The 57671-nt window shown below is 65.3% G+C and carries 47 protein-coding genes (2 of these 47 cut by a window edge); 30 read left to right on the top strand and 17 right to left on the bottom strand.

The window, feature by feature from the left end; genetic code table 11:
- The 12 genes from otnI to QQL87_RS24120 all read left to right on the top strand — a co-directional run.
- On the top strand, positions 1-690 hold the 3' portion of the coding sequence (gene otnI, locus QQL87_RS24175; RefSeq protein WP_284421247.1) for a 2-oxo-tetronate isomerase. It extends 93 nt beyond the left edge of the window; 690 of the gene's 783 nt are visible here — the last part of the coding sequence; its start codon lies off the left edge, out of view; its stop codon occupies positions 688-690.
- Positions 687-1967: a 3-oxo-tetronate kinase gene (gene otnK, locus QQL87_RS24170; protein ID WP_284421246.1), complete on the top strand. Its 1281-nt coding sequence runs from the start codon at positions 687-689 to the stop codon at positions 1965-1967. The genes otnI and otnK overlap by 4 nt, the downstream gene beginning before the upstream one ends.
- 218 nt (positions 1968-2185) lie before the next feature.
- Entirely contained in the window at positions 2186-4213 is a 2028-nt protein-coding gene (locus QQL87_RS24165) for a methyl-accepting chemotaxis protein (protein ID WP_284421245.1), read from the top strand.
- Between the two features lie 243 nt (positions 4214-4456).
- Positions 4457-6148: a methyl-accepting chemotaxis protein gene (locus QQL87_RS24160; RefSeq protein WP_284421244.1), complete on the top strand. Its 1692-nt coding sequence runs from the start codon at positions 4457-4459 to the stop codon at positions 6146-6148.
- Between the two features lie 269 nt (positions 6149-6417).
- The gene (locus QQL87_RS24155; protein WP_284421266.1) at positions 6418-8445 is read left to right on the top strand and encodes a methyl-accepting chemotaxis protein; all 2028 of its coding nucleotides are present in this window, start codon (positions 6418-6420) and stop codon (positions 8443-8445) included.
- Positions 8446-8660: 215 nt separating this feature from the next.
- Complete coding sequence (locus tag QQL87_RS24150; protein ID WP_284421243.1) at positions 8661-10367, top strand: methyl-accepting chemotaxis protein; 1707 nt, start codon at positions 8661-8663, stop codon at positions 10365-10367.
- A 280-nt stretch (positions 10368-10647) separates the two neighbouring features.
- Positions 10648-12276 carry a methyl-accepting chemotaxis protein gene (locus tag QQL87_RS24145; RefSeq protein WP_284421265.1) on the top strand — a complete coding sequence of 543 codons (1629 nt, stop codon included), beginning with the start codon at positions 10648-10650 and terminating at the stop codon, positions 12274-12276.
- Positions 12277-12523: 247 nt separating this feature from the next.
- Entirely contained in the window at positions 12524-14200 is a 1677-nt protein-coding gene (locus QQL87_RS24140) for a methyl-accepting chemotaxis protein (RefSeq protein ID WP_284421242.1), read from the top strand.
- 278 nt (positions 14201-14478) lie between these two features.
- Positions 14479-16170 carry a methyl-accepting chemotaxis protein gene (locus QQL87_RS24135; RefSeq protein WP_284421241.1) on the top strand — a complete coding sequence of 564 codons (1692 nt, stop codon included), beginning with the start codon at positions 14479-14481 and terminating at the stop codon, positions 16168-16170.
- A gap of 343 nt (positions 16171-16513) precedes the next feature.
- Positions 16514-17479, top strand: a complete 966-nt coding sequence (locus QQL87_RS24130) for an MBL fold metallo-hydrolase (protein WP_284421239.1) — start codon at positions 16514-16516, stop codon at positions 17477-17479.
- A gap of 39 nt (positions 17480-17518) precedes the next feature.
- Entirely contained in the window at positions 17519-18622 is a 1104-nt protein-coding gene (locus QQL87_RS24125) for a J domain-containing protein (RefSeq protein ID WP_284421238.1), read from the top strand.
- Between the two features lie 120 nt (positions 18623-18742).
- Positions 18743-19081 (top strand): antibiotic biosynthesis monooxygenase, encoded by a 339-nt coding sequence (locus QQL87_RS24120; protein WP_284421237.1) that lies wholly within the window; start codon positions 18743-18745, stop codon positions 19079-19081.
- Positions 19082-19171: 90 nt separating this feature from the next.
- Here QQL87_RS24120 and QQL87_RS24115 read toward each other — a convergent pair whose 3' ends face one another.
- Complete coding sequence (locus tag QQL87_RS24115) at positions 19172-20686, bottom strand: acetyl-CoA acetyltransferase (protein WP_284421236.1); 1515 nt, start codon at positions 20684-20686, stop codon at positions 19172-19174.
- Positions 20687-20873: 187 nt separating this feature from the next.
- Here QQL87_RS24115 and yghU point away from each other — a divergent pair, with 187 nt between their 5' ends.
- On the top strand, positions 20874-21749 hold the full coding sequence (yghU, locus tag QQL87_RS24110) for a glutathione-dependent disulfide-bond oxidoreductase (RefSeq protein WP_284421235.1): 876 nt from the start codon (positions 20874-20876) through the stop codon (positions 21747-21749).
- Between the two features lie 278 nt (positions 21750-22027).
- On the opposite strand, the gene QQL87_RS24105 is transcribed toward yghU, so the two are convergent.
- The gene (locus QQL87_RS24105) at positions 22028-22639 is read right to left on the bottom strand and encodes a flavin reductase family protein (protein ID WP_284421234.1); all 612 of its coding nucleotides are present in this window, start codon (positions 22637-22639) and stop codon (positions 22028-22030) included.
- Positions 22640-22825: 186 nt separating this feature from the next.
- Between QQL87_RS24105 and QQL87_RS24100 the strand changes: the two genes are divergently transcribed.
- On the top strand, positions 22826-23119 hold the full coding sequence (locus tag QQL87_RS24100) for a hypothetical protein (RefSeq protein WP_284421232.1): 294 nt from the start codon (positions 22826-22828) through the stop codon (positions 23117-23119).
- A 183-nt stretch (positions 23120-23302) separates the two neighbouring features.
- Here QQL87_RS24100 and QQL87_RS24095 read toward each other — a convergent pair whose 3' ends face one another.
- On the bottom strand, positions 23303-24136 hold the full coding sequence (locus tag QQL87_RS24095; protein WP_284421231.1) for an alpha/beta fold hydrolase: 834 nt from the start codon (positions 24134-24136) through the stop codon (positions 23303-23305).
- Between the two features lie 168 nt (positions 24137-24304).
- Complete coding sequence (locus QQL87_RS24090) at positions 24305-25084, bottom strand: SDR family NAD(P)-dependent oxidoreductase (protein WP_284421230.1); 780 nt, start codon at positions 25082-25084, stop codon at positions 24305-24307.
- A 164-nt stretch (positions 25085-25248) separates the two neighbouring features.
- On the opposite strand from QQL87_RS24090, the gene QQL87_RS24085 reads away from it, so the two are divergent.
- Genes QQL87_RS24085 through QQL87_RS24075 form a run of 3 tightly spaced genes read left to right on the top strand, consistent with a single transcriptional unit; the run spans position 25249 to position 27415 of the window.
- The gene (locus QQL87_RS24085; protein ID WP_284421229.1) at positions 25249-26043 is read left to right on the top strand and encodes an enoyl-CoA hydratase/isomerase; all 795 of its coding nucleotides are present in this window, start codon (positions 25249-25251) and stop codon (positions 26041-26043) included.
- Entirely contained in the window at positions 26040-27029 is a 990-nt protein-coding gene (locus tag QQL87_RS24080; RefSeq protein WP_284421228.1) for a phosphotransferase family protein, read from the top strand. Before QQL87_RS24085 ends, QQL87_RS24080 begins: the two co-directional genes overlap by 4 nt.
- Positions 27029-27415, top strand: a complete 387-nt coding sequence (locus QQL87_RS24075; RefSeq protein WP_284421227.1) for a DUF6285 domain-containing protein — start codon at positions 27029-27031, stop codon at positions 27413-27415. The genes QQL87_RS24080 and QQL87_RS24075 overlap by 1 nt, the downstream gene beginning before the upstream one ends.
- Positions 27416-27536: 121 nt before the next feature.
- On the opposite strand, the gene QQL87_RS24070 is transcribed toward QQL87_RS24075, so the two are convergent.
- Positions 27537-28316 carry an enoyl-CoA hydratase-related protein gene (locus QQL87_RS24070; protein ID WP_284421226.1) on the bottom strand — a complete coding sequence of 260 codons (780 nt, stop codon included), beginning with the start codon at positions 28314-28316 and terminating at the stop codon, positions 27537-27539.
- A 178-nt stretch (positions 28317-28494) separates the two neighbouring features.
- On the opposite strand from QQL87_RS24070, the gene QQL87_RS24065 reads away from it, so the two are divergent.
- Entirely contained in the window at positions 28495-29769 is a 1275-nt protein-coding gene (locus tag QQL87_RS24065) for an acyl-CoA dehydrogenase family protein (RefSeq protein WP_284421225.1), read from the top strand.
- A gap of 287 nt (positions 29770-30056) precedes the next feature.
- Here the strand turns inward: QQL87_RS24065 and QQL87_RS24060 are convergent, their stop codons facing one another.
- The gene (locus tag QQL87_RS24060; RefSeq protein WP_284421224.1) at positions 30057-31637 is read right to left on the bottom strand and encodes a fatty acid--CoA ligase; all 1581 of its coding nucleotides are present in this window, start codon (positions 31635-31637) and stop codon (positions 30057-30059) included.
- A 126-nt stretch (positions 31638-31763) separates the two neighbouring features.
- Positions 31764-32639: an SDR family oxidoreductase gene (locus tag QQL87_RS24055; protein WP_284421223.1), complete on the bottom strand. Its 876-nt coding sequence runs from the start codon at positions 32637-32639 to the stop codon at positions 31764-31766.
- Between the two features lie 105 nt (positions 32640-32744).
- On the opposite strand from QQL87_RS24055, the gene QQL87_RS24050 reads away from it, so the two are divergent.
- The 3 genes from QQL87_RS24050 to ppc all read left to right on the top strand — a co-directional run bounded on the left by QQL87_RS24050 (position 32745) and on the right by ppc (position 38093).
- Positions 32745-33554, top strand: a complete 810-nt coding sequence (locus QQL87_RS24050) for a crotonase/enoyl-CoA hydratase family protein (protein WP_284421222.1) — start codon at positions 32745-32747, stop codon at positions 33552-33554.
- A 69-nt stretch (positions 33555-33623) separates the two neighbouring features.
- Positions 33624-35168 carry an acyl-CoA synthetase gene (locus tag QQL87_RS24045; RefSeq protein WP_284421221.1) on the top strand — a complete coding sequence of 515 codons (1545 nt, stop codon included), beginning with the start codon at positions 33624-33626 and terminating at the stop codon, positions 35166-35168.
- A 138-nt stretch (positions 35169-35306) separates the two neighbouring features.
- On the top strand, positions 35307-38093 hold the full coding sequence (ppc, locus tag QQL87_RS24040; RefSeq protein ID WP_284421220.1) for a phosphoenolpyruvate carboxylase: 2787 nt from the start codon (positions 35307-35309) through the stop codon (positions 38091-38093).
- A gap of 1510 nt (positions 38094-39603) precedes the next feature.
- Here the strand turns inward: ppc and QQL87_RS24035 are convergent.
- The 4 genes from QQL87_RS24035 to QQL87_RS24020 all read right to left on the bottom strand — a co-directional run bounded on the left by QQL87_RS24035 (position 39604) and on the right by QQL87_RS24020 (position 43552).
- A complete protein-coding gene (locus tag QQL87_RS24035; RefSeq protein ID WP_284421219.1) occupies positions 39604-40719 on the bottom strand; it encodes an SMP-30/gluconolactonase/LRE family protein in 1116 nt (371 codons plus the stop codon).
- A gap of 127 nt (positions 40720-40846) precedes the next feature.
- Complete coding sequence (locus QQL87_RS24030; RefSeq protein ID WP_284421217.1) at positions 40847-41761, bottom strand: SDR family oxidoreductase; 915 nt, start codon at positions 41759-41761, stop codon at positions 40847-40849.
- 233 nt (positions 41762-41994) lie between these two features.
- Positions 41995-43134 (bottom strand): thiolase C-terminal domain-containing protein, encoded by a 1140-nt coding sequence (locus QQL87_RS24025; protein WP_284421216.1) that lies wholly within the window; start codon positions 43132-43134, stop codon positions 41995-41997.
- A gap of 4 nt (positions 43135-43138) precedes the next feature.
- Positions 43139-43552, bottom strand: a complete 414-nt coding sequence (locus tag QQL87_RS24020; RefSeq protein ID WP_012043080.1) for a Zn-ribbon domain-containing OB-fold protein — start codon at positions 43550-43552, stop codon at positions 43139-43141.
- 187 nt (positions 43553-43739) lie between these two features.
- Between QQL87_RS24020 and QQL87_RS24015 the strand changes: the two genes are divergently transcribed.
- The 3 genes from QQL87_RS24015 to QQL87_RS24005 are packed head-to-tail and all read left to right on the top strand — an operon-like array spanning position 43740 to position 45695.
- Positions 43740-44063, top strand: coding sequence for an AtuA-related protein (locus QQL87_RS24015; protein WP_284421215.1), 324 nt, complete (start codon positions 43740-43742; stop codon positions 44061-44063).
- A 6-nt stretch (positions 44064-44069) separates the two neighbouring features.
- Entirely contained in the window at positions 44070-45422 is a 1353-nt protein-coding gene (locus QQL87_RS24010; RefSeq protein ID WP_284421214.1) for an amidase, read from the top strand.
- Positions 45423-45443: 21 nt separating this feature from the next.
- Entirely contained in the window at positions 45444-45695 is a 252-nt protein-coding gene (locus QQL87_RS24005) for a hypothetical protein (RefSeq protein WP_284421213.1), read from the top strand.
- Here QQL87_RS24005 and QQL87_RS24000 read toward each other — a convergent pair whose 3' ends face one another.
- Positions 45696-46460, bottom strand: a complete 765-nt coding sequence (locus QQL87_RS24000; protein WP_284421212.1) for a transglycosylase domain-containing protein — start codon at positions 46458-46460, stop codon at positions 45696-45698.
- A 231-nt stretch (positions 46461-46691) separates the two neighbouring features.
- On the opposite strand from QQL87_RS24000, the gene QQL87_RS23995 reads away from it, so the two are divergent.
- The 3 genes from QQL87_RS23995 (at position 46692) to QQL87_RS23985 (ending at position 49395) form a co-directional block, all read left to right on the top strand.
- The gene (locus QQL87_RS23995; protein ID WP_284421211.1) at positions 46692-47435 is read left to right on the top strand and encodes a 2OG-Fe(II) oxygenase; all 744 of its coding nucleotides are present in this window, start codon (positions 46692-46694) and stop codon (positions 47433-47435) included.
- 5 nt (positions 47436-47440) lie between these two features.
- Complete coding sequence (gene alkB, locus QQL87_RS23990) at positions 47441-48094, top strand: DNA oxidative demethylase AlkB (RefSeq protein WP_284421210.1); 654 nt, start codon at positions 47441-47443, stop codon at positions 48092-48094.
- A 74-nt stretch (positions 48095-48168) separates the two neighbouring features.
- Positions 48169-49395: an MFS transporter gene (locus QQL87_RS23985; protein ID WP_284421209.1), complete on the top strand. Its 1227-nt coding sequence runs from the start codon at positions 48169-48171 to the stop codon at positions 49393-49395.
- A 6-nt stretch (positions 49396-49401) separates the two neighbouring features.
- Here QQL87_RS23985 and QQL87_RS23980 read toward each other — a convergent pair whose 3' ends face one another.
- From QQL87_RS23980 to hpaH, 5 genes are read right to left on the bottom strand one after another with little or no spacing between them, the layout of a single operon-like run.
- Positions 49402-51036: a thiamine pyrophosphate-dependent enzyme gene (locus QQL87_RS23980; RefSeq protein WP_284421208.1), complete on the bottom strand. Its 1635-nt coding sequence runs from the start codon at positions 51034-51036 to the stop codon at positions 49402-49404.
- A gap of 15 nt (positions 51037-51051) precedes the next feature.
- The gene (locus QQL87_RS23975; protein ID WP_284421207.1) at positions 51052-51924 is read right to left on the bottom strand and encodes a fumarylacetoacetate hydrolase family protein; all 873 of its coding nucleotides are present in this window, start codon (positions 51922-51924) and stop codon (positions 51052-51054) included.
- 12 nt (positions 51925-51936) lie between these two features.
- On the bottom strand, positions 51937-53475 hold the full coding sequence (gene hpaE / locus QQL87_RS23970; RefSeq protein WP_284421206.1) for a 5-carboxymethyl-2-hydroxymuconate semialdehyde dehydrogenase: 1539 nt from the start codon (positions 53473-53475) through the stop codon (positions 51937-51939).
- A complete protein-coding gene (locus QQL87_RS23965; protein WP_284421205.1) occupies positions 53468-53866 on the bottom strand; it encodes a 5-carboxymethyl-2-hydroxymuconate Delta-isomerase in 399 nt (132 codons plus the stop codon). The genes hpaE and QQL87_RS23965 overlap by 8 nt, the downstream gene beginning before the upstream one ends.
- A gap of 24 nt (positions 53867-53890) precedes the next feature.
- Positions 53891-54691, bottom strand: a complete 801-nt coding sequence (gene hpaH, locus QQL87_RS23960) for a 2-oxo-hept-4-ene-1,7-dioate hydratase (RefSeq protein WP_502871208.1) — start codon at positions 54689-54691, stop codon at positions 53891-53893.
- 135 nt (positions 54692-54826) lie between these two features.
- Between hpaH and hpaR the strand changes: the two genes are divergently transcribed.
- From hpaR to QQL87_RS23945, 3 genes are all read left to right on the top strand, one after another.
- Positions 54827-55342, top strand: coding sequence for a homoprotocatechuate degradation operon regulator HpaR (gene hpaR, locus QQL87_RS23955; protein ID WP_284421203.1), 516 nt, complete (start codon positions 54827-54829; stop codon positions 55340-55342).
- Positions 55343-55626: 284 nt separating this feature from the next.
- The gene (locus tag QQL87_RS23950; RefSeq protein ID WP_284421202.1) at positions 55627-56772 is read left to right on the top strand and encodes an ABC transporter substrate-binding protein; all 1146 of its coding nucleotides are present in this window, start codon (positions 55627-55629) and stop codon (positions 56770-56772) included.
- Positions 56773-56862: 90 nt separating this feature from the next.
- Positions 56863-57671: the 5' portion of a branched-chain amino acid ABC transporter permease gene (locus tag QQL87_RS23945; RefSeq protein WP_231326311.1), read on the top strand. Its footprint extends 64 nt past the window's final position; only the first 809 of its 873 coding nucleotides appear in the window; it begins with the start codon at positions 56863-56865; its stop codon lies beyond the right edge, outside the window.

Raw genomic sequence — 57671 nt, 5'->3', positions numbered from 1 at the left:
GTGGAATTCCTGTTTCCCTATGATCATCCGGCCGAGGAGGTCGGCAGGCGGCTGCGCGAGAACGGTCTGACCCAGGCGCTGTTCAACCTGCCGCCCGGCAATTGGGATGCCGGCGAGAAAGGCTTTGCGGCGCTGCCGGAGCGTTTCGACGATCTCAAGGCGAGCCTGGAGACGGCGCTGCCTTACGCCAAGGCGACCGACGTGAAGCGGTTGCACATGATGGCGGGGATCGCGGAGCGCAGCGATGCGAAGGCGGTGGAGGCCTATGCGAAGTCGGTGGCCTGGGCGGCGGAGTTCTTCGCGCCCCACGGCCTCGACGTCGTCCTCGAGCCGATCAATGCGCGCAACGTGCCCGGCTATTTCCTCAACGATTTCGGCTTCGCCCGCGATCTCATTCGCGATCTGAAGATTCCGAACCTGAAGCTGCAGTTCGACATCTATCACTGCCAGATCATCCATGGCGACGTCACGATGCGGCTGCGCGAGATGATCGACATCACCGGCCACATCCAGATCGCCAGCATTCCCTCGCGCAACGAGCCTGACGGCGAGGAGCTGAACTATCCGTTCCTGTTCAAAGAGCTCGACCGGCTCGGTTATGCCGGCTTCGTCGGCTGCGAGTACAATCCGCGCGGCCGCACCGAGGACGGGCTCGGCTGGTTTGAGCCCTATAAGGGAGTGAAGCCGTGACCTTGAAGCTCGGCTGCATCGCCGACGACTACACCGGCGCCTCCGATCTCGCCAACACCCTGACCCGCGCCGGCTTGCGCACGGTGCAGACCATCGGCGTGCCGGCCGACGACCTCGCGCTGCCCGAGGTCGATGCCGTCGTGGTGTCGCTGAAGAGCCGCTCGATCGAGGCCTCGCTGGCCGTGGCCCGGTCGCGCGAGGCGGACACGTGGCTGCGCGCGCGCGGCGCTGATCATGTCTTGTTCAAGATCTGCTCGACCTTCGATTCGACTGACGCCGGCAATATCGGCCCGGTCATGGACGCGCTGGCCGGCGATGCTGGCGACGGCATCGTGCTGGTCACGCCGGCCTTCCCGGAGACCAGGCGCACTGTCTATCAGGGCAATCTGTTCGTCGGCGCCGTGCCGCTCAACGAGAGCCCTCTCAAGGATCACCCGCTCAACCCGATGCATGACGCCAATCTGGTGCGCGTGCTCGGCCGGCAGAGCACACGGAAGATCGGCCTCGTCGATCTCGCGACGGTGGTGCATGGGCCCGAGGCCATCGGCCATCGCCTCGCCGAGCTCGCCGGGCAGGGCATCGGCGCGGCCATCGCCGATGCGGTGTTTGACGCCGACCTGACTGCGATCGGCGCGGCAGCCTTGCAACGTCGCGTCTCGGTCGGCGCCTCCGGGATCGGACTCGGTCTGGCGCGGGCGCTGGTCGCGGCCGGGCATGTGCATTCCCATGGCTTTGCGCATCATCATGCCGACGCGCCGGTCGGCGGCATGGCCGCCTGCCTCGCCGGCAGCTGCTCGCAGGCGACGCTGCAGCAGATCGCGCAGGCCGAGACCATCATGCCGGTGCTGCATCTCGACGCCGGGCGCCTGGTCGCCGGCTCGGACGAGACGCAGCGGGCGCTGGCCTGGGCACGCGAACGCATCGCCGAGAGCCCCGTGCTGATCGCCTCCAGTGCCACGCCGGATCAGGTCGGCGCGCTGCAGGCCAGGCACGGTCGGGAGGCTGCGGGTCATGCCATCGAGCAGGCCATGGCCGATCTGGCCGATGGACTGATCAAGGCCGGCGTCAGGCGTCTGGTGGTCGCGGGTGGTGAGACCTCCGGCGCGGTCGTGGACCGGCTGAAGATCCCCGGCTTCCTGGTTGGGCGCGAGATCGCGGCCGGCGTTCCGGTGCTGCGTGCCATCGGGACCGAGGGAAGCGAGATGCTGCTGGCGCTGAAGTCGGGAAATTTCGGCGGACCGCAATTCTTCGCTGACGCGCTCGATCTGATGCGATGAGATGACTCGGCTGCGGACGTCCAGGCTGCTGCGCCCTACATCTCAATGGTTGAGGTCTGTCGTTACTTGTCGCGAAAGTATTGTTTTCCTCGGAAAATATAGTTCGTTGAACGAACTTTTTGCACGGATGCGCTGCAGCATTAACGGTATTTAGGGAGCCTCACCCCTATAGGTTTACCTGGACGGTCGAGTGACGCGTCCATCCTGTGGGTGGGGCAATGAAACTGAACAGAATTGGCAACAAGCTCGGGCTTGCTGGCGCCGTTGGCGCGACGCTCGCGATCGGCATGATCGCAAATCAGATGATCGCGGAGACGGCTGTCAGCCGGGCCAACGAGCAGGCCGAGCGCGCGCGGCGGGTGGTCGAAAGCGTGATGTCGGCCAGCATCAACATGCAGCAGAGCCAGCTTGCGGGCCGCTCGGCGCGGCTGGCGCGGGTGCCGGCCGATGCCGAGAAGGCCGCCGCCGACATTCAGCAGTTCTCCACCGCCATGGTGACCGACATCGATGGCGCGCTGACCAATGTCGCCACGGCCCAGAACCGCGATCGGCTGGTCCGTCTGAAGGAACTGATGACGAACTATGCCGCTGGCGCGGTCGAGCTGGCGGAGGCGCAGAAAACCCTGCTGCTGCAGATCGACAAGCGCAGCGCCGTGTCCAACGAATGGACCAAGGGGCTGCAGGCCGTGCTGGGCTCGCCGACGCTGCCCAACCTCGCCTTCCGCGAGCGGGTCGAACGGCAGCTGCACGCCGCCGACGCCAAGCTGAACTACGTGCGGTCGCAGGCGTGGCGCTTCGGCATGACGGGCGATGCGTCCACGATCACCCTGATCAAGCAGACCGTGCCGGTGCTGAAGAGCTCGCTGACCGACGCGCGCATGCTCGCGGACGATCGCGAGATCCAGGCCGCGATCACCAGGCTCAACGGCGTCGCCTCCGATTTCGTCCTTGCCAATGACGAAGTGGTCAAGACCGAGGGCGTCAAGGAAGCGCTGCTGCGCGACCGCACGCTGAAATATCTCGCCGAGGCCGGCGAGCTGATGACGGCCTCGATTCAGGACGCCCGCGCGCGCAACGCCAGCGCCAGATATGATGCCAATGAGGTTGCCGCGCAGGCGAGCCGCATCACGCTGATCGTCGGATTGGCCGTGCTTCTCTCCGTCATCTGCTCGGTCGTATTCTCGTTCTTCGGTATCGCCCGGCCGCTGACGCGGCTCAACGGCGCGCTCGGCGAGATGGCCCGCGGCCGGCTCGACATCGAGATTCCCGGCGCGGCGCGCGGTGACGAGATCGGTGATCTCGCCAAGACCGTCACCGTGATCCGTGGCAATGCAGAGGAGAAGGCGCACGCCGAGGCCGAGGAGAAGATCGCGCAGGACGCTGTCGCGGCGCGCCAGCGCCGATCCGACATGCAGCGGCTCGCCGAGCAGTTCGAAGCGGCGGTCGGCGAGATCGTCGACACCGTGTCGGCCGCCTCGAGCCAGCTCGAGCAGTCCGCGACCACGCTGACCCACGCGGCGACGCGGTCACAGGGACTGACCACCGCCGTTGCATCCGCATCGGAGGAAGCCACCACCAACGTGCAGTCGGTCGCGTCCGCGACCGAGCAGATGGCGACCTCGGTCACCGAGATCAGTCGTCAGGTGCAGGAATCCGCGCGCATCGCCAACGACGCCGTCGGCCAGGCCCGCACCACGACCGGCCGCGTCAGCGAGCTGTCCAAGGCGGCCACCCGCATCGGCGACGTGGTCGAGCTGATCAACACCATTGCCGGGCAGACCAACCTGCTGGCACTCAATGCCACCATCGAGGCGGCGCGCGCCGGTGATGCCGGCCGCGGCTTCGCCGTCGTCGCCTCCGAGGTCAAGGCGCTGGCGGAGCAGACGGCGAAGGCGACCGGCGAAATCGGCCAGCAGATCTCGAGCATCCAGGTCGCGACGCATGAGTCGGTCGGCGCCATCAAGGAGATCTCCTCCACCATCGAGAAGCTGTCGGAGATCTCGTCGGCCATCGCCGCGGCGGTCGAGGAGCAGGGCGCCGCGACGCAGGAAATTTCGCGCAACGTGCAGCAGGCCGCGCATGGCACGCAGCAGGTCTCGGCCAACATCGCCGACGTCGAGCGTGGCGCCGCCGAGACCGGCTCGGCGTCCGCTCAGGTGCTGGCCGCGGCTCAGGCGTTGTCAGGCGACAGCAGCCGCCTCAAGCAGGAGGTCGCGAGCTTCCTCGGCTCGGTGCGGGCGGCGTGATGGCGGAGTGCAGGATCCGCTGAGAGCTGGCGAGACTGAGCGATTGAAGGGCCGTAGCGTCATGCGCTCCGGCCCTTCTTCTTTTGCGGTCTCGTCGCAGACCATCGCCGCGCCTCAGGGAGGATCGGCGCCCCGTAACTCTACGGTGTGCGATTTTAACGCTGTTCGATCAAAACGCTCTTAAAAATAAGCGGAGCTTAACTATCAATCGTGGCGGCACCGCCGGCCCAAAGAGGTCCTTTCATGTTCGCCAGCATGTCGATCCGCGCGAAGATCATCACTGTCGTGGCCTTCATGCTCCTGATCCTGACCGGCACGGGTCTTCTCGCCGTCAAGAACATGCGCTCGATGAACAGCGACACGGTCGAGATCACGGCCAATTGGCTGCCCAGCGTCCGCGTCCTCGGAGAGCTCCGTGCCAACGTCATCACCTATCGCAACGTGGTGCGCGAGCACATGCTCGCCGAAGCGCTCGATGACAAGCTTGCCCAGGAGAAGACCGCCGCGATGGTCGTGGATCTGATTGCAAAATCCCGCCAGAGCTATGAGCAGATGATAAGCTCCCCGGAAGAGCAGGCGAACTACAAGGATTGGAGCAAGCTCTGGGACCAATACCGGAATGGTGTCGAGCAGGTGATGGCGCTGTCGCGCAAGGCCGCCGGTCAGGTCCCGCATGAGGCGCATGCGCTGAACCAGAACACGGTCAACAAGATCGGGCTGGCGGCGGACGAGGTGCTGAAGAAGGGCATCGATCTCAACAACGCCGGCGCCGACCAGGCATCCAGCAACGCCGCGGCGACCTATTCGTCGGCCTTCTTGACGCTCTCGGTCATTCTCGGTCTCGCCGTGGTGGCCGGGATCGCGGTGAGCTTCTCCCTCGTGCGCAGCGTCTCCAACGGCATCGACTCGATCGTGACGCCCATGCAGGCGTTGGGCGAGGGCGATCTCTCCGCCGAGATTCCCCATCGCGGCGAGAAGACCGAGATGGGGGCGATGGCCAACGCACTGCAGATCTTCAAGGATGCATTGATCGCCAAGAAGGCCGCCGACGAAGCGGCGGCCAAGGACGCCGAAGCGAAGATCGAGCGCGGCCGCAGGGTCGATGCCGTCACGCGCCAGTTCGAAGCCGTCATTGGCGAGATCGTCAATACCGTGTTCTCGGCGTCGAACCAGCTGGAGAATTCGGCAAGCACGTTGACCGCGACCGCCGACCGCTCGCAGCGTTTGGCGACGACCGTGGCCTCGGCGTCGGAGGAAGCCTCGACCAATGTGCAGTCGGTGGCCTCGGCCACCGAGGAGCTGTCGTCGTCGGTGACCGAGATCAGCCGCCAAGTGCAGGAATCGGCGCGCATGGCGAGCGAGGCCGTCACCCAGGCGCGGAGCACCAACGATCAGGTGGGTGAGCTGTCGAAGGCGGCCGCGCGCATCGGCGACGTCGTCGAACTCATCAACACCATTGCCGGCCAGACCAATCTGCTGGCGCTCAACGCCACGATCGAGGCGGCCCGCGCCGGCGAGGCGGGCAAGGGCTTCGCCGTCGTCGCCACCGAGGTCAAGGCGCTGGCGGAGCAGACCTCGAAGGCGACCGGCGAGATCGGCCAGCAGATCTCCGGCATCCAGGCCGCGACGCAGGAATCGGTGAATGCGATCAGGACCATTTCGGGCACGATCGAACGGCTGTCGGAGATTGCGTCGGCCATCGCTGCCGCGGTCGAGGAGCAGGGCGCAGCGACGCAGGAAATCTCGCGCAACGTGCAGCAGGCGGCGCAGGGCACCCAGCAGGTCTCGTCCAACATCGCCGACGTGCAGCGCGGTGCGAGCGAGACCGGATCGGCCTCGTCGCAGGTTCTGTCTGCAGCGAAGTCATTGTCGACGGACAGCAACCGCCTGAAGCTCGAGGTCAGCCGATTCCTGGAGACGGTGCGCGCGGCATAGACGCGCACAAGGCTGGTCGCGTCCTGCAACCGTGGCGGGCGGCCGGAGCGAGACGGAGCAACATATGCGCAGCCCGTGGGCTGCGCATTTTTTTGCTCCCCAACAACGTTCATGGCGCTCCGGGCCGACGGCTGAATCCGTAATCCTACGGAGCATCTGCTTAAGCCTTCTTAGAATGCTGAACTGGAAATTGGTTCCACATCGGAACAATTTTTCAAGTTGCGGAAACTAGGTTGCCCAGGCAACCGATCCAGAAGGCAATCGACCAGATGATAAAGCTCAACCGCATCGGCTACAAAATGGGAATGGCCGGCCTTGCGGGCATTCTCCTCTCGCTCGGCATGCTGTTCAATCAGCAATCGTCGCAGAACGCGATCGACGCTGCAATGAAGGCCGCGGACGTACAGAACACGATCCGCAAGAACGTGCTCGTGGCAGACGCTGATCTCCGCAACCTGCAACTGGCCAACCGCGGCGTTCGCCTCTCGAAGAGTGCGGCCGAAGTCGACAGGTTTCTCGATGAGGAACGCCAGGCGCACGCCAAGATCGGCAAGAGCATCGACGCGGCGGCTGCGCTGGCGTACCGCCCGGATACGAAGGACCGGCTCGGCAAGATCAAGTCGTTTGCCGCAGACTACATGCAGGCGGCGGACGAGACCGCGCGGCTGCAGAAGCAGGTGCTTTCGCTGCAGGAGGGCCGCAACGCCGTCTCGTCGGATTGGCGCAAGCAGGTCGATACGCTGCTTGCATCCTCGGCGGTCAAAGACGCGCCCGAGAGCAGCGAGATTGAGAAGCACATCTATGCCGCGGACTCCGCGATGACATCCGTGCGCGCCGCTGCCTGGCGCTTTGCCGCGACCAACCAGCCGGAGCTCAAGGACGAAATCGTCAAACGCTTGAAGCTCAGCGGCGACGAACTCGCCGTAACCTTGACCAAGCTGCCTGCCACCAGCCATTCGGCGATCGAACGGCTCAGCGGGCTGCTGAAGAGCTATGGCGACTCCGTTACGCAGACAGTGTCGGCAGAGGAGGCCAAGAACAAGAGTGTCACCGAGCGAGCCCGTCCGGCTGCAGCTGAGGCGACCAAGCTGATGACGGAATTGGTCGCGACCGCCGAGCAGCGCACAAATGAGGCGAAACAGGCGGCCGATGCCGAGCTTGCCAGCGCCGGCCGTATAGCGCTGCTGCTGTCGGGCGCCATGCTGGTGGTTCTCGTGGGCTCCGTGGCCTTCGGCTTCCTGGGCGTGTCACGTCCGATCACTGGTCTCGATGGTGCGCTCGGCCGCATGGCTTCGGGCGATCTCGACATCAAGATCCCCGGTGCCAATCGGGGCGACGAGATCGGCGACATGGCCAAGAACGTCGTCGTCATCCGTGAGAACGCCGAAGCCAAGGCGCGCGAAGAGGCGGAGGCGAAGGCGAACGCCGACAAGAAGGCGGCCGAACAGCGCAAGCGCGAGATGCAGCAGCTTGCCGATGCCTTTGAGGCCTCTGTCGGCCAGATCATCGGCACGGTGTCGGCAGCCTCGGACGAGCTGGAAGCCTCGGCCAAGACCCTGACCGCGACCGCCGAGCGGTCCGAGCAGCTGGCGATCACCGTCGCGTCCGCGTCGGAGGAAGCGTCGACCAACGTGCAGTCGGTCGCATCTGCCACCGAGGAGCTGTCGTCGTCGGTCACCGAGATCAGCCGGCAGGTGCAGGAGTCTGCTCGCATGGCGAGCGGTGCGGTTGACCAGGCGCGCCGGACCAACGACCAGGTCAGCGAGCTGTCGAAGGCCGCGGCCCGAATCGGCGACGTTGTCGAGCTCATCAACACTATCGCCGGCCAGACCAATCTCTTGGCGCTCAATGCGACCATCGAGGCGGCGCGCGCGGGCGAAGCGGGGCGCGGCTTCGCGGTCGTCGCGACCGAGGTGAAGGCACTGGCGGAGCAGACCTCGAAGGCCACCGGCGAAATCGGCCAGCAGATCGCCGGCATTCAGGCAGCCACCCAGGAGTCCGTGACCGCCATCCGCGCCATCTCCGGGACCATCGAGAAGCTGTCGGAAATCTCCTCGGCCATTGCGGCCGCGGTGGAGGAGCAGGGCGCGGCAACCCAGGAGATCTCGCGCAACGTCCAGCAGGCTGCGGCCGGAACGGAGCAGGTGTCCTCCAACATCAGCGACGTGCAGCGCGGCGCCACCGAGACCGGCTCGGCCTCGTCGCAGGTGCTGTCTGCGGCGCAGATGCTGTCGGGCGACAGCAGCCGGCTGAAGACCGAAGTCTCGCGCTTCCTGGAGACGGTGCGCGCGGCCTAGTGGGCCTTTACATTTCAGCGTCAGGGGGGCGGACCAGCATGGCTGCGCCCCCTCCGCGTTTATACGGTCCGAGAAGATACGGGCCGAAAAATTAAGGAATCATGCGGGTTCCATTATCAACTTGACGACGTTTCATCTCGATTAGTTGCGGAAAGACGCATTCCGCGGCTGCTTTTGGCTTGTCGCCAATCAGCCATCAATCAATGAGGATGTCGATGTCGTTTCTGTCCCGCTTTCGCGTACTGACGAAGATCCTGGCGATCGTTCTGCTCTTGAGCGGCGTCACTGCAGCTGTTGCGTATATCGCGACCAATGCTCTGTACGATCAGAATCAGAATGCGGAACGAATGGTCCGCGCGGCGCATCGCTCGCTGCTCGCTGCGCGCGCCAACACCAACATCATGTCGATGGTCAGTGAGGAATTCCGCAGCGCGCTCGATCCCAGCACCGACAACCGCAATGCGGCGCATCACGCCATCGATGAAGAATCCAAGATTTTTGACGAGCGGCTGGCGGAGATCGCGAAGACGACAGACAAGGAAACGGTGGCCATGCTGCCGGAGGTGCGTGCGGCATTCGCCAACTACAAGAACACCGTCGCAGCCACGCTGGTGGCGGTTGAAACTGCTTCGGCAGTGCCGACCACCGAGGCCGCCAAGACGCTCATGGGCGTGGTCTTGAAGAGTGACGAGGCTGCTCAACAGCTTCGCAAGAAGATGCGCGCCGTCGCGGACAGGATGGAACATCGTGTCGTGGAAGCTGCGAAGGAAACAGCGGAAGAATATCACGCGACGTCGCGGACATTGATGGTCGTGGTGACGACCGGTATTCTAATTGGCCTGTCGCTCGGCTTCGTGATTGGCCAGTTCGGCATCGCCAAGCCGATGCGTGCGCTGGTCGCGGTCCTGCAGCGGATGGCCAAGGGCGAGGACGTCGCGGTCACCGGCGAAGGCCGTGGCGACGAGATCGGCGAGACCGCCGAGGCCGTCAACCAGATCAAGCTGATGCTCGCCGACAAGGCGCGCCAGGAGGCCGAAGCCAAGGTCGAGACGGACAGACTCATCGCCGAGCAGCGCCGGGCCGAGATGCACAGGATGGCCAACGGCTTCGAGGCGGCGGTCGGCGAGATCGTTCATACGGTGTCGTCGGCATCGACCGAGCTCGAAGCATCGGCGACGACCCTGACGACCACCGCGACCCGGTCGCAGGCGCTCGCGACGACGGTCGCGGCGGCCTCCGAGGAAGCCTCGACCAATGTGCAGTCGGTCGCCTCCGCGACCGAGGAAATGTCCTCCTCGGTCTCCGAGATCAGCCGCCAGGTGCAGGAGTCCGCGCGCATGGCCAGCGAAGCGGTCGACCAGGCGCGGCGCACCAATGAGCGCGTCGGCGAGTTGTCGAAGGCGGCGACCCGCATCGGCGACGTCGTCGAGCTGATCAACACCATTGCCGGCCAGACCAACCTGCTGGCGCTGAACGCGACCATCGAGGCCGCGCGTGCCGGCGAAGCGGGCCGCGGCTTTGCGGTCGTCGCCTCCGAGGTCAAGGCGCTGGCCGAGCAGACGGCCAAGGCGACCGGCGAGATCGGCCAGCAGATCGGCAGCATCCAGACGGCGACGCAGGAATCCGTCGGCGCCATCAGGGAGATTTCCGGCACCATCGAGAAGCTGTCGGAGATTTCCTCGGCCATCGCCGCCGCGGTGGAGGAGCAGGGCGCCGCGACCCAGGAAATTTCGCGCAACATCCAGCAGGCCTCGATCGGAACCCAGCAGGTATCATCGAACATCGCCGAGGTGCAGCGCGGCGCCAGCGAGACCGGCTCGGCCTCGTCCCAGGTGCTGTCGGCGGCGCAGATGCTGTCCGGTGACAGTAGCCGGCTCAAGCTCGAGGTCGTTCGCTTCCTTGATACGGTGCGCGCGGCCTGATTGCGGCGCGCAGCTCTCGGCGAGATCAGGGCGTGGCCGGCAAGCCGCGCCCTCTATTCATGCGCCGATGGGTCACAAGGAGCGGTCGCGCCGATGCCCGTGTCACTACGGCCGCAATCGTTAACGCCCGATTTAGTTGTCATGGCGAATTGTCACCATATCCCGTTAAGCCGCCGCCTGCCCGCTGCAGGGGCCCCAAACCCCTTAGGGAATTCGCATGCTCTCGTTCCTGATGAACATGAGGACGTCGCGCAAGCTCGCCGCCGCCTTCCTTCTGACGATGATCGTCTCCGGCATCGCCAGCATCATCACATGGCAGAACCTCTCCACGCTGGCTCAGAACAACGCATGGACCGTTCATACCTATCAGGTGATGGACCAGGCCAAGATTTTGGTCTCCGCGATGGTGGATGCCGAAACCGGCGTGCGTGGCTTCCTGGTCGGCGGCACCGACAATTTTCTCGAGCCCTACAGGAATTCTGATGCGGCCTTCAAGAAGGCGCTCAGCGAGGTCAAGCAGCTGACGTCCGACAATCAGTCCCAGCAGCGCCGCTTCGATCAGATCGCGCAGGCCGCTTCCGGCTGGCGCCAGGATGTTGCGGAGAAGGAGATCGCGCTGATGCGCAATCCGCAGACCGTGGCGGAGGCGCGCAACCTCGAAGCCTCGGGCGCCGGCAAGAAGTACATGGACGGTCTCCGCGTGCTGGTGAAGGAGGCGGTCGACGCCGAAGAGTCGCTTCTGAAAGTCCGTGCGGATGCCGCCGACGCCGCCCTGGCCTCATCGCGGACCGCGATCATCATGGGCGGCATCACGATGGCCGTGATCGCGCTGATCTCGCTGTTCCTGCTGAATTCCGCGGTCACGCGTGGCATCACCAGCATGACGGCCGCGATGGGGCGGCTGGCCAACAACGATCTCTCCGTCACCATCCCCTATGCCGATCGCCGCGACGAAGTCGGCGAGATGGCCAAGGCCGTGCAGATCTTCAAGGACAACGCCATCCGCGTCCAGGCGCTCGAAGCCGAGCAGAAGGAGACGGAACAGCGTCAGGCCGCGAACCGCCGCCGCGACATGATGGACCTCGCCGGCCGCTTCGAGCAGACCGTCGGCGACATCGTCAACGCCGTGTCGACCGCGTCGGGCCGTCTCGAGACGTCCGCGAATACGCTGCGCCGCTCCGCCGAGCGGTCGCAGGAGATCACCACGACGGTGACCTCGGCCTCCGAGCTGGCCTCGAGCAATGTGCAGTCGGTTGCCTCGGCCACCGAGGAGCTGTCCTCGTCCGTCACCGAGATCAGCCGCCAGGTGCAGGAATCGGCCCGCATGGCCAACGAGGCCGTCAATCAGGCACGCCGCACCAACGAGCAGGTGAGCGAGCTGTCCAAGGCGGCCGCGCGCATCGGCGACGTCGTCGAGCTGATCAACACCATTGCCGGCCAGACCAATCTGCTGGCGCTGAACGCGACCATCGAGGCGGCGCGCGCCGGCGAAGCCGGCCGCGGCTTCGCCGTGGTCGCCACCGAGGTCAAGGCGCTGGCCGAGCAGACCTCCAAGGCCACCGGCGAGATCGGTCAGCAGATCTCCGGCATCCAGAGCGCGACGCAGGAATCGGTCGGTGCGATCAGAGAGATCTCGACCACGATCGAGCGGCTCTCGGAGATCGCCTCGACGATCGCCGCCGCGGTCGAGGAGCAGGGCGCCGCGACCCAGGAGATTTCCCGCAATGTCCAGCACGCCTCGCAGGGCACCAAGGATGTCTCGACCAACATCGTCGAGGTGCAGCGCGGCGCCAACGAAACCGGCTCCGCCTCGTCCGAGGTGCTGTCCGCGGCGCAGGTGCTGTCAGCCGACAGCAACCGCTTGAAGATCGAGGTGAGCCGCTTCCTGGAAACGGTGCGGGCCGCCTGATCTCACCTTTGTCCATCGCACCGGGGGGCGTGGCCGCGAGGCTGCGCCCCTCTTTTTATCGTGTCAAATGCGTCCGCAAGGCTGTTTGCATATAAATGCCTCAGGTCAACGAGTTGATATGCAGCCCGTAATACTACCGGACGCCATTCCAAATTAACTTAGATTAAGCGCGCTGGCGCGAGGTTGGTTCGGATGCAATCATTGCATTCAGAATCAGAGAGAACGTCTCGTGCTCAGAAATCTTCGTATGGTCTTCAAGGTCGGGCTGATCGCTCTCCTCATGGGTGGCATCATGATCGGCATCGTCAGCTACATGTCTGGCCAGATGTCTGCCATCGACGCGGCCTATACCGACGTTGTGAAGCGGATCGACAGTTCAACTGTCTTGCTGGCCAGAACGGGCCGCCGCGCCGAAACGTACCGCGCGTCTGCGTTTGCTCTGCTGACCGAGACGACGGAAGCCGGCAACGCGCGTCTGCTCAAGGCGGCCGGCGACACGTCGGCGCAGGTGATAGACGGCCTGAACAAGATCAAGACGGATCTTCCGGAGCGGGCCAGCACCACCGGCAAACTGATCGAGAGTTTCGCGAAGGCGTTTGCAGTGTGCGGTCCCGTCATCCAGGCGGCCGCTAACGCGACCACTCCTGAGGAAAACGCAAAGATCGCCGAACAAATGCGTGCAGAGTGCGACGGTCCGCTCCACGCGGCGGTCGACGCGCAGATCAAGGAAATCGCCGATGTCGTGTCGTTCTCAGAGGCCACGGCCAAGGAGCAACACGACAATGCCGCCACGATCGCACGCAACTCGCTGATCGCAGCCGTCGCCGCGACCGTTCTCGCGATCGGCGCTGCGCTTGCCGCGGGTGTGTTCGGCATCGCCAGGCCGATGCAGGCCCTCGTCGACGTGCTGCGGCGGATGGCGCGCGGCGAAGCTCCGGCGATGGTGGGCGTCGACCGCAAGGACGAGATCGGCGACACCGCGCGCGCGGTGGAAGGCGTCGGCAAGATGCTCGCCGAGAAGGCGCGCCAGGAGGCCGAGGCCAAGGTAGAGCAGGACAGGATCGCCGCGCAGCAGCGCCGCGCCGAGATGCAGAGGCTGGCGGACGGCTTCGAGGCGGCCGTCGGCCAGATCATCGACACCGTGTCGTCGGCGTCCACGCAGCTGGAATCGTCGGCCACGTCGCTGTCGTCGAACGCCGACCGCTCCAAGCAGCTGGCGACCACCGTTGCCGCGGCGTCCGAGGAGGCTTCGACCAACGTGCAGTCCGTCGCGTCCGCGACCGAGGAGCTGTCGTCGTCCGTCACCGAGATCAGCCGCCAGGTGCAGCAGTCGGCCCGCATGGCCGGCGATGCGGTCGGGCAGGCGCGCTCGACCACCGACCGCGTCGGCGAGCTGTCGAAGGCTGCGACCCGCATCGGCGACGTCGTCGAGCTGATCAACACGATCGCCGGCCAGACCAACCTGCTCGCGCTCAACGCCACCATCGAGGCGGCGCGCGCCGGTGAGGCCGGCCGCGGCTTCGCCGTCGTCGCCTCCGAGGTGAAGGCGCTGGCGGAGCAGACCGCCAAGGCGACCGGCGAGATCGGCCATCAGATCGGCAGCATCCAGACGGCGACCCAGGACTCGGTCTCCGCCATCCGGGAGATCTCGGTCACGATCGAGAAGCTGTCGGAGATCTCGTCGACGATCGCGGCGGCTGTCGAGGAGCAGGGCGCGGCGACGCAGGAGATCGCCCGCAACGTGCAGCAGGCCGCAGCCGGCACCGGCGAGGTGTCATCCAACGTCGCCCATGTGCAGCGCGGCGCGATGGAGACCGGGAGCGCGTCGTCGCAGGTGCTCTCGGCGGCGAAGCTGCTCTCGGCCAACAGCACCCGCCTCAAGTCTGAGGTGTCGCGCTTCATGCAGACGGTGCGCGCAGCCTGATCCGAGGCGGCAAGGCCACAGCGATGAACAACTTCCGGAACGGCGGCGAACATGGTTCGCCGCCGTTTCTCGTTGGGACGGGGAGGTCGAAGCCGGCGCAAGGCTGCGCAGAATGGTTCAACCTCTGGATTGAATTTGATGATTCCGCAGTTTTACGGTTTTGATACTTTATCTTAGGTTAAGCGGACTGCGCGATGATTGATTGATCAGTTGCGAAAATATTAGTCGCACGAACGAGCGTGCGATCAATCGGCAGCCCCCACAGCGAGAGCCGCGCCATGCGTAAGAACCTGCCCGTCACCAATGTCGAATATCCGATTACGGATGATACGCTGATCGTGTCGAAGACCGACGCCAAGGGCAAGCTGACGTTCTTCAACCGGGATTTCGTCGACGCGGCCGGCTTCACCGAGGCCGAGCTGATGGGGCAGCCGCACAACATCGTCCGTCACCCTGACATGCCGCCGGAAGCATTCGATAATCTCTGGACGACGCTGAAGGCAGGCCGTCCCTGGGTTGGCGCGGTGAAGAACCGCCGGAAGAATGGCGACTACTACTGGGTTCTGGCGACGGCGTCGCCGATCCGCAAGGATGGCCAGATTGTCGGCTACACCTCGGTGCGGACCAAGCTGCCGTCCGACCAGCGGGCCGAGGCCGAGCAGGTCTATGCTGCGATCCGTGAAAAGAAGCCGCACGGCTACAAGATCAATGACGGCATCGTCCGCCACCGCTCGGTGTTCGACCATCTCGCGATGTTCAACGGAACGATCGCAGCAAGGCTGCGCACTTTGCTCGGGCTGCAGATCATATTCCTGATCGCGCTCGGCGTGATCTCGTTCGGCGAGGGCGGGCTCGGCGGCATGACCTCGGCGGGGATCGCTGCTGTCGGTATCATCCTCTGTGGCCTGGTCGGCTCGCGCACGATGAGCGCGGTCGCCGGTCCGCTCGACCATCTCAACGAGACGATGGAGAGCATCACCCAAGGCAAGCTCGATACCCGCATGCGCATCGAGCGCGACGACGAGATCGGCCGCGCGCTGCGCAACCTGCAGACCGTGCAGACGATGGTGCGCTTCAACGCCAGGGAGCTCGTGGAGCAGGAAGCGCGCGCGACTACCTCGCGCAAGCGAGAGATGTCGGAGCTCGCCGAAAACTTCGAAGGCGCCATTGGCAACATCGTCGACACGGTGTCGAGGGCCTCGACCGAGCTCGAGAGCTCGGCCAACTCGCTGTCGAGCACGGCCATGCGCGGGCAGGAGCTGTCCACCAGCGTTGCTGCGGCCTCCGAAGAGGCCTCGGCCAACGTTCAGGCCGTCGCCTCGGCGACCGAGGAACTGACGTCGTCGGTCAGGGAGATCAGCCGCCAGGTCCAGGAATCGGCGCGGATCGCATCGGATGCAGTCGGCCAGGCTCGCCGTACCAATGATCGGGTCGGCGAGCTGTCGAAGGCCGCAACCCGCATTGGTGACGTCGTCGAGCTGATCAACTCGATTGCCGGCCAGACCAACCTGCTTGCGCTCAACGCCACCATCGAGGCGGCGCGCGCCGGTGAAGCCGGGCGCGGCTTCGCGGTGGTGGCCTCCGAGGTGAAGGCGCTGGCCGAGCAGACCGCCAAGGCCACCGGCGAGATCGGGCAGCAGATCTCCGGCATCCAGTCGGCGACGCAGGAATCGGTCGGTGCGATCAGAGAGATCTCGACCACGATCGAGCGGCTCTCGGAGATCGCCGCGACCGTTGCCGCGGCCGTCGAGGAGCAGGGTGCGGCCACCGCGGAGATCTCCCGCAACATTCAGCACGCCGCGACCGGCACGCAGCAGGTCTCGTCGAACATCACCGACGTGCAGCGCGGGGCCGGCGATACCGAGGAGACGTCGAGCCAGGTGCTCACGGCGGCGCGTCAGCTGTCCGGCGACAGCAACCGTCTCAAGCAGGAGGTCAGCCGCTTCCTTCAATCGGTTCGCGCCGCCTGAGGACGACGCGACCGGTGACGATGGTCAAAACGGCCAGCCGTCGCGTTCGTCAGTTGAACGGTTGTTGCTGCGTCGCACTGCCAGCAGGTCGTACTTGGCACGAGATCCTTGCAGAAGCCGGACGATCATGTCGCGCGCATCAGCTCCCCTCGGCCGCGCCCTGACGGGCGGACGCTGAACCGTTGCAAACACCGCACACTGGATCGCCCGGCCAGAAACGCCGCTGTGGCGCCATAATCCCGCTAAGGTGCAAAGGTTCACTTGCATCTCCGGTTTGTTCAACCAGCGGTACAGATTTGTGGCGGGCAGTGTGACGGCGTGCGGACCATCGCGCAGGACCCTGGTGCTGTCGGCAGCAACCGCTGCCGCAGCCTTCGGCCTCGACGCCGGTCTTGCCGTGGTCGACGCCAAGCCGCGCCGGCGCACCGAGGACCCCGAACGCGGCTTTTGCCGGATCACGGTCGGCGAGGCCGAGGTGATCGCGCTCTATGACGGCATCTGGGAGAAGCCGCACGAGGCGGGCTTCTTCAGCAACGCCAGCATCAGCGACGTCAAGGACGCGCTGCGTGCAGCGGGCTTCAATCCCGCCTTCGTCCCGATTCCGATCTCGACCTATGTGGTGCGGCTGAAGGGCAAGACCGTGCTGTGCGATGCCGGCGGCGGTGGACAGGTGCAAGGCTACAACTCGGACTCGATCTTCATCTCGGGCCGCATGCTGGACAACCTCAAGGCGGCCGGCATTCGTCCGCAGGAAATCGACACCATCCTGATCTCGCATTTCCATCCCGATCATATTTTCGGACTGCTGCGCGAGGACAGCGACGCCCCCGTGTTTCCCAATGCCGAGATCATCGTTGCTGCGGCCGAGCACAAGTTCTGGACCGATCCCGCGCTCACCAGCCGCCTGCCGCCGTGGCGGCAGTCGCTGGCCCGCCGCATCCAGAGCGTGATCCCGAGCTGGAAGAACGTGCTGCCCGTCGAGGGCGAGGATGAGGTGGTGCCCGGCATCCGCTTCGTCAGCGCGCCCGGTCACACGCCGGGCCATACGGCCTTCCACCTCAGCTCCGGCCCGGAGCAGCTGATGATCTCCGGCGATACCGCCTATGTGCCGGCGTTCTGCCTGCGCCATCCGGAGTGGCACGGCGCCTATGATCAGGATGGGCCGGCCGCCGAGGTCAGCCGTCGCAAATTACTCGATCGGATTGTCGCGGACAGGATGCTGATCTGCGGTTCGCATTTTCCATGGCCCGGATTTGGCCGGCTCGTTCGCGATGGCGCCCATTATGCGCTCGACATGCTCCCGGCATGATCCTGAACGAAGCTCCAGAGGAGGCCTCGGGGCGGCATTATGAAGACGCATTACGAGGTGCTCGGGGTTTCGCCGCGCGCTGATCTCGAGACGATCAAGCGGGCGTTCCGGCAGGCGGCGAAGGCGCACCACCCCGACCTGCGGGGCGGTGGCGATGCCGCGTCAGAGCATCAGCTCAAGATGATCATCGTGGCCTACAAGGTGCTTCGCGATCCTGGTTTGCGGGCCGAGTATGATGCCAGCCTCGCCTTCGAGCGCGATCGCGCCCGGCGGGAGCGCTGGGACGCCATCCTGCAGTTCACCGCGGCCACGTCTGTGCTCAGCGCGATCCTGATCGGGCTGGAGATCCTGCTGCTGCCGTCGGTCAGCGACTGGCTGAGCAAGCCGGAGACGACGCGCTCGGTCACGCTTCAACCATTGCCTCCGCCGCGCGCCATGCCGCCGCGCGATCCAGGCGGCGAGGCGGCGCCCGTCGCGAAGGATGCGGCGGCCAGCGCCGTGCCATCGCCACCGCCCGCGGCGGCCGGGCCGGCGTCGTTGCCGGCGATCGAGGCGACAGCCGGAGAGGTGGTCTCCGAGGCGCCGACATCGGCTGCAGCCTTCCTGAAGCGAGGGCTAGAGCGCAGCCAGCAGGGGAATCTCGACGGCGCCATCGCCGACCTCGATGAGGCAGTCCAGCTCGCGCCGCGCAATGCCGACCTGTATCGCTACCGCGCCCGGGAGCTCGGCCGCAGAGGCCGCTTCGACCGCGCGCTGGCCGACTATGAGCGGGCGATCCGGCTCGATCCGAACAATCCGGCCCTGTTCCACGATCGTGCGCTGGTCCTGCAGCAGAAGGGCGAGCTCGACGAGGCGCTGGTCGATCTCGATCGCGCGGTGCGCATGAGCTTCAGCGATCCCGAACTCTACAGCGACCGCGGCGCTATCTGGCTGGCGAAGGGGAGCTACGACCGCGCGCTCGCCGATTTCAACCAGGCGCTCAAGCTGAGCCCGGGCCTCGCGGTCGCGACTGCCCGCCGCGACGAGGCGCTGACGCGCAAGCGCGAGCAGCAGATCGCCGACGACGGTCGCGTCCGTCCGGAGACCTCCGAAACGACGGGGGCGCTGCCCGTGAATGGCACGCCCAGGCGCAGCGGGCGCTGAGCCGCACGCGGTCGAGAGGCGCGCCCTTTGACATCCAGAACGCGCGGAGCAGCGTTCCGATGACACCGGTCTGCGCGGTCGATACGGCCACGTCGCGGTCGGCTGTTCCAGGAGCGCATCATGGGTGTCTACGTCTCTGTCACCGGCTTCCGTCCGCATCCCGGGCTGGCCCGCCTGGCGCGGTTCTGGTGGCGCACGTGGCGGGCCGCGCAGCAGGCGCGTCGCGCGCCCGGCAATCTGCGGGCCGAGCTGCGTCCCGCCGGCGGCATCTATCACACCATGACCGTCTGGACGGACGAAGCCAGCATGCGCGCCTATGTCAGAAGCGGCGCCCATCGCCGCGCCATGATCGGCTTCCGCGACCTCGGCGGCGGCAGGACTCTCGGCTTTGCAGCGGATGCCGAGCCCTCCTGGGAGGTTGCCTATGCGCGCTGGCAGCGCGAGGCGCGGGAGGTGTGAGCCGCAACTGATCGTCTCACACTCACTGTCATTGCGGGGCAAGGCCGCAGGCCTCGAACCCGGAATGACAGTATGGCGCTGCAGGCTGTCCTAATTGACCCGCCACTCCGGCACGCCGTCGGCCGCCATGGTGATCGCGCCGAGCGTGCCGACAGGTGACCGGTCCTGATCCATCAGCCGCGCCAGCGTCGCCTGGTGATGCGCCGGCACACGCGCGAGCGTGCGCGTGTCCTGCTCGGTGCGCAGCATCACCACGCCGTGCTCGACCTCGCCGTTGCGATCGAACAGCGCGGTGAAGCTCTCGACCTTGCCGGGGCCCGCCGCTTCGCCGACGAACGCCGGCGCCGCGGCGCGCTGGCGGTCGGCCTCGGCCTGCGCGCTGACGTCCTGCGACAACGACGAGGGCGGCTCGCGCGAGATCACCAGCGCATGATGCTTGGTGACGAAGCCGCCCTGGCCGTAGAGCAGGCCGCGCCTGGCGCCGCCACCGCCGCGCAGCCGCCGCACCATCGCGCAGGCGGCATGCGTCATGTAGGTGTTGAGCGGCGCGCCGAAGAAGGTCAGCCCGCCGGTGACGGTCGGCTCGACGTCTGCGCCGAGCCCCAGGGTTCGCCGCGCCATCTTCGGCACGCAGGGAAAGCAGCTGTAAAGCTCGATGACGTCGAAGGCCGCGCCCGTGCCGCCGACGAGATTCATCGCCGCCTGCAGCACCGCGTTCTGCGGATGGCTCTCGGCGAACTGATCGCGCGTGAGATAGTCCCGCGGGTCCTCGGCCGAGGCGCCACCGAGCGGATAGATCATGCGATTGTCGGCAATGCCCGCGGTGCGCGCTTTGGCGAGGCTGGTCAGGATCAGCGCCGCGCCCATGTTGACCATGGGGTTGGCCACCATCAGCTTGGTGTAAGGCCAGGCAATCGCGCGGTTGTCGGGCGAGGGCGTGGTAATCTCCTCTGGCGCGAAATGCCGCTTCAGCCAGGCATTCGGATTGTAGGCGGCGACCGCCGAGAAGCGCGACCACAGCTCGCCGGATTCGGCGAGCGCCTGCCGCGGCGTCTGCCCCCATTTCGCTGAACTCGCGACCTCGTAGAACGGATAGACCGAGACCGGACGGAACACGCCGAGCTTCACCGCCAGCGGCTTCTGGAACGCTGCGCCGCGCTTCGGCTCCTCGACATCGTGCGCGAACGGCGTCCAGGGCAGGGCGACGCCGCCACGCTCGGCCTTGGTCGCGGTCGATTGCGCCTCCGCGCCGCAGACCACCGCGACCTCGCATTCGCCGCGCGCGATGCGCAAGGCGGCCTCATGCAGAAAACGGATCGGGCTCTCGCCGCCCACCGGCCCGTAATAGCAGTGCGCCGGCTTGACGCCGAGCCGCTGCGCCAGCGCCTGCTCAGGGTCGCGATAGCGCCAGCTCAGGAAGTTCACGACGTCGAGCGAGCCGAGACCCTGGATCAGCTTGGCGCCGGCGTCATTTTCCGCGCGGCGGATCGCCTGCTCGAGCAGCGCCAGCGGCTCCAGCCCCTCGGCGACGTCCTTGGGGCGATCGACGACTTCGCCGACGCCGACGATCACGGCAATGCGTTCCGGGGGCAGAGTTGCAGTCATGGACGTTTCCAGGCAGGAGCGGCCCGTGACGAGCCGTCATTGTTGTCTTGTCTCGGTTCTGTCACCGCAGGTTCGACCAGGCAATGCAGAAAATGCTGGCGGCGCCCGCGCGCAGCACGGCTTCCGCTCCGCGGCATATGCGCTTAAAACCTCTGCTCCTTTATCGCCGCTCACGCCGGAGTCATTCGTGTCCGAACAGAACAGCTATGTGCCGCCCAAGGTCTGGACCTGGAACAAGGCCAGCGGCGGCCGCTTCGCCAACATCAACCGTCCGATCGCGGGGCCCACGCACGAGAAGGAATTGCCGGTCGGCCGTCATCCCTTGCAGCTTTATTCCTTGGGGACGCCGAACGGCGTCAAGGTCACGGTGATGCTGGAGGAGCTTCTGGCGCTCGGCCATGTCGGTGCGGAATATGACGCCTGGCTGATCCGCATCGGCGAGGGCGACCAGTTCGGCTCCGGCTTCGTCGCGATCAATCCGAACTCGAAGATCCCGGCGCTCTTGGACCGCAGCGGGCCTGAGCCGGTCCGCGTGTTCGAGTCCGGCGCGATCCTGGTGTATCTCGCCGAGAAGTTCGGCGCCTTGCTGCCGACCGAGCCCGCCAAGCGTGCCGAATGCCTGTCCTGGCTATTCTGGCAGATGGGCGCCGCGCCCTATCTCGGTGGCGGCTTCGGCCATTTCTATGCCTATGCGCCGACCAAGATCGAATACGCCATCGACCGTTTCGCGATGGAGGTGAAGCGCCAGCTCGACGTGCTCGACCGCCGACTCGCCGAGAGCGAATATCTCGCCGGCCCCGACTACACCATCGCCGACATCGCGGTGTGGCCGTGGTACGGCGCGCTGTCGAAGGGGCTGCTCTACGAAGGCGGCGAATTCCTCTCGGTGCAGGACTACAAAAATGTGCAGCGCTGGACCGACCAGATCGCCCAGCGCACGCCCGTCAAGCGCGGCCGCATGGTCAACCGCGTCTCTGGCGATCCAGCCAGCCAGCTGCACGAACGCCACGACGCATCCGATTTCGACACCAAGACGCAGGACAAGATTGGGCCGGGCAAGTAGTTGCTCGCGTTGCTCTTGTAGTTGCTCCTGTAGGGTGGGCAAAGGCACTCCACCGCCATTTCGGCAAACACAGTCTCGCGCGCCGTGCCCACCGCCTTGACTCACCACCACCGAGGGTGGGCAAAGCGTCGCCTGACGGCGCCGCTTTGCCCACCCTACGATTCTGCGGTCATGGTGAGCACCAACCGTCATTGCGAGGAGCGAAGCGACGAAGCAATCCAGAGTCGCGCGCGTAACTCTAGATTGCTTCGCTTCGCTCGCAATGACGGTGAGTTACCTCACCCCAATCCCTTCGCCGGCGGGAAATCCATCCGGTCATTCGTGCGGCAATAGCGGTCGGCGAACATGCGCCCGACCGGGTGGAACAGCTCCATCTCGACCCGCATCTTCTCCGTGTTCCACAGTTCGTCGCGGATGTGGAAGGCGAGGCCCTCGCCGAGCACCAGCACGCGGTCGCCGTTGACGTCGATCAATTGCCAGGTCTTGCACTCCATCGCGAACGGCGCCTCCGCCAGTCGCGGCACCCCGATCATGCGCGACGGCGCCAGCTTCAATCCGAGATGATCCGGCTCGCTCACGTCGGGCGGAAAGTCGCCGCCGGTCTCGTGCATCGCCTGCGCCAACGGCTCGTCGGTGATGTGCACGACGAACGCGCCGGCCCGGCGGATGTTGACGAGCGTATCCTTGACCCGGCCGTCGGGCCGCAGATTGATCGCGAACACGCACAGCGGCGGGTCCTCGCCGAGCACGTTGAAGAACGAGAACGGCGCAGCGTTGACGACCCCACTCTCGCTCGTCGTCGTCACCCAGGCGATCGGACGCGGCAGCACGAAGGAGGTCAGGATCTTGTAGCGCTCGCGCGGGCTGAGATCGGTCGAGAGGTATTCCATGGGTTGGCCTCTGGTGCGTTGGTGACCCGACCGTAGTGGGCGTTGATGCGATGCGGAAGCCGATATTGCGGGCAGCGGCTGCGCGTCACGGCTGCAGCGGCGCCTTCGGAAATTCCAGGATCCCGAGGAACGGCTGCGGCGGCGCCACGTTCGACCAGCACAGCAATGACAGAAAGAGGTCACGCCATGAAACCCATGATCAGCCTGTTTGCGTTTGCGCTCGTCGTCTCGGCCACCTCGGCCCTGGCGCAGGGCGGCCAGCCGACCACGTCGCCGACGAGCGCGCAGAATTCCGGAGCCGGCATCCAGGGCGCTCCCGGCAACAAGAATGGAGCGTCGATTGACAATGGCAGCGGCACGGTCGGTGCTGCGCCAACGATCAATCGGCAGAACCCGGACGTCAGCGCGCAGGATCCGTCGAACATCAAGGGCATGCCGGGCAACAAGAACGGCCCGCCGGCCAAGAAGCCGCAGAACTAACAGTGTTGAGATCGCGTTTCGGCGGCTGCGCGATGCGCAGCTGCCAACCACGTTTCCCGGTTTGCCGCAGGCTGTACCGTTGCCTTGCCTCGGCTTTCAGAGGGCTGTCTCTGCCCAACTCTCGGACGCAAATTGCGCCGCGAGAGGGCAGAGAGGGCAGCGGCTCTCGCATGCGCGTGCGGCTCAGGGCAGCGCGGCCGCGCCGTTGGTGACGATGAGATTGTCGGTATCGGCCGGCGCCAGCTGGCTGGTCGTCTCGCCGCCGAGATATTTGTCGAGCGTCGCCTGGATCCGCTCACGCGCCGTGTAGGGGCCGCGATCGCTCATCCAGGTGTGCTGGAACTCGGTCTTGATGATGTCGATGCGGTTCTTTCCGTCGACATGCGAGGGCAGCACGCCCGGGTCGGTCTTGAACTCGGGGTCATCGGACCGGAACGACAGGATCTTCAGCTTGTCCCGGATGACGAACGGAACGCGCAGATTGTCCAGGGTCACCACCTGTGAGACGAGGTTCGGATGCTCCTGGGCGAAATACATCGCAGTGTCGCCGCCATTGGAATGGCCGACCAGCGTCAGATGCTCGTAGTCGGCGTTGGGATGACGCTGCTTCATCTCCCGCAGCACGCAGAGGATGTTGGCCTCGCCCTTCTTGTAGACGTCGAGCCGGCCGACATAGGGCATCCCGACCTTGGTTACGAGCGGAGGATCGGTCGGCAGGTCCTGCTGGATGCTGGCGACCAGATAGCCGCGGGCGGCAAAGACGTTCGCGAGGAACGAGTACTCGGTGTTCTTCACGGTGTTGCCGTTGCTGATGATCGCGACCGGCAGCCGCCACAGCCCGGCATCGGCCTTCATCTCATAGTCCCGTCGCACCGCGACGTCGACCGTGATCGGCCGCTGCCGCGCGGCATCGAAGAACTCGCGGCTCTCATGCGCGATACCCCACTTGGCCATGGCGAAATAGCCGACCACAGCCAGGGCAGACACACAGGCCAAAACCGTCACACCGCGCTTCATGGCGTCCTTCCCTTGGAGTTCTCCTCGTCATGTGATGGGGGATAACGCCGAGGTCACGGGGGCGTGGCAGCTCAGACAGCATTAAATTTCGGAAATCTTGGAATAGGGGGCGGGAACGAATCTGGCCTCGGTGGACCGGCGCACCGGTCCACCGTACCTCCTGGCCGGTCAGAACGCGGTATAGCCGCCGTCGATCACGAAGCAGTCGGCGGTATGATACGACGACGCCTTGCTCATGAGGTAGACGGCGATGCCGCCGAAATCCGACGGTTCGCCGAAGCGGCGCACCGGAATGCGCGGCATCACGTTGGCGACGAATTTCTCGTTGCCCATGATTCCCGCGGTCATGTCGCTCTTGATCCAGCCGGGCAGGATGGCGTTCGCGGTCACGCCGTAGCGCGCGAGCTCGACGGCAAGGGCACGGCACAGCGCGTTGAGCGCGGCCTTCGTTCCAGCATAGTGCTCGTTGCGCGCGGTGCCGAACAGCGAGGCCAGGCTCGACGTCGCGACCAGCCGGCCGAACGGATCGCCAGCTTCGGCGCGCGCCGTCATGTGCCTGGCAGCCGCCTGGAAGGCGTGGAACACGCCGTCGAGATTGGTCGCGAACATCGTGCGCCATTCCTCCTCGCTACGCTCGATGAAGGGCTTGCGGCCGCCGCCGCCGATTCCGGCATTTGCGAAGCAGCCGTCGACGCGGCCGAAAATGTCGAGCGTCGCCTTCATCGCCTCATTGACGGAGGCGGAGCTCGTCACGTCGCACACACGGGTATCGACCTTGCCGGGGCCTGCGGCCATCGAGGCTGCAGCGGCCTTGTTCTTCTCGGCGTTGCGGCCCCAGATCGAGACGTTGCAGCCACTGGACGCAAGTGCCTGGGCGATGCCGAGGCCTATGCCTCCATTGCCGCCGGTGACGACGGCCACACGGCCGGTGAGATCGAATAGAGTCATAGGCGTTTCCGTCGATGTGAGCGCGCTATCAGCGCTTCGGTTATTTGGATGATCCAACCATGGACAAGCGAAGCGCAAAAATCAAATATGCTGCTCGAACCGCGCTGCGCTTCGAATTTCCGCCGCGAAGAATGCAGCGACCGACAAGCTCTTGAGAGGAAACCATGCAGTTCAAGCACGTCACGCTCGATTTCGACGGGCCCGTCGCCGTCCTTACGCTCGATCACCAGGAGGTCATGAACGCCGTCTCGATCGACATGCTCGGCGGGCTGGCCGAGGCGCTCGACGAGATCGAGGAGAAGAAGGCCGAGGTGCGCTGCCTCGTCGTGACAGGCGCGGGCCGCGCGTTCTGCACCGGCGCCAATCTGCAGGGCCGCAACGCGCAGGCCAAGCCCGGCCGCAGCAATGCCGGCGCTGCGCTCGAGACCGCCTTCCATCCGTTCCTGCGCCGCCTGCGCAATCTGCATTGCCCGATCGTGACATCGGTGAATGGTCCCGCCGCCGGCGCCGGCATGAGCTTCGCGCTGATGGGCGACATGATCCTGTGCGCGAAGTCCGCTTACTTCTTGCAAGCCTTCCGCCGCATCGGCCTGGTGCCCGATTGCGGTTCGACCTGGCTGCTGCCGCGCCTCGTCGGCAAGGCCCGCGCGATCGAGCTGTCGCTGCTCGGCGAGAAGCTGCCGGCGGAGACGGCATTGCAATGGGGCCTCGTCAACCGCGTCTATGACGACGCGGCCTTGAAGGAGGAGACGATGAAGCTCGCGCATGAGCTCGCCAACGGACCGACGGTCGCGCTCGCGCAGATTCGCGGGCTGTATTGGGACAGCCCGGAGAACTCGTTCGAGGAACAGCTCAACGCGGAATTCCAGGCCCAGCGCATCGCAGGCGGCACGTCGGACTTCAAGGAGGGCGTCACCGCATTCCTCGAAAAGCGTCCGGCCAAGTTCAAGGGCCAATGATCGAGGCCGAGCTCTCCCGCTGTGTCGCTGCGTTCATGCCGGGCGCGACCGGCGTGCGCGGCGCCGCCAAACTCTCCGGCGGCGCCAGCCAGGAGACATGGCGCTTCGACATCGTCCATCCCGACGGCGATGTCGGCGCCATCCTGCGCCGCTCGCCAAAGGGCTATGGCGCCGCACCCGGCCGCGCCGCGGGGCTCAACAACGAGGCGGCGCTGATGCGGCTGGCTTATGCGGCCGGCGTGCCGTCGCCCGAGGTGTTGCACGTGCTGCAGCCTTCAGACGATCTCGGAACCGGCTTCATCATGCGCCGTGTCGACGGCGAGACCATCGCGCGCAAGATTTTGCGCGATGCTGACTATGCGCAAGCGCGGCCACGTCTCGCGCGCCAGCTTGGACAGATTGTGGCCGGCATTCACAGCATCGCACGCGACGCGTTGCCTGATCTGCGCGAGATGAATACGACGACGGAGATCGCAGAGCTCGCGCGCGAATACGGCAGCTTCGACTGGCCGCGGCCGGTGTTCGATCTGGCGCTGCGCTGGCTGTCGCAGAACGATCCCGGCCCGTCGGCCGAGGTGACCCTGGTGCATGGTGATTTCCGCAACGGCAATCTGATCATCGGTGCCGATGGTGTTCGTGCCGTGCTCGACTGGGAGCTCGCCCATCTCGGTGACCCCATGGAGGACCTCGGCTGGATCTGTGTCAACTCCTGGCGGTTCGGCGAGATCGACAAGCCGGTCGGCGGCTTCGGCCCGCGCGAGGAGCTGTTCGCCGGCTACGAGGCCGCTGGGCGCAAGGTGGATTCGGCACGGGTCAAGTTCTGGGAGGTCATGGGCACGTTGCGCTGGGGCGTGATGTGCTGCGGCATGATGCAGCGATTCCGCATCGGCCCCGACCACTCGACGGAACGCGCGATGATCGGCCGCCGCGCCTCGGAAACCGAGATCGATCTGTTGCGATTGCTGGCGCCGCGGGGAGAGGGCTGATGCAGGACGAACCGACGCCGACCGAACTGGTGCAGGCCGTGGCTGACTTCCTGCGCACCGACATCGCGCCGCTGATCTCGGGCCACCAGGCCTTCAAGCTCAGGGTCGGCATCAATGCGCTCGATCTCGTCGTGCGGCAGCTGACGCAGGCGGCTGCAGCGGAGGACGAGGAGCATGCTCGGCTGAAGCAGCTGCTTGGACGCGACGGTGACCTGCTCACGCTGAACCGAACGCTTTCGGAGCAGATCGCTAACGGTGCCGTTGATCTCACAACGCCGGGCTTGAAGGATCACCTCTGGCAGACGACGCTCGCCAAGCTTGCCGTCGATCAGCCGAACTACGCCTCCTACAAGCGCGAGGTGGGGAGGGGCACTGATGGCTCCTAACTCTCCGGCGTCATGCCCCGGCTTGACCCGGGCATCTGTCTTCTCACGAATCTGCCGCGAGACGTGGATGGCCGGGTCAAGCCCGGCCATGACGGAGTGGGGTGAAACCCGCACCGCGGACTTACCGCCCCAGCCATTTCGGCGGCCGCTTCTCGGAGAACGCCTTCGGTCCCTCGACATAGTCCTGCGAGTGGATCATCGCCTGCACCGCCGGATAGTCGCGCTGCTCGGTGATGGCCTGCTCCAGCGACACGGCGAGGCCCTTCTCGATCGCCTGCTTGGAGGCGCGGATCGACATCGGCGAGTTCTTGGCGATGGTCTCGGCCCAGCGCTCGGCGGCGGTCAGCGCCTCGCCCTGCGGCACCACCTCGTTGACGAAGCCGAGCTCGTGGCCCTCGCGGGCGCCGACGTGACGGCCGGTCAGAATCATGCCCATCGCGCGCTTCATGCCGATCTGGCGCGGCAACCGCTGCAGGCCGCCGGCGAGCGCGGCGAGGCCGACGCGTGGCTCAGGCAAAGCGAAGGTCGCGTTCTCCGACGCGATGATCAGGTCGCAGGCGAGCGCGATCTCGAAGCCGCCGCCCATCGCGACGCCATTGACGGCGGCGATCAGCGGCTTGTCGCAGTCGAATCGCGAAGTGAGGCCGCCAAAGCCGCTTCGGCCCCAGCCGCGCTTGCCGCCGGCCGCCTGCCATTTCAAATCGTTGCCGGCGCAGAACGCCTTGTCGCCCTCGCCGGTGACGATCGCGACCCATTGCTCGGGATCGGCGGCGAAGCCGTCGAATACCGCCTCAAGTTCGTAGTGTGCGTCGGTATGCAACGCGTTGTAGACCTCGGGGCGCGACAGTGTCACGATCGTGATCGGTCCCTTGCGCGCGATCTTCGAAAACTTCAGCTCCATCGGCCGTTCCTCCTGTTTTCTGATGATTGGCAACCTCGCGCAAGCTTAGCGCCTGCGCCGACCTTAAGGTCATCCAAATACGCAACGGCGCTGCGCGCGACAAGCACGCAATGCCCATGGGCAGAAGCCTCGCCGGTCCAGCGCAATAACAACAACGACACGCAGAGGGAGACACGCCATGGATTTTTCCTTGCCGAAGGAGCTCGTCGCCTATCTCGACGAGCTCGACCGCTTCATCGAAGCCGAGATTAAGCCGCTGGAGGAGGCCGACGACAACATCCGCTTCTTCGACCATCGCCGCGAATGGGCGCGCACCGATTTCGAGAATGGCGGCCTGCCGCGGCATGAGTGGGAGCAGCTGCTGCGCAAGGCCAAGGATCGTGCCGACGCGGCCGGCCATCTGCGTTTCGCGATCCCCAAGCGCTATGGCGGCAAGGACGGCTCCAATCTCTGGATGGCGGTGATCCGCGAGCATTTTGCGTCGAAGGGGCTCGGCCTGCACAACGACCTGCAGAACGAGCATTCGATCGTCGGCAATCTGCCGATCGTCACGATGCTCGACCGCTACGGCCGCGACGACCAGAAGGCGATGATCGACGGCTCGATCACCGGCAAGTACCGCATCACGTTCGGCCTGACAGAGCCGCATCACGGCTCGGACGCCACCCACATGGAGACGAAGGCCGTCCCGGCCACCCGCGACAACGTCAAGGGCTGGCTGATCAACGGCGAGAAGATGTGGACGACGGGCATGCACGTCGCCACCCATTGCGCGCTGTTCGCGCGCACCTCGGGCAATGACGGCGATGCGCGCGGCATCACCTGTTTCCTGGTGCCGGCCAAGGCCGACGGCGTGAAGGTCGAGGAGTATCTCTGGACCTTCAACATGCCGACCGACCATCCGCGCGTCAGCTTCACCGACGTGTTCGTGCCGGAGGATGCGCTGTTCGGCGAGGTCGGTCGCGGCCTGTCGCTCGCGCAGTGCTTCGTGCACGAAAACCGCATCCGCCAGGCCGCGAGCTCGCTCGGTGCCGCGGTGTTCTGCATCAACGAGAGCGTTACTTACGCGCGTGAGCGCAAGCCATTCGGCAAGGCGCTGGCGGAGAACCAGGCGATCCAATGGCCTCTGGTGGAGCTGGCGACGCAGGCCGAGATGCTGCGGCTCCTGATCCGCAAGACCGCCTGGGAGATGGACCAGCTCACCCAGGCCCAGGTCGAGCACACGCTGTCCGACAAGGTGTCGATGTGCAACTACTGGGCTAATCGCCTGTGCTGCGAGGCGGCCGACCGCGCCATGCAGGTCCATGGCGGGGTGGGCTATTCGCGCCACAAGCCGTTCGAGCACATCTACCGCCACCACCGCCGTTACCGCATCACCGAAGGCAGCGAGGAGATCCAGATGCGCAAGGTGGCGGGCTTCCTGTTCGGGTACATGGGGGCGAACAAGAGGTGAGGTAATTTTGACCGGCGCGCCGTCATCGCGAGCTTCACTCGCGATGACGGCAAGGGTACGTAGGGTGGGCAAAGGTGCGCATCCGCCGCCGCGTTCATGCCGTGCTCTTGCGCGTGCCGTGCCCACCATTGGCTTGCGCGAACGCCGAGACACGGTGGGCAAGCACCGCCTGCGGCGGCGCTTTGCCCACCCTACGAACCGATCGTGCGGCAACGTGGTGCTCATCGACAGGCACCACCGCGAGCGAAATTCAGACTGGCGCGAGCGGCGGATCGTGCTGCGTCCACTCAATTCACCTGGCGGTCCTTTCCCGCCCAATACGGGTCGCGCAGATTCCGGCGCAGGATCTTGCCGGAGGGGTTGCGCGGCAGGGCGTCGAGGAAGTCGATGCTCTTCGGCGTCTTGAAGCCGGCGATGCGGGTGCGGGTGAAATTGATGATGTCGGTCTCGGTGGCGCGCTTGCCCGGTTTCATCACGACGATCGCCTTGACGGCCTCGCCCCATTTGTCGTCGGGGATGCCGATCACGGCGGCCTCGGCGACATCGGGATGGTCGCAGATCGCGCTCTCGACCTCGGCCGGATAGATGTTCTCGCCGCCGGAGATGATCATGTCCTTGATGCGGTCGTGGATGTAGACATAGCCGTCCTCATCCATGTAGCCGGCATCACCGGTGCGCAGCCAGCCGTCCTTGCCGAGGGTGCGAGTGGTCGCCTCGGGAAGATTCCAATAGCCGGCCATGTTGGAGCCGGAGCGCGTCGCGATCTCGCCGACGTCGCGTGGCGGCAGAGGCTTGCCATTGACATCGATGATCGCAACCTCGACGCCGGGGAGCGGCTTGCCGGCCGAGCGCATCCGCTCCAGCCCCTCGACATGATCCTCGGGCGGCAGCGCGATGATGGTGCCGGTCGTCTCGGTCATGCCGTACATCTGCACGAAGCCGCATTTGAAGACCTCGATGCATTCCTTCAAGAGCGCCGCCGGGATCGGCGAGGCGCCGTAGAGCATGTATTTCAGGCGCGAGAAATCTACCTCTCGGGCGCGCGGTTGGCGCACGACGAACTGCATCGCGGCGGGCACCATGAACAGCTTGGTGATGCCGGACTGCTCGAAGAAGTCGAGGATTTTCGTCGGATCGAACTCGCGCGCGATGACGCCGCGGGCGCCGTGATAGAGGCTCATCAGGCCCCAGCCGGAGCCGCCGATGTGGAAGATCGGCATTGCGATCAGCGAGACGTCCTCGGTCGACCATTTGTTCCAGTCCGGCTTCTCCTCGGGATTGCCGGTGTTGACGAGGTTGAGGAAGTTGGCGTGCGACAGCATCGCGCCCTTCGGCTTGCCGGTGGTGCCCGAGGTGTAGAGCTGCAGCGCGATGTCCTTGGGCGTGATTGTCACGCCCGGATCGTCCGTGCTCTGAGCGTCGCGCCAGGCTGCATAGTCCTGCCATTCCGGCGCCCCGCCTTCGGTGGTGATGATGTGCCGAACGCTCGGGATCTGATCGCGGATGTTCCTGATCATGGTGATGAACTCGGGCCCGACGAACAGGGCGGGGGCCTTGCAGTCCTCGACGATGAAGGCCACTTCGGGGCCGGCTAGACGCCAATTCACCGGCGCCATCACGACATTGGCCTTCATCGCGCCGACCAGCAGCTCGAAATAGCTGTCGCTGTTCTTGCCGAAATAGGCGATCCGCTCATTTGGCTTGAGGCCGAGCGCCTTGAGTGCGTTGGCGACCTGGTTGGTCCTGCGGTCGAACTCGGTGAAGCTCGTGATGCGTCCTTCGAACTCGTAGGCGGTGGCGGAGCCGAGCGACTGTGCCTGTTTGCGCACGACGTCGACCAGCGTCGACGTTGCCGTCGTGACGGACATGTTTCCCCTCCGATTGTGTCTTGTTGTTTGTTCTTTGTCTCGTCCTCGCCCCGACGCGAGCCGGAGCGAGTAGCTTTTGGTCAGTCCACGGCGCGTCCACGGCCGATCACCAGCGTGGTTGCCTCATCAGCTCGTGCGGGTCGCGCGGTCCTTCTCGTTCTGCGCCTTGATCGACTCCTTGGCCTTGGTCCAGTCGTCGTCGCTCCAGTCGCGCAGCTGATAGAAATTGCCGCCCATCGCCAGCGCCTGGGCGCCGTCCATCGCGATGGTCTCGCCATTGATCCAGTTGCAGCCGCCGGAGATCAGGAACACCGCCAGGTTTTGCAATTCCTCCATGGTGCCGACGCGGCCCATCGGGTTCATCGCCTTGGTGCGGGCGCCAGCCTCGTCGCCCGGCTTGATGCGCTTGCTCATGCCTTCAGTCGGGATCTCACCCGGCGCGATCGTGTTGAGGCGGATGCCGTAGCGGCCCCATTCGGTCGCGAGCGACATCGTCATCGCGTGAATCGCCGATTTGCTCATCGCCGACGGCACCACGTAAGGAGAGCCGTTGCGCACCCAGGTCACCGTGATCGAGACGACGTTGCCCGGCTGCTTCGCCGCGATCCAGCGCTTGCCGACGGCATGCGTCACATAGAAGGTGCCGTGCATCACGATGTTGGCGACCGCGTCGAAGCCGCGCGGGCTCAATTCCTCGGTGCGGGAAATGAAGTTGCCGGCGGCATTGTTGATGAGATCGGTCAGGCCACCTTCCTGGAAGATGGCCTCGATCATTTCCTCCACGGCCATGGCATTGCGAATGTCGACGCCGTGGCTGGTGACACGACCGCCATAGAGGTCCATCAGTTCGGTCGCAGTCTCGTCGCAGACGATTTTCCGCCGCCCGCAAATATGCACCTCAGCGCCCAGTTGCAGGAAGCGCGCGGCCATTGACTTGCCCAATCCGGTGCCGCCGCCGGTCACCAGAATGCGTCGACCTTCGAGGAGATTGTCCTTGAACATGGGAGCTTCCTGCCTGAGATGTTGTGAGTTAATTGGTCGATTGACTAAATCGCTCTGACAGCCTTCTGTAAAGTCACAAAGACCACACGCAGGGAGAACCGCATCATGGAGAACCGGGTCGCGATCGAGATCACCGACGGCGTCGCCGATGTCCGGCTGGTCCGGGCCGACAAGATGAACGCGCTCGATGTCGCGATGTTCGAGGCGCTGGTGGCGGCGACCGAGCGATTGTCGAAGGAAAAGGGCCTGCGCGCCGTGGTGCTGTCGGGCGAAGGGCGGGCGTTTTGCGCCGGCCTCGACATGGTGCGTTTCGCCGCGATGAAGGAAAATGGCGGCAACGGTATTGCGGGCGGCGAGAAGCGCGATCTCACCATTCGCACCCACGGCAAGGCCAATTTCGCCCAGCAGGCGGTGTGGGGCTGGCGGCAGCTGCCGGTGCCGGTGATTGCTGCAGTGCATGGCGTGGCCTATGGCGGCGGCTTCCAGCTCGCCCTCGGCGCCGACATGCGTTACGTCGCGCCCGACACCAAGATGTCGATCATGGAAATCAAGTGGGGCCTCGTGCCGGACATGGCGGGCACGCCGGTTCTGGCGACGCTCGTGCGTGACGACATCCTGCGCGAGCTCACCTACACCGGCCGTGTGTTTTCGGCGGAGGAGGGACAGGCTTACGGCTTGGTCACGCGCATTTGCGCCGATCCGCGCGCGGCGGCGCTGGAGGCGGCGCGAGAGATCGCCGGCAAGAATCCAGATGCGATCCGCGCCGCCAAACGGATGCTGAACAATCTCTCGGTCGATCCGGGTCCGGCACTGCTCGCGGAATCGGTCGAGCAGCAGAAGCTGATCGGCAGCCCCAACCAGCTCGAATCGGTCCGCGCCAACATCGAGAAGCGCGCCCCGAAATTCGCGGACTGACAACGTCATTCCGGGGCGATGCTGCGCATCGCTCCGGATCGAACCGGCGCCAGATCGGACCATTGAATCATGGAAACCTCCTCGTTGTTCTGCGGCATCGTCTCCGGCGATCGCCGCCGCGGCCACGCCGACATTGCCGACCGCGCCGCGCGCATCGCGAGCGGTCTGGCGCAGCTCGGCGTGCGCCAGGGCGACTGCGTCTGCATCCTGATGCGCAACGACATCGCCTTCATCGAGGCCGCCTATGGCGCGATGCGGCTGGGGGCGTATGGCGTGCCGGTGAACTGGCACTTCAAGCCGGAGGAGATCGACTACATCCTCAAGGACTCCGCCACGAAGGTGCTGGTCGGGCATGCGGATCTGCTGCATCAGCTGCGCGGCCTGATTCCAGCCGGTGTCACCGTGCTCAGCGTCCGGACACCGCCGGAGATCCTGGCCAACTACAAGATCAGCGCGGATCTGCTCGAACCCCCGGACTTTGCGACCGAGCTCGAGAGCTGGCTGGCCCAGCAGAGCCCCTACGAGGGTCCGCAGGTGCCGCAGCCGCAGAACATGATCTACACCTCCGGCACGACCGGCCATCCCAAGGGCGTCCGCCGCAACGCGCCGACGGTCGAGCAGGCGGCGTCGGCCGAGCGCATGCGGGCGCTGATCTACGGCCTCAAACCGGGCTCGCGGGCGCTGCTGCCGGGGCCGCTGTATCATTCGGCGCCGAACGCGTTCGGCCTGCGCGCCGGCCGGCTCGGCGGCGCGCTGGTGCTGATGCCGCGCTTCGAGCCGGAGGAATTTCTCGGCATCATCCAGCAAGAGCGCATCGACACCATCTTCATGGTGCCGACGATGTTCATCCGGCTGATGAAGCTGCCGGAGGCGGTGCGCCGCCGCTACGACGTCTCGTCGCTGCGTCACATCATCCATGCGGCGGCGCCGTGTCCCGCCGACGTCAAGCGTGCCATGATCGAGTGGTGGGGGCCCGTCATCTACGAATTCTACGGCTCCACCGAATCCGGCGCCGTCACCTTCGCGACTTCCGAGGATGCGCTGAGCAAGCCCGGCACCGTGGGCAAGGTCTCGCCGGGGGCCGAACTGCGCTTCCTTGGCGAGGACGGCCGCATCCTGCCGCAGGGCGAGGTCGGCGAGATCTATTCGCGCATTCCAGGCAATCCCGATTTCACCTATCACAACAAGCCGGAGAAGCGCGCCGAGATCGATCGCGACGGCTTCATCACCTCGGGCGACGTCGGCTACATCGATCCCGACGGCTATGTCTTCCTGTGCGACCGCAAGCGCGACATGGTGATCTCCGGCGGCGTCAACATCTATCCGGCCGAGATCGAGGCGGTGCTGCATGCCGTGCCCGGCGTGCATGATTGCGCCGTGTTCGGCATCCCCGATGCCGAGTTCGGCGAGGCCCTGATGGCGGTGGTCGAGCCGCAGCCGGGCGTGGTGCTGGACACCGGCGAGATCAAGGCGCGGCTGAAGGCCTCTTTGGCCGATTACAAGGTGCCCAGGCACATTGAAATCCATGGCAAATTGCCGCGCGAGGACTCCGGCAAGATCTTCAAGCGGCGGTTGCGTGATCCGTATTGGGAGCAGGCGGGGCGGAAAATCTGACGGATCGGACGACCCGGCAACGATGAGGACACGACAACAGCATCGAATAGGGCAGGCAAAGCCTCTTTCTTGATCTTGCGCTGCGGTACAGATACGGCAGACTGACCCGTAAATAGGCAGCTGCTGGAGAGCGCATCCATGTCGCCGCAAACCATGACGACCGAGGAAATCCGTCCCAACCGTGCCGCCGAGGCGCAGGCGATGGAGGAGGATGCGAGGCTCCGCGACGACATCCGGCTGCTCGGCCGCATCCTCGGCGACACCGTCCGCGACCAGGAGGGCGCCGAATTGTTCGACCTCGTCGAGCTGATACGCCAGACCTCGGTGCGCTTCCACCGCGACGAGGACCGCCAGGCGCGGCATGAGCTGGAGCACATCCTCGACGGCATGACGACCGCGGAGACCGTCCGCATCGTCCGCGCCTTCAGCTATTTCTCCCACCTCGCCAACATCGCCGAGGACCAGAACAACATCCGGCGCATGCGCGCCAGGACCGATGCCAATGGCGGCGCCGGCATGCTGGCGGCAACTCTCACTCATGCCAAGACGGCGGGCTTCGATGCCGCCGACCTGCGCAAGTTCTTCGCCTCCGCCCTTGTCAGCCCCGTCCTCACCGCGCACCCGACCGAGGTGCGGCGCAAGAGCACGATGGACCGCGAGATGGAGATCGCCACGCTGCTCGACCGCCGCGAGCGGATGCAGCTGACGCCGGACGAGCGCGAGGCCAATGACGAGGCGCTGCGCCGCGCTGTGCTGACCTTGTGGCAGACCAACCTGCTGCGCCGGACCAAGCTGACGGTGCTCGACGAGGTCACCAACGGGCTGTCGTTCTACGACTACACCTTCCTGCGCGAGGTGCCGCGCCTGCTGTGTTCGTTGGAGGACCGCCTCAACGACGGCGCCGAGGTGGCCGGCGATCTCGCCTCGTTCCTGCGGATGGGCAGCTGGATCGGCGGCGATCGCGACGGCAATCCGTTCGTAACCGCCGAGGTGATGCGCGGAACGCTGAAGCTGCAATCGAGCCTCGCGCTGCACTATTACCTTGAGGAACTGAATCTGCTCGGCAGCGAGCTGTCGATGGCGGCGCATCTCGCCGATGTCTCCGAGGAGCTGCGCGCGCTCGCCGAGCGCTCGCCCGACTCCTCGCCGCACCGCCGCGGCGAGCCCTATCGTCTCGCGGTGTCCGGCATCTATGCGCGCCTTGCCGCGACGGCGAAGAAGCTCAGCATCCAGATCAGCCGGCTGCCGGTGGCTGATGTCGCGCCCTATGACAGCGTCAAGGAGCTGCAGGACGATCTCGACGTGCTGCATCGCTCGCTGATCGCCAACAATGCCGAGGTGATCGCGCGCGGCCGGCTGCGGATGCTGCGGCGCGCAGTGGACTGCTTCGGCTTCCATCTGGCGCGGCTCGACATCCGGCAGAACTCGGCGGTGCACGAGCGCACCGTGGCCGAGCTGATCGACACTGCCATGCCCGGCATGTCCTATTTGGCGCTCAGCGAGGACGCGCGGGTCGGCCTGCTGGTCAGCGAGCTGCGCAATACCAGGCCGCTGGTGTCGCAGTTCGTCAAATATAGCGACGAGACGGTCGGCGAGCTCGCTCTGTTCCGCGCCGCCGCCGAGGCCCACGCCACCTTCGGCGCCGATGTGATCTGCCAATGCATCATCTCGATGTGCAAGGGCATGTCGGACATGCTCGAGGTCGCGCTGCTGTTGAAGGAGGTCGGCCTGATCGATCCCTCGGGCCGCTGCGCTGTCAACATCGTGCCGCTGTTCGAAACCATCGAGGACCTTCAGGCCTCCAGCGGCATCATGGACCGGATGCTGGCGCTGCATGATTATCGCCGCCTGGTCGACAGCCGCGGCGCCGTGCAGGAGGTCATGCTCGGCTATTCCGACAGCAACAAGGACGGCGGCTTCGTCACCTCGGGCTGGGAGCTCTACAAGGCCGAGATTGGCCTCGTCGAAATCTTCGAGCGCCATGGCGTCCGGCTCAGGCTGTTCCACGGCCGCGGCGGCTCGGTCGGCCGCGGCGGCGGTCCGAGCTATGACGCCATCATCGCCCAGCCCGGCGGCGCGGTGAACGGCCAGATCCGGATCACCGAACAGGGCGAGATCATCTCGAGCAAATATTCGAACGCCGAGGTCGGCCGCAACAATCTCGAGATTCTCGCCGCGGCGACGTTGGAGGCCAGCCTGCTGCATCCGCGGCAGCCGGCGCCGAAGCGCGAATACCTCACCGCGATGGATCGGCTCTCCGAGCTTGCCTTCAAGGCCTACCGGGGCCTCGTCTACGAGACCGACGGCTTCGTCGACTATTTCTGGGCCTCGACCGTCATCAACGAGATCGCGACCCTCAACATCGGCAGCCGTCCGGCCTCGCGCAAGAAGACCCGCGCGATCGAGGATCTCAGGGCGATCCCCTGGGTGTTTTCCTGGGCGCAGTGCCGGCTGATGCTGCCGGGCTGGTACGGTTTTGGCAGCGCGGTGGAGACCTGGATCGCCGAGAATCCCGAGCAGGGCATGCCGTTCCTGCGCGAGCTCTATCAGGAGTGGCCATTCTTCCGGATGCTGCTGTCCAACATGGACATGGTGCTCGCCAAGAGCTCGATCGCGGTCGCCTCGCGCTACGCCGAGCTGGTGCCTGACGAGGGCTTGCGCGAAAAGATCTTCGGCCGCATCCGGCGCGAATGGAATCTGGTGATCGAAACGCTGCTCGACATCACCGGCCAGGAGCGGCTGCTGCAGGGCAACCCGCTGCTGGAGCGCTCGGTGCGCAACCGCTTCCCCTATCTTGATCCGCTCAACCATGTGCAGGTCGAGCTCTTGAAGAAGCACCGCGCGCAGAACCCGGACGAGCAGGTGCTGCGCGGGATTCAGCTGACGATCAACGGCATCTCGGCGGGGCTGAGAAATACAGGCTAAGCTTGAGCTCGACTCCCGCGACATCATCATGGCCAGGGTTGTCCCGTGCAGGTGCACTGTCAGATGCAGTGCCCTCTCCCCTTGCGGGAGAGGGCATCACAGGCCCACCCATGCACGCGGTCGGGTGAGGGGTGTCTCTCCGCAAGCTGCGCTCGTCGAGACATACCCCTCACCCAACCGAGCTTGACGCACCTTTGTACATGCCCTCTCCCGCAAGGGGAGAGGGCGCTTTCATGAGCATTGCGATCATCTTCCACCGTCCAAAGAATTGCGATGATGAGTTCAATGTTGCGACCGCAGCGTTGTTTGAACATCCTCCGTTTCACAGAAAACGTAGGGTGGGCAAAGCGGCCGCCCGTAGGGCGGTTGCGTGCCCACCGTGGAGCTGCGCGGTCGGAGGGAATGGTGGGCACGGCGCGCGAAAGAGCGCGGCTTGCGGCGCAAAGTCGGAGGCGCGCCTTTGCCCAGCCTACGGCAGAGGAGTTTGGACATCTTCCATTTCACAGTCTCAAACAACAAGGGGACATGGCATCTCATTCCCGCGGCGCATGGCGCCCGAGTGCATGCAGCGAACGTGTCCCTCGCAAACAGGCAGAGGGCGCAGGGAATGCCGGGTGAAGGCCTCACCCATGGCCCGCCTGCGAAAAAAATGCAGGCGGCAGGTACCACAGGTGCAGCCGAACATCCGGCATTCCCCGCGCGATGTCTTCACGCTTATACGCGCTCTCCCCGGTGTGCCGGCTCGTAGACACCGTCGCCCGTGCGATGCTTACGCATCAGCTCGGACTTGACGCCTGCTTCGGGGCGCCAGGACCACGCGATTTCACGTCCGCAACAAAGCCGTTCGTCCGCGCATCCTTATCGGACACGCTGCGGCTCCATCGCGGCCATCGCATCCCCGCCTCGCGTGTCGTGACGATCGCGCGCTACGCCCCTCTGCAGTGAGGCGGGATGGCGAGAGAAATACATGATTTCCGAAAAATAGCAAGTAGATTATTCTTTTCGGAATGTGGGTGGTGGCCGTCCTTGTCGGCCCTTGCTCGCCAGGACCAAACAGCGATCGCACATGGGGATGTGAGCTTTGCACTCGACTTTCTCAACGTCGTCATGGCCGGGCTTGTCCCGGCCATCCACGTGGTCCGGCGTCCTCAGAAGGACGTGGATGCCCGGGACAAGCCCGGGCATGACGGAGTAACTCATTGGCAGGTGTTTGTGCTGCGAAGCGACGTCCCGCCTCGGAATTGGAGAGGCCGGCAGAGGTGGATGGGCGAGGGGGATCGACCATCGCGCCTCTCACGTCTCCCTGGGGTTATGGGTCCCGGATCTGCGCGCGCGTGCCGCGCGCTTGTCCGGGACGACGGTGGGGGATTGGCGAAGGCAGCGGCCTCTCGGACGGGCTGTACGGGATAGGGCGAATAGCGAGTGGCGAGTAGCGACTAGGGGCTTTCCCTTATTCCCTACTCGCTACTCCCTAATCGCTATTCGCTCCTCCCTAATCGCTATTCGCTCCTCAACAGATATGCGCGCCTTGCGTCTCCACATACACCGCATAGAGCGACTGGCTCGCGGTCATGAACAGGCGGTTGCGCTTCTTTCCGCCAAAGCAGACATTGGCGCAGATCTCCGGCAGCTTGATCTGGCCGATGCGCTGGCCGTCCGGCGCGAAGATGTGGACGCCGTCATAGCCCTCGCCGACCCAGCCGGCACCGACCCAGATGTTGCCGTCGATGTCGACCCGCAAGCCGTCGGGGAAGCCCGACTTGCCGTCCAGCGTCATGTCAATGAGCACCTTGGCGTTGGACAGCTTGTCGCCGTTGATGTCGTACTGCCAGACCACGTTCTTGGCGTTCGGATAGTGCGTGATGCCGGTGTCGCAGACATAGAGCTTCTTGTAGTCCTGGCTGAAGGCGATGCCGTTCGGCTTGAACGGCTCGTCGGCCACCTTGGTGATCGCGCCGGACTGCGCATCGACCCGGTACACCGCTTCCTTCTGGAACGGCTGGTTGGAGCCGTTGCGGACGTTCTGCCCTTCATACAAATTGATCGAGCCGTAGCCGGGATCGGTGAACCAGATCGACTTGTCGCTGGGATTGACGACCATGTCGTTCGGGCCGTTCAACGGCTTGTCGTTGGCCTTTTCTGCGAGAACGGTGACCGAGCCATTGTGCTCGAAGCGGACGAGACGGGTGCGCTCGGCCGTGATCTGGCGGCCCTCATAGTCGAAGGTGTTGCCGTTCGACTCGTTGGAGGGTTTTCGGAACTGCTGCGAGATGTGGCCGTCATCGTCGAGATAGCGCAGCTGGCGGTTGTTCGGGATGTCGCTCCAGACGAGGTACTGGCCCTGCGTGTTCCAGGCCGGCCCTTCCGCCCACAAGCAGCCGGTGAACAGCCGCTTGATCACGGTGTTGCCGACCTTGGCCTTGAAGCGCTTCTCGTCGATCACGACGATGTCGGGATCGGGATAGCGCTGCGGTTCCGCGCCAGCGCCGAAATCGCGTGCGGCGGCCGGCGAGACCGCCGCGGCGGCGGCGGCAAAGCCTGCGACGCCCTTGAGAAGCGTGCGCCGGTCGAAGCCGTCAGCCCCGGCCGGCGAACCCTGCACATCGTTCTGTCGTAGAGTTGTCATGTGTGTCCTCCCATTTTTTTGTTGGGAGGCAAGCATACGACAAAATCGTGGCTTTCAGCGGGTTGTTTCAACAAAAAACAACTTGAAAGTGTGTGCGCTGCAAGCAGACTTTTTGCGCGCCGCAATCTCAGATCGGATCCCAGCCGAACACGTCGGCCGAACGGTCGAGCTTGTAGAACGACGGCTTCAGCGCCGGCATGGCGTGCTCCGCGATCGTCTGCGGCGTCCAGCCTTCGCCGCGATGCACCGAGCGCAGCGGACGCGATTGGCCCATCAGGAAGATCTCGTTCATGCGAGCGGCGAAGATCTGGCCGGTGACGTCCTTCGATGCGTCGCTCAGGAGATAGGCGACGACCGGCGCGATCTTCTCCGGCCCCATCCGCTTCATGCGTTCGACGCGTTCCTTCTCGGCCTCCGTCTCTGCCGGGATGGTGCCGATCATGCGGCTCCAGGCGAACGGCGAGACGCAGTTGGAGCGGACGTTGAAACGGCCCATGTCGAGCGCGATCGACTTCGACAGGCCGACGATGCCGAGCTTGGCCGCGGCGTAGTTGGCCTGGCCATAATTGCCGATCAGGCCCGAGGTCGAGGTGAAGTGGACGAAGGAACCGCTCTCCTGCTCGCGGAACAGCCGTGCCGCCGAGTGTGCGACGTAGAACGAGCCCATCAAATGGACCTTGATGACAGACTCGAACGCCTCGATGCTCATCTTGTGGAAGATCATGTCGCGCAGGATGCCGGCATTGTTGACCACGCCATCGAGCTTGCCGAAATGATCCGTCGCCGCCTTCACGATCTTGCTGGCGGGAATGGCCTCGGACACGCTCTCGAAATTCGCGATCGCCGTGCCGCCATGCTTCCGGATCTCCTCGACGACTTCCTCCGCCGGCGCGGCGCTGGTGCCGGAGCCGTCCGAGGCGACGCCGGGATCGTTGACCACGACCTTGGCGCCCTCGGCGGCGCACAGCAGCGCGATCTCGCGGCCGATGCCGCGGCCGGCACCGGTGACGATGATGACTTTGTCCTGGAGCGATTTGGTCATGTGGGGTCTCCTTAGCTTGATGTGCGTCGTTACCTCGCCCCGCTTGCGGCAAGGCTATTGCATTGAAGCGACTGGTCAGCGCGGCAGGATTGTCCGCCAATATTTTGCTCCGTCATGCCCGGGCTTGTCCCGGGCATCCACGTCGTTCCGAGGGCGCTGGACGGCGTGGATGGCCGGGACAAGCCCGGCCATGACGAAGAAGGGAAGAGCGCGACCGGGAATAATGAGCGCTGTTACCTCTCGTTCGTAAAGATGATCGTGCCCGATGCGGCGAACATGCCGCCGACGCCGTGGCAGACCGAGATCTTGGCATTGGGGACCTGCGCCGGCGCGATGCCGCGCATCTGGCGCACGCTCTCCTGCAGTGCATACATGCCGTACATGCCCGAATGCATGTAGGACAGGCCGCCGCCATTGGTGTTGAGCGGCAGCTTGCCGCCGGGCCGCGTGTGGCCTGCCGCGATGAATGGCCCGGTCTCCTCATGCGGCATGAAGCCGAGATCGCCGAGCCCGAACAGCGGCAGATGCGCGAACGCGTCGTAGATCATGAGGTGGTCGACGTCGGCATGGTTGATGCCGGCCTCCTTGAAGGCGAGGGGGCCGGCGACCTTGAAGGCGCGAGACGAATTGAACGTCTCCATCTGGCTGACCATCGGCGTCTCCACGCTCTCGCCGGTGCCGAGGATGTAGACGGGCTTCTGCGGAAAATCCTTGGCGCGATCGGCCGAGGTGAGGATCAGCGCGCCGCCGCCGTCGGTGACGAGGCAGCATTGCAGCAGGCGGAACGGGTAGGCGATCATGCGCGAGTTGAGCACGTCGTCGACCGTGATCGGGTCCTTCATCATCGCGCGCGGATTCTTCGCCGCCCATTCGCGCTGCACCACGGCGACCATGGCGAGCTGCTCATGGGTGATGCCGTAGGTTTTCATGTAGCGCAGCACGGGGATCGGGAACATGCTGGGCGGCCCGTACACGCCGAACGGCGCCTCGAACTGGCCCTGCAGGCTGTCCGGTGCGATCGAACGCGGCTGCTTGCCGATCATCGACTTGCCGCTTTCGGCATGGGTGATCAGAACGGTCTTGCACAGACCGGCCTCGATGGCTGCCGCCGCGTGCCGGACATGGAGCATGAAGGAGCAGCCGCCGACCGAGGTGCCGTCGACCCAGGTCGGCGCAATGCCGAGATAATGGCATATCTGCTGCGGCGTCTCGACCGCGGTGGCGAAGCCGTCGATGTCCGAGAGCTTGAGACCTGCATCCGCAATCGCGTTCAGCGCCGCGTCTGCATGCAGCTGGATCTGCGACATCGTGGGGATGATGCCGAGCTCGGTGGTCTCGGCGGCGCCGACCACGGCGACCTGATTTCGACGCATCGCGTTACCCTTTCGCCGGCCGGAACAGGGGCAGGGTGATCTGTTCGTCGAGCGCCTCGAAGGTGACTTCGAGCGCCATGTCGAGCTCCAGCGCCTCGGGCGTCTGCGGGCATCCGGTGATGTTGCTCATCAGGCGCGGCCCTTCTTCGAGCGCGACGACAGCAATCGCATAAGGCGGCGTGAAGCCGGGAGCGGCGGGACGATGGTTGATGACGTAACTGTACAACGTGCCTTTGCCGCTCGCCTTGAAGACGCTGACCTTGCGGCTGGCGCAGGATGGACAGAACGGACGCGGCGGGAAGTAGACGTGCGCGCAGGCGTCGCAGCGCTGCAGCCTGAGTTCGCCGGCCTTGGTGCCGTCCCAGAAATGCTGCGTCTCGGGTGTCGGTTTGGGGCGTGCGCGCTTGGCCTCGGCCATCCCTTTGCCTCCCTGCGGCGGGGCCTTTCGCCCGCGCATTTGTCACTTGTGTGCGCCATTTGACGCAGACGCGTCAACGGTCCATCACGCCGCGCATGCGGCTCTCCGGCGTGTGCAGAGGTGTTCGGACCGCAATTGCCGCCTGATGAAAATTGGTCTTTGATAGGGCTGCACGAACGGAGCCGAGATGAAGCTGCGCGACATCGCCCATTCCAGGACCGGCGACAAAGGGGACACCTCGAACATCTCGGTGATCGCCTACGACTCCAAGCACTACCCGCTGCTGCTGGCGCAAGTGACCGCCGAGCGGGTCAGGGCGCACTTTGCCGGCATTGTCCAGGGCGAGGTGGTCCGCTATGAGCTGCCCAACATTGCGGCGCTGAACTTCGTGATGAGCCGGGCGCTCGGCGGCGGGGTGACCCGCTCGCTGGCGCTGGATGCGCACGGCAAATCGCTGAGCTCCGCGCTGCTCGATCTGGAACTCGCGGCCGATGCCGCAGACATGCGATAGGACGCCATGACCACTGCAAATCCGACCCTGGCCGCGCTGGCCGACGATCTCGCCGCCGGCCGTAACACGTCGCGCCAGCTGGTCGAGGCGTGTCTCGCGCGGATCGCTGACCCGGCCGGCGAAGGCCAGCGCGCCTTCATCCATGTCGACAAGGCGGCGGCACTGGCGGCCGCCGACGGCATGGATGCGCTGCGCAAGGCCAATGCGGCGCCGTCGCCCTATGCCGGCATTCCGGTGTCGATCAAGGACCTGTTCGACATCAAGGGCCAGGTGACCCGCGCCGGCTCGCGGGCGCTGGAGGATTCGGCGCCGGCTGACGCCGATGCGCCGGTCGTGGCGCGGCTGCGCCGGGCCGGCTTCGTCGTGATCGGCCGCACCAACATGACCGAGTTCGCCTATTCCGGCATCGGCATCAATCCGCACTACGGCACGCCGAAGAGCGCCTGGAAGCGCGAGGTCGGCCATGTGCCCGGCGGCTCGTCGTCGGGCGCCGCGGTCTCGATCGCCGACCGCATGGCCTATGGCGCGCTCGGCACCGACACCGGCGGCTCCTGCCGCATCCCCGCCGCCTTCAACGGCATCACGGGTTACAAGCCGACGCAGTCCCGCGTGCCGCTCGACGGCGGCGTGCCGCTGTCGTCCACGCTCGACAGTTTCGGTCCGCTCGCCAACACCGTCGCGTGCTGTGCCGTCCTAGACTCCGTACTGGCCGACGAGCCGATCCGGCCGCTCGCCGCGCGGCCGGTGAAGGGCCTGCGGCTCGCGGTGCCCACCACGATCGTGCTCGACGAGCTCGATGCCGAGGTCGCCGCGACCTTCGAGCGGGCGCTGGAGACTTTGGCGAAGCAGGGCGCGCTGATCGAGCGCATCGCGTTTCCCGAGTTCCTCGACGTCGGCATCATCGGTGCGAAGGGCGGCTTTGCAGCCGCCGAGAGCTACGCCTGGCATCGCTTCCTGCTGACAGCCAAGGGCGACGTCTACGATCCCCGCGTCTCCGTCCGCATCCTGCGCGGCGAGGCGATCACGGTGCCCGACTACATCGAGATGCTCAATGCGCGTCGCTCGCTGGTCACGCGCGCAGCGGCGCGGATCGCGCCCTATGATGCGCTGGTCATGCCGACCACCGCCAACACGCCGCCAAAAATCGCCGATCTCGCCGACGACCAGGCCTTCGCCCGCGAAAACATCCGCGCTTTGCGCAATTGCACCTTCATCAACATGATCGACGGCTGCGCGATCTCGCTGCCGGCGCACCGCCATGGCGAGGTGCCGGTCGGCCTGATGCTGGCGCAGTCCGGCGGCAACGACCGCAAGCTGCTGGAGATCGCGGCGGGGATCGAGGGCGTGGTGCGGGGCTGAGCCGACCGGGAGGTTGCTCCGGTGTCGAATGACATTCTGGTTGGGGATCGTGTGAGGCTGCTCGGCCTGCCTGATTGGCTGGTGCATGATTTGCCTGCGAACGAGCAAACGGAGATGCGCGGCTTCATTGGCCAATCATGCGTGGTCAGTGAAGTCGACCCTTATGGCTACTACTGGCTTGGCTTCAGTACGATCGTCGAAGACGCCGACGGCACTCGCTGCACTGGCCATTCATTCTGGGTTCCGCGAGACTTCATTGAACGGGAGGGATGATCAGGGATTGCGTGGCGGGCCATCGATCGGAGGAAGTGGCGCAGCTTTGGCCGCGGTGGCCTGGGCCTGGTCGATGAGACCGGCCGACAGCATGGTGTCGATGGCAACGTCGCGACGCTCCTGAATATGAGTCCTCAAGTATGGCGTGCGAAAGCGCGCGACGAGAAAGGCGATTTCGCTGACGTCGAGGCTTGCAAGCGATTTATCGAAATAGGCGTTGGCCGCGGATGCAACACCAAAGGATTTGCGGCCGAGATGGGCGTTGTTCAGATAGGCCTCCAGAATGCGATCGCGCGTGAACGTGCGCTCGATACGGCCCATGAAGACCAGTGTGCCGAACTGCCATTCGAGCTGCGGCCCGCAGCAGCCCGGAACCAGCGTCGAAAGACACTGCCGGCTGACCGCGTCGATGATGCTCGAATTGCCCGGCCGACGACCGGACACAACATTGGATGTGAGCCGGGCCAGCGGGCCGATCGACCGTCGTTCGTAGAAGTCACGGTCCAGAGAGGCGAGGACCGCGTTCCGGACCAGAGGCGGAATCTCCGAGAGCGGCACATAGGAGCTTCCCGGGTTCGCCGAACAGAGCGGACCTGTCGTCGGGAGAGCCGCAAGCCGGCTCTCTGTGGGGAGTCCGAGGCCGTATTCGAAGTACCAGATCACATAGCCTTCGGCGTAGAGCAGCAGCACGACGGCGAGCGACGCCATGGCAAGAACGGACTTGCCGAACAGAATCAAAAGCTGCTTGGGGCGTGGATACTGCATCGTTAGACGATTGGTTCCGTCCAAGGCGCTCCGGTTCAATGGATCGTTCCGCCGCCATGAGGCGAGAATGTCCAGGAAACGGGTGGCCGTCGCTCCCCCTTCTGTCACACCCTCGTCATTCCGGGATGCGCGCCCTTGCGCGCAGGCCCGGAATCCATAACCACGATCGTGAGTATGGATTCCGGGCTGGTTGCTTCGCAACGCCCCGGAATGACAGCTGGGATCAATCTTATGGCCAGACTCAAACACGCAATGCCAGATCTCGATTCTCCCGCCGCCACCGGGATCGATGCAATCGATTGGGCGATGGTCGAACGCGACCTCGATGCCGGCGGCTGTGCGGTGTTGCCGCAACTGGTCTCGCCCGAGGAGTGCCGTGCGCTGGCCTCCCTCTATCCGGACGACAGCCACTTCCGCAGCCGCGTCATCATGGCGCGGCACGGGTTTGGGCGCGGCGAGTACAAGTATTTCAGTTATCCCTTACCGGAGCCGATCGCGCGGCTGCGGCCGCTGCTCTATGCGCGTCTGGTGGGAATCGCCAATCGCTGGAACGCGACGATGGGGATCGATGTTCGATACCCCAGCGAGCACGCCGACTTCCTCGCGCGCTGTCATCAGGCCGGCCAGACCAGGCCGACGCCGCTGCTGCTGCAATATGTCGAGGGCGACTACAACTGCCTGCACCAGGACCTCTATGGCGAGCACGTGTTTCCGCTGCAGGTCGCGATCCTCTTGTCCGAACCGGGGCGCGATTTCGAGGGCGGCGAGTTCGTGCTGACCGAGCAGCGGCCGCGCATGCAGTCGCGCGCCGAAGTCGTGCCGCTCAGGCAGGGCGACGCCGTGGTGTTCGCGGTCCACAATCGCCCGGTGCAGGGCACGCGCGGCAGCTACCGCGTCAACATGCGTCACGGCGTCAGCCGTCTCCGCCGCGGACGGCGGCATACGCTCGGCGTGATCTTTCACGATGCGAAGTGAGGGGCATGACGGCTGATCTGTTCGATGGACTGAATAGCGCCGGTCCGCCGCGCGAGCAGCTCGCGCCCGGCGCGATGCTGTTGCGCGGCTTCGCGCGGTCACAGCAGGCGGAGCTGATTGCGGTGATCGAGACGATCGCCGCGCAGGCGCCGTTCCGCCGCATGGTGACTCCTGGCGGCCATCAGATGTCGGTGGCGATGACGAGTTGCGGATCGTGTGGCTGGGTCACGGACCGGACCGGCTATCGCTACGATGCTGTTGATCCGGACAGCGGCCAGCCCTGGCCGGCGATGCCGCCGCTGCTTCGGCAACTCGCCGAGCAAGCCGCAAGCGACGCCGGCTTTGCCGGCTTCGCGCCGGATGCGTGCCTGATCAACCGCTATGAGCCCGGTGCAAAGATGTCGCTGCATCAGGACCGCGACGAGCAGGATCTGGGCGCGCCGATCGTCTCGGTATCGCTGGGCCTGCCCGCCACCTTCCTGTTCGGCGGCCTCAAGCGGACCGACAAGACGCAGCGCTATCGGCTGGTGCATGGCGACGTCGTCGTGTGGGGCGGCCCGGCGCGGCTCGCCTTTCACGGCATAGCCCCGCTCGCCGACGGCGAGCATGTGTTGCTCGGCCGCCAGCGCATCAACCTGACGTTTCGCCGCGCGCGGTAGTTATGGCCGCTGTGTGATCTTCCTCATTTTGCAACGGCAATCCCTGGCTCTATGCTGCGCCTGGGAGAGGGGCCATGAGCACTGTCGAACTTGCGGAGGAGCGGGCGCCGGCGGCGACGCGTCTCGGACTTCATCTGGCGCTGTTGCAGCTGGTGTTCAGCCTGCTGTGGACCACCTACGTGATCTATCTGCCCAAGCTCGCGGCTGAGGCGGGCATCGCGCCCTCCGCCGTCATTCTGATCCTGATGCTGGACCAGGCGATTTTCACGCTCGCAGATACGGCGATGGGAATCGCCGCGGACCGGCTCGGGCGGATCGCTGGCCGCTTCGGCCTCTTCATTGGCCTCGTGACTGCCGTCTCATGCTGTACGTTTGTCGCGCTGCCGTTCGTGGCCGGATCGGTCAGCCCAGCCGTCTTCATCGGGCTGATCGCGATCTGGGCGCTGACCTCCTCGGTGCTGCGGGCGCCGCCTTTGACCCTGCTCGGGCGCCACGCGGCGCGGCCTGCCGTGCCGTTTCTCACGGCGCTGGTGATGCTCGGCTATGGTGTCGCCGGCGCGGTGTCGCCCTATCTCGGCGTGGTCATGCGCGACTATGATCCGCGGCTGCCGTTCATCATCTCCTCGGCCGTGCTGCTGCTGACGGCGCTCGGCGTGTCGCGGATCGCGCAGGTTGGCGGCTTGGCGGCAAAGCCGGTCACAGCACCCGCCGAGCCGAAGCCGCTGCGGGGACTGCCGCTGTTGTTCATCGGCGCCATGGTGATCCTCGCGCTCGGCTATCAGCTGCATTTCAGCATCAACAGCTCGGCGTTCTATCTCCGCTTCGCCAAGCCGGAGGATCTGTCCTGGCTGATGCCGGTGTTCTGGATCGGCTTCAACCTCGTGCTGTTTCCGGCCAGCGTGGTGGTGAAGCATCGTGGCGGGCTGATCGTGATGGGCATCGCCGGCCTGCTCGGCGCGATCGCGATCGTCATCGCCGAGCTTGCCGGCGCGCTGACCGTGCTGATCGTGGCGCAGTTCATCGCCGGCGCGGCCTGGGGCTGCATGATGATGAGCGCGATCTCGGCGGCGCTGGCGATCGGATCGACCGGCGCGGAGGGCAAGGTGACCGGGCTGGTGTTCTCGGCGCTCGCGCTGGCCACGTTCGCGCGGATCGCCGCCGTCGCCGGCGGCCTGCAGAAGCTGCCCGACTATGCGCCGCTGGTGCAGTGGGCGCCGGTCGCATGCTGGCTCGTCGCCGGCGCCGGCCTGTTGGCGATGGCCGCGGCGGGATTGCAGGGACGGCAGGCGTCCCCGCCGTAGGGTCGATCAAACCCCCGCAGGCTTCGCCGGATGGATGAAGGCCCAGGGCGACACCTCGGAGTCGCGGGGCACCTCGATGTCGATCAGATAGGGGCCGCCATGCGCCAGCGCTTTTTCGAGCGTCGATCTGAACTGATCGGGTGACGTGACGCGGCTGGCGGCGACGCCGAAGGATTCCGCGAGCTTGACGAAATCTGGATTGACGAGATCGGAGGCAACGACGCGGCCGTCGAAGCGCTCGCGCTGGTCGCGCCGGACATTGCCATAGGCGTTGTTGTTGAACACCAGCGTGACCACGCCGATGTTGTACTGCACGGCGGTCGCCAGCTCCTGCACGGCGAACATGAAGCCGCCATCGCCGGTGATGGCGACCACAGGCTTGTCGGGATGCGCGACCTTGGCGCCCAGCGCGGTCGGGAAGCCCGCGCCGAGCGTGCCCTGATAGCCTGAGGTGATGAAGGTGCGCGGCTCGTAGACCGGGAAGCCGTACCAGGAGGCGAAGCCGACCTGTGACAATTCATCGGTGACGATGGCGTCGTGCGGCAGCACCTCGCGCAGCACGTTCAGATAGGCCATCTGCGGCTGCACTTTCTGGATCTCCTGCAAGGTCGCAGCGCTGGCCTCGCGGATCGCGGCGCGACGGCCGGACGTCTTGCGATAGCCTGCCTTGCTGACGGCGGCGGCCAGCGCGGCCGTGCCGGCCTCGGCATCGGCGACGATGCCGGCATCGACGATCAGGCGCCGCATCTCGACGGGATCGATGTCGATGCGGATCGACTTCAATCCGTCCGGCTTGAACGGCCAGCGGAACGTGGTCGGCAGCTCCATCCGGGTGCCGATGCCGATCATTAGGTCCGTGGTTGGCCAGAGCTTGTAGGCCGCGGCCATGGTGAGCCCGAGCTCATGCGCATTGGAGACGATGCCGCGCCCCGAGCGGAAGGCAACCACCGGCGCGTCGATCATCTCGGCGAGCTCGAGAATCTCCTCGCGCGCCTCGATCGCGCCCGAGCCCACGAAGATCATCGGCGCCTTCGCAGCCGTGATCAGCGCGGCGGCCTTGGCAATGCGGTCGGGATCGGGCTGTGGCGGCGTGAACTCGCCCAGCGGCTTCGCGGCTGATGTTGCAGCCTTCTGCGTGAAGACATCCCACGGCATTTCCAGTGCGGCCGGCCCGCGCCGGCCCGACAGCATCTCCTGGAAGGCGCGCGAGACGAGCGTCGGCGCGCTGTCGGGATATTCGATGCGCTCGGCCCATTTGACGAAGCTGCGCAGGGTCGCGAGCTGGTCCGGCATCTCGTGCAGATGGCCGCGGCCGCGGCCGAGGTAATCTGAAGGCACCTGGCCCGTCAGGCACAGCACCGGCTCGTTGCAGCCGAAGGCGGTGAGCAACGCGGCACCGGCGTTGAGCACGCCCGGACCGGGGACGACGCTGAACACGCCGGGCTTGCCGCTCGCGCGGGCATAGCCGAACGCCATGTAGCCACAGGCCTGCTCATGCCGGGCGCCGACGACCTTGAGCTGCGCCTGATGGAAGGCGTCGAACAGGCCGTAGACCTGTGCGCCGGGCAGGCCGAACACGGTGTCGACGCCGTGGGCGACGAGCCCGCTGACGATGGCTTCGCCGCCGGTCATGGTGGTCATGCTGTTCTTCCGTTTCTACTGAGCTTCGTCGATGACGCCGTTGCGCAGGGTGCCGACACCTTCGGCCGCGATCTCGATGACATCGCCCGGCTTGAGATAGCGCGGCGGGTCGAACCGCGCACCGGCGCCGGTCGGCGTGCCCGTCACGATCACGTCACCGGGCACCAGCGTGGTGAAGGTCGAGATATAGTTGACGAGATAGCGGAAGCCGAAGATCAGCCGCGACGTGCGGTCGTCCTGACGCAGCTCGCCATTGACGCGCGTCGTTAGCCGGATAACGGCGATCTGGCTCTCGTCGGTGTAGGGCACGAGCCACGGCCCCAGGCTACCGGTCTGGTCGAAGTTCTTGCCCTGGGTGACGTTGAACTTGGCGTGCCGCACCCAGTCACGGATCGTGCCTTCGTTGCACAGCGTGAGCGCCGCTATATGATCGAGCGCCTGGGCCTCCGGAATGTGCCGGCCGGCCTTGCCGATGATCAGCACCAGCTCGCCTTCATAGTCGAGCTGCGGCGAGGCGCGCGGGCGCACCAGCGGAGTTTCATGACCGACGAAGGAGCGCGGCGTGCGCATGAACATCGAGGGATATTTCGGCGCCTCCTGACCGTCCTTGTACTCGGCGTTGCGGTCGGGATAGTTGACGCCGATGCAGATGATCTTCTCCGGCGAGGGGATCGGCGGCAGCCAGGTGATTGCGTCGAGGCCGTGATCCGGCGACAGCGCCGCTGCGGCATCGATCAGCTGGCGCAGGGCGCCGGCGGCAATCACCTCACGCAGGGTCGGATAGTCCTTGGCAAAGCGCGCGGAGAGATCGACGAGGCCGTTGTCGGTCACGAGTCCGTAGCGGACCGCGCCATTGACGGCGTAGGTGGCGAGGCGAGGGGAGGTCATGGGCTATTCTCCTTAGACGCCGAGCCGCTGGATCTTGTGGGTGCCGCGCGCCAGCGAGACGTGCTTGGTCTCCATGTAGAAGTCGAACGAATAGTCGCCGCCGTCGCGGCCGATGCCCGACGCCTTCATGCCGCCGAACGGGGTCGGCAGATGACGGACGTTCTCCGAGTTCAGCCAGATCATGCCGGCTTCGAGCGCGTCGGCCACGCGGAGCGCGCGACCCATGTCGTTGGTCCAGACATAGCCGGTGAGGCCATATTGCACGTCGTTGGCGATCGCGATCGCGTCGGCCTCGTCGCGGAACGGGATCACGGTCAGGAACGGCCCGAACACTTCTTCCTGCGCCACGCGCATCGTCTGGCTCGCACCGGTGACCAGCGTGGGCTCGACGTAGTGGCCGCCGCCGGGGCCAGCGAACGGCTTGCCGCCGACGGCGACGATCGCGCCGTCCTGGCGGGCGATGTCGACATAGGAGCAGACCTTGGCGAGATGCCGCTCATGGATCAGCGGCCCGATCTCGGTCGCGGGATCGAGCGGATGGCCGACCCTGAGCGCGCGGACGCGCGCGGCGAGCTTGGCGTTGAAACTCTCGGCGATGCTCTGATGCACCAGGAGACGGCTCGAGGAGGTGCAGCGCTCGCCGTTGAGCGAGTAGATCATGAACACGACGGCATCGAGCGCGCGGTCGAGGTCGGCATCGTCGAACACGATGACCGGGTTCTTGCCGCCGAGTTCGAAATGCACCCGCTTCAGGGTCGGCGCGCCCTGCGCCATGATCGCAGAGCCGGTCGAGCTCTCGCCGACGAAGCCGATCGCCTTGATCGCTTGATGCTCGGTCAGCGCCTTGCCGGCGTCCTCGCCGAAGCCATGGACCGTATTGAGCACGCCGTCGGGAATGCCGGCGTCCTTGGCGAGCTTCGCCAGCCAAAGTGCTGTGATCGGCGACCATTCGGCCGGCTTGTGCACGACCGTGCAGCCGGCCGCGAGCGCCGGCGCGATCTTCCAGGTCGACAGCATGAACGGCGTGTTCCACGGCGTGATCACGCCGACCGGGCCGATCGGCACCCGCGTCGAGACGTTCCAATGCTCGTCGCTCGGCGTGCTCTGGCCGTCGCGCGCCTCGGTGCATTTGTCGGCAAAGAATCGGAAATTCTCGGCGGCGCGGATCGCGGCCTTGGCCATGAAGCGATAGGCCTGGCCGGTGTCGATGCATTCGAGCACCGCGATGTCGTCGGCGTGATCCTCGATCGCGTCGGCCACGCGGTGCAGCAGCTTGCGGCGCATCGCCGGCGCCATGTCGCGCCAAGACTTGAAGGCCAGTGCCGCCGACGTCGCCGCGCGATCGATGTCCTCGGCGTTGCCGCGGGCGACCTTGGCCAGAACAGTGCCGTCGATCGGCGATTTCGTCTCGAACGTCGCGCCTGATATCGCCGGCACCACCTTGCCGTCGATGAAGTGGCCGATGCCCTCGTCCTTCAGCTTCGCGAGCAGGGGCGCGGCACGGTCGAGATTGGCCTTGTAGATGTCGGTTTTGGGAGTGGCCTTATCCATGGGATGCCTCCGCTTTCAGGGCGTCGTGGATGTTGTTGCGTTTCCAGCTGGTCGCGGCGTCGTTGATCTGCATGTCGAAGGACAGCGCGAACTTGCTGCTGGCGAACACGGGATCGAGATGGTCAGAAAGCGCGTTGAAGACGTGCGCGCCGGCCTTCTGCCGTGCGGCGAGGTTACGGCCCTCGCCGAGCCGGAGCAGCATCGCCAAGAAGCCATAGTCGCTCTTGCCGTCGGCGATGGCATAATGCTCGCAGCGGATGGCGCGCACACGGATGCCGCCGATCGGGAAGATGCCGGTCTCGCTGGCCGCCTTGCGGACGATCTCACAGACCTCGCCCATGTCGAGATGCGAGTCGAGATTGGCTGAATATTCGATGCTGAAATGCGGCATGATGCGACAGCTCCAGAGCAGGCGTCAGGCGAAATAGCAGCTCACCGTCCCATAGGGACCGTAGTCGGCCTGGATCGTATCGCCCTTGCGGGCCTCGATCGGCCGGATGAAGGAGCCCGCCAGCACCACCTGGCCCGGCTCCAGCGTCAGCCCGTGGGCTGCGATCTTGTTGGCGAGCCACGCCACCGCGGTCGCCGGATTGTTGAGCACGCCGGCCGCCAGCCCGGTCTCTTCCAGTTGTCCGTTCTTATAACAGAGCGCACCGATCCAGCGCAGGTCGGCATCAACAGGCCGCAGCGGCCGGCCGCCGACGACGATGCCGGCGTTGGCCGCATTGTCGGCGATCGTGTCGAAGATCTTGCGCGTGGCCTTGGTCTCCGGATCGACCCGCTCGATCCTTGTGTCGAGAATCTCCAGCGCCGGCACCACGAAATCCGTGGCGTTGAGCACGTCGAACAGAGTGCAGTCCGGTCCAGAAAGACGTTGCTTCATGACGAAGGCGAGCTCCGCCTCGATCCGCGTCGCGATGAAGCGGTCGGACGGGACGATCCCGCCGTCGGCAAAGAACATGTCGTCGAGCAGCACGCCGGAATCCGGCTCGTCGATGTTGAGCGCGCTCTGCATCGCCTTCGAGGTCAGCCCGATCTTGTGCCCCTTGATGATACGTCCTTCGCTCACCTTGATGTCGACCCAGGCCTTCTGAATCGCGTAGGCATCGGCGATCGTGATGTCTGGAAAGTCCTGGGAGAGCTGCCTGATCTGCCGGCGGCTCTTCTCGGCCTGATCCAGGCGCAGGGCGCAGCTGTGAATCTGGTCGCTCGTCATGCGAACGAGAGGATTGGTCATGAGGGGATCCCTCCGAAAAGAGGTGGCGGCGGATGATTAACATGTTAAGTTTTCGCGGGCAAATCGAAACGACGTTTGCTGCAGTGCAAATCTTTGGGCGGCCGGGGTGGTGAGATGAGCGAGACCAAGGCCAAGGGCGCGAGGCAGGCGGCGAAGGATGCGCGCAAGGTGCCGATGCGCGACTTCTCGCAGTCGCTGCCGATGGCATTGTTGCGCGCACGCGAGGCGGTCATGCGGCAGTTCCGGCCCAATCTGCGCGCACATGGGCTGACCGAGCAGCAATGGCGGATCCTGCGCGCGCTGGCCGCGGTCGACTCCATCGAGGTGACGGAGCTGGCGCGGGTTGCGTTCCTGCTCGGGCCGAGCCTCTCCCGCATCCTGCGCGATCTCGAGGCGCGCGGCCTGATCCAGCGCGAGGTCGATGCGCGCGACATGCGCCGGGGCGTGCTGTCGATTTCTGCGAAGGGGATGAAGTTGATCGCGCAGGTCGCGCCGGGCTCCGAGGCCATCTATGCGTCGATCGCCAGCCACTACGGTGCGCGCAAGCTTGCCGCGCTGCAAAAAATGCTCGCGGAGCTGGAGGGCAGTCTCGCGCAGTTCGGCGCATCCGACGAGGCCGACGACGCGTAAGTGCAAATTTGCATGAGCGTAGGAAGATGACGCATAGCTCGTGCATAGGTGTTAGGCAGGGTGGAGGTGCCGGTAACCGGATTGTCGCCTTTGTGGCGACGAAAGTGGTGGTGATCTATGAAGTTGCCGCGATATCAATTTACGGATGGCAGAAGAGACCTTAAACAGCATGAGGGTTCGCGTCCGCCAGTGACGCCGAACACATGAGACGACCACGTCAGACGGCCAGATAACAAGCCGAGCACATAATAAGCCGCCAAAGAAATGCGGTCAGGGAGGACTTGATGAAGCTCACGAGACGCGAATTCGCGGCCGGCATCGCCGCCGGCCTTGCAGCCCCCACCGTCGTCACCAGCGCCCGCGCCCAGTCCGCGACCATCAAGATCGGCATGTGCGCACCGGTCACGGGGCCTGCGGCGGAATCCGGCGGCTACGCGATCAAGGGCGCCAAGCTTGCGCTGGAGGCCGTCAACAAGGCCGGCGGTATTCTCGGCAAGCAGGCCGAGCTGATCATCGAGGACGACCAGACCACCAATCCCGGCATCGTGCTGGCCTTCTCCAAGCTCGCCGCGCAGACGGATATCGTGGCTTTCCTCGGCTCGATCCGCTCGACCCAGGTGCATGCGATTTCGCCCGACGTGATGAAGCTCGGCAAGCCCGTCATGATCGGCGGGACCGATCCGACGCTGACGCATATGGGCAACCAGTGGCTGTTCCGCTTCCGCCCCAATGACAGCTACTCCGGACGCGTGATCGCCGATTACGGCGTCAACGTGCTCGGCAAGAAGAAGTGGGCCGTGCTGCACTCCACCGACGCGTTCGGAACCGCCGGCGGAAAGGCGCTCAGCTCCGCGCTGGAGAAGCTCGGTGCTCCCTCGGTCCTCGACCAGGGCTATGCCAACCAGAGCCAGGACTTCACACCGGTTGTGCTCGCGATCAAGCAGTCCGGCGCCGATATTCTCGGCTCCTACTTCACCTTCGAGAACGATCTCGGCATTTTCGCCCGCCAATTGCGCCAGCTCGGCGTCAACATCCCCTGGGTCGGCTCGCCGTCGATCGTCAACATCACGGCCCTGAAGCTCGCAGGCCCGGCGCTCTACGGGACCTATGGCGTCGCCGACTATGCCGAGGAGTCGAGCGAGGGATCGAAGGCCTTCGGCAAGGCCTATCGCGAGCTTGCCAAGGTGGCGCCGGACAACCAGAGTTCTTGGCCCTATGACGCCGTCACCGTACTCGCGGCGGGCATCAACAAGGCCGGCACCACCGATCCGGTGAAGGTCCGCGAGGCCATCCTGTCGATCAAGAAGTTCCCGGGCGCCGAAGGCGAGTATAATTTCGACCAGAATGGCGACGGGCTGCACGGCTACAATATCGTGCGCAACGAGAAGGGCACGATCGTCTTCGACAAGCACATCGAGTTCAACGACTGACCCGTGACGCGTGCCTCCCCGGCTTGGGGCCGGGGAGGTCGCCTTCGGCGCAACCAGCGTTTCGGCTCCTCTCACCATCGTCGGTCTGTGATGGATCTCGTTCTTCAACTGCTGTTTACGGGCATCGGCATCGGCGCCGTCTATGCGCTGGTCGCGCTCGGCTTCGTGCTGATCTTCCGTGCCACCAATGTGGTGAACTTCGCGCAAGGCGAGTTCTCGATGGTGGCGGCCTATCTGATGGTCGTGTGCGTCGAAATGGGGCTGCCGTACTGGCTGTCCTTCGTGCTCGCGCTGGTCGGCATGGCGCTGCTCGGCGTCATCTTCAATCTCGGCGTCTATTATCCGCTGCGGCACCGCACCTACCTGCCGGTGATCATTGCGACCATCGGCGCCTCCATCCTGCTCGCCAATTCGGTGCTGGCGATCTACGGCCCGCAGCCGCAGGTGCTGCAGGGCTGGTTCGAGACGCCCGGCATCCAGCTCGGGCCGGTCTATCTCGACAGCCAGTATCTCCTGATCATCGCGGTGACGATCGCGCTCGTCATCTTCAACTACTGGTTCTTCGAGCACACCATGCTCGGCAAGAAGCTGCAGGCGACGTCGCAGGACAAGGAGATGGCCTCGCTGCTCGGCATCTCCGTGTCCACCATGATCATGATCACCTTCATCTATTCAGCTGTTCTCGGCGGGCTCGCCGGCATCCTGGTGGCGCCGATCCTGTTCGTCTCGATCCAGATGGGCTCGACCATCGCGCTGAAGGCGTTCGCGGCCACCATCATCGGCGGTTTCGGCGACGTCGCCGGCGCGATCATCGGCGGGCTCGCGCTCGGCGTGATCGAAACATTCGGCGCGGCCTACGTGTCGGTTCCGTACAAGGACGGCTTCGCCTTCCTGGTGCT

The sequence above is a fragment of the Bradyrhizobium sp. SSBR45G genome, from assembly GCF_030159255.1.
Classification (GTDB): Bacteria; Pseudomonadota; Alphaproteobacteria; order Rhizobiales; family Xanthobacteraceae; genus Bradyrhizobium.
The sequence above is the reverse complement of the archived record's forward strand: the minus strand, read 5'-3'. Positions and strand labels throughout refer to the sequence as shown.

What these genes read in the sequence shown, in the direction of transcription:
- QQL87_RS24105 (WP_284421234.1), bottom strand. Translation starts at nt 22,639, where the DNA reads ATGGAATACCTCTCGACCGATCTCAGCCCGCGCGAGCGCTACAAGATC.
- QQL87_RS24045 (WP_284421221.1), top strand. Translation starts at nt 33,624, where the DNA reads ATGGAAACCTCCTCGTTGTTCTGCGGCATCGTCTCCGGCGATCGCCGC.
- QQL87_RS24070 (WP_284421226.1), bottom strand. Translation starts at nt 28,316, where the DNA reads ATGGAGCTGAAGTTTTCGAAGATCGCGCGCAAGGGACCGATCACGATC.
- QQL87_RS23975 (WP_284421207.1), bottom strand. Translation starts at nt 51,924, where the DNA reads ATGACCTCCCCTCGCCTCGCCACCTACGCCGTCAATGGCGCGGTCCGC.
- hpaR (WP_284421203.1), top strand. Translation starts at nt 54,827, where the DNA reads ATGAGCGAGACCAAGGCCAAGGGCGCGAGGCAGGCGGCGAAGGATGCG.
- QQL87_RS24060 (WP_284421224.1), bottom strand. Translation starts at nt 31,637, where the DNA reads ATGTCCGTCACGACGGCAACGTCGACGCTGGTCGACGTCGTGCGCAAA.
- QQL87_RS24010 (WP_284421214.1), top strand. Translation starts at nt 44,070, where the DNA reads ATGACCACTGCAAATCCGACCCTGGCCGCGCTGGCCGACGATCTCGCC.
- QQL87_RS24135 (WP_284421241.1), top strand. Translation starts at nt 14,479, where the DNA reads ATGCGTAAGAACCTGCCCGTCACCAATGTCGAATATCCGATTACGGAT.
- QQL87_RS23985 (WP_284421209.1), top strand. Translation starts at nt 48,169, where the DNA reads ATGAGCACTGTCGAACTTGCGGAGGAGCGGGCGCCGGCGGCGACGCGT.
- QQL87_RS24140 (WP_284421242.1), top strand. Translation starts at nt 12,524, where the DNA reads ATGGTCTTCAAGGTCGGGCTGATCGCTCTCCTCATGGGTGGCATCATG.
- QQL87_RS24165 (WP_284421245.1), top strand. Translation starts at nt 2,186, where the DNA reads ATGAAACTGAACAGAATTGGCAACAAGCTCGGGCTTGCTGGCGCCGTT.
- QQL87_RS24020 (WP_012043080.1), bottom strand. Translation starts at nt 43,552, where the DNA reads ATGGCCGAGGCCAAGCGCGCACGCCCCAAACCGACACCCGAGACGCAG.
- QQL87_RS24160 (WP_284421244.1), top strand. Translation starts at nt 4,457, where the DNA reads ATGTTCGCCAGCATGTCGATCCGCGCGAAGATCATCACTGTCGTGGCC.
- hpaE (WP_284421206.1), bottom strand. Translation starts at nt 53,475, where the DNA reads ATGGATAAGGCCACTCCCAAAACCGACATCTACAAGGCCAATCTCGAC.
- QQL87_RS24150 (WP_284421243.1), top strand. Translation starts at nt 8,661, where the DNA reads ATGTCGTTTCTGTCCCGCTTTCGCGTACTGACGAAGATCCTGGCGATC.
- ppc (WP_284421220.1), top strand. Translation starts at nt 35,307, where the DNA reads ATGTCGCCGCAAACCATGACGACCGAGGAAATCCGTCCCAACCGTGCC.
- QQL87_RS23995 (WP_284421211.1), top strand. Translation starts at nt 46,692, where the DNA reads ATGGCCAGACTCAAACACGCAATGCCAGATCTCGATTCTCCCGCCGCC.
- QQL87_RS23950 (WP_284421202.1), top strand. Translation starts at nt 55,627, where the DNA reads ATGAAGCTCACGAGACGCGAATTCGCGGCCGGCATCGCCGCCGGCCTT.
- QQL87_RS24075 (WP_284421227.1), top strand. Translation starts at nt 27,029, where the DNA reads ATGCAGGACGAACCGACGCCGACCGAACTGGTGCAGGCCGTGGCTGAC.
- QQL87_RS24015 (WP_284421215.1), top strand. Translation starts at nt 43,740, where the DNA reads ATGAAGCTGCGCGACATCGCCCATTCCAGGACCGGCGACAAAGGGGAC.
- QQL87_RS23980 (WP_284421208.1), bottom strand. Translation starts at nt 51,036, where the DNA reads ATGACCACCATGACCGGCGGCGAAGCCATCGTCAGCGGGCTCGTCGCC.
- QQL87_RS24125 (WP_284421238.1), top strand. Translation starts at nt 17,519, where the DNA reads ATGAAGACGCATTACGAGGTGCTCGGGGTTTCGCCGCGCGCTGATCTC.
- QQL87_RS24000 (WP_284421212.1), bottom strand. Translation starts at nt 46,460, where the DNA reads ATGCAGTATCCACGCCCCAAGCAGCTTTTGATTCTGTTCGGCAAGTCC.
- QQL87_RS24050 (WP_284421222.1), top strand. Translation starts at nt 32,745, where the DNA reads ATGGAGAACCGGGTCGCGATCGAGATCACCGACGGCGTCGCCGATGTC.
- QQL87_RS24120 (WP_284421237.1), top strand. Translation starts at nt 18,743, where the DNA reads ATGGGTGTCTACGTCTCTGTCACCGGCTTCCGTCCGCATCCCGGGCTG.
- QQL87_RS24030 (WP_284421217.1), bottom strand. Translation starts at nt 41,761, where the DNA reads ATGACCAAATCGCTCCAGGACAAAGTCATCATCGTCACCGGTGCCGGC.
- QQL87_RS24145 (WP_284421265.1), top strand. Translation starts at nt 10,648, where the DNA reads ATGATCGTCTCCGGCATCGCCAGCATCATCACATGGCAGAACCTCTCC.
- alkB (WP_284421210.1), top strand. Translation starts at nt 47,441, where the DNA reads ATGACGGCTGATCTGTTCGATGGACTGAATAGCGCCGGTCCGCCGCGC.
- QQL87_RS24025 (WP_284421216.1), bottom strand. Translation starts at nt 43,134, where the DNA reads ATGCGTCGAAATCAGGTCGCCGTGGTCGGCGCCGCCGAGACCACCGAG.
- QQL87_RS24080 (WP_284421228.1), top strand. Translation starts at nt 26,040, where the DNA reads ATGATCGAGGCCGAGCTCTCCCGCTGTGTCGCTGCGTTCATGCCGGGC.
- QQL87_RS24100 (WP_284421232.1), top strand. Translation starts at nt 22,826, where the DNA reads ATGAAACCCATGATCAGCCTGTTTGCGTTTGCGCTCGTCGTCTCGGCC.
- QQL87_RS24090 (WP_284421230.1), bottom strand. Translation starts at nt 25,084, where the DNA reads ATGACTCTATTCGATCTCACCGGCCGTGTGGCCGTCGTCACCGGCGGC.
- QQL87_RS24085 (WP_284421229.1), top strand. Translation starts at nt 25,249, where the DNA reads ATGCAGTTCAAGCACGTCACGCTCGATTTCGACGGGCCCGTCGCCGTC.
- QQL87_RS24095 (WP_284421231.1), bottom strand. Translation starts at nt 24,136, where the DNA reads ATGAAGCGCGGTGTGACGGTTTTGGCCTGTGTGTCTGCCCTGGCTGTG.
- QQL87_RS24065 (WP_284421225.1), top strand. Translation starts at nt 28,495, where the DNA reads ATGGATTTTTCCTTGCCGAAGGAGCTCGTCGCCTATCTCGACGAGCTC.
- QQL87_RS24055 (WP_284421223.1), bottom strand. Translation starts at nt 32,639, where the DNA reads ATGTTCAAGGACAATCTCCTCGAAGGTCGACGCATTCTGGTGACCGGC.
- QQL87_RS23965 (WP_284421205.1), bottom strand. Translation starts at nt 53,866, where the DNA reads ATGCCGCATTTCAGCATCGAATATTCAGCCAATCTCGACTCGCATCTC.
- QQL87_RS24035 (WP_284421219.1), bottom strand. Translation starts at nt 40,719, where the DNA reads ATGACAACTCTACGACAGAACGATGTGCAGGGTTCGCCGGCCGGGGCT.
- QQL87_RS24155 (WP_284421266.1), top strand. Translation starts at nt 6,418, where the DNA reads ATGATAAAGCTCAACCGCATCGGCTACAAAATGGGAATGGCCGGCCTT.
- hpaH (WP_502871208.1), bottom strand. Translation starts at nt 54,691, where the DNA reads ATGACGAGCGACCAGATTCACAGCTGCGCCCTGCGCCTGGATCAGGCC.
- QQL87_RS24115 (WP_284421236.1), bottom strand. Translation starts at nt 20,686, where the DNA reads ATGACTGCAACTCTGCCCCCGGAACGCATTGCCGTGATCGTCGGCGTC.